The 56258-nt window shown below is 68.1% G+C and carries 56 protein-coding genes (1 of these 56 running past the window's edge); 46 read left to right on the top strand and 10 right to left on the bottom strand.

What is annotated here, in order from left to right; translation table 11 throughout:
* On the top strand, window positions 1-369 hold the end of the coding sequence (locus ACN0TP_RS16540) for a GAP family protein (RefSeq protein WP_417220758.1). It extends 480 nt beyond the left edge of the window; 369 of the gene's 849 nt are visible here — the last part of the coding sequence; the start codon falls outside the window, past its left edge; it ends in the stop codon at window positions 367-369.
* A gap of 16 nt (window positions 370-385) precedes the next feature.
* On the opposite strand, the gene ACN0TP_RS16535 is transcribed toward ACN0TP_RS16540, so the two are convergent.
* Window positions 386-1609: a heparan-alpha-glucosaminide N-acetyltransferase domain-containing protein gene (locus tag ACN0TP_RS16535; protein ID WP_417220755.1), complete on the bottom strand. Its 1224-nt coding sequence runs from the start codon at window positions 1607-1609 to the stop codon at window positions 386-388.
* A 153-nt stretch (window positions 1610-1762) separates the two neighbouring features.
* Here ACN0TP_RS16535 and dapA point away from each other — a divergent pair, with 153 nt between their 5' ends.
* The 6 genes from dapA (at window position 1763) to ACN0TP_RS16505 (ending at window position 9064) form a co-directional block, all read left to right on the top strand.
* Window positions 1763-2680 (top strand): 4-hydroxy-tetrahydrodipicolinate synthase, encoded by a 918-nt coding sequence (gene dapA, locus ACN0TP_RS16530; protein ID WP_417220752.1) that lies wholly within the window; start codon window positions 1763-1765, stop codon window positions 2678-2680.
* Window positions 2681-2695: 15 nt separating this feature from the next.
* Complete coding sequence (locus ACN0TP_RS16525; protein ID WP_417220750.1) at window positions 2696-4402, top strand: ribonuclease J; 1707 nt, start codon at window positions 2696-2698, stop codon at window positions 4400-4402.
* A gap of 49 nt (window positions 4403-4451) precedes the next feature.
* Window positions 4452-7355, top strand: a complete 2904-nt coding sequence (locus ACN0TP_RS16520; RefSeq protein ID WP_417220748.1) for a DNA translocase FtsK 4TM domain-containing protein — start codon at window positions 4452-4454, stop codon at window positions 7353-7355.
* 9 nt (window positions 7356-7364) lie between these two features.
* On the top strand, window positions 7365-7973 hold the full coding sequence (gene pgsA / locus ACN0TP_RS16515) for a CDP-diacylglycerol--glycerol-3-phosphate 3-phosphatidyltransferase (RefSeq protein WP_417220746.1): 609 nt from the start codon (window positions 7365-7367) through the stop codon (window positions 7971-7973).
* Complete coding sequence (locus ACN0TP_RS16510) at window positions 7970-8458, top strand: CinA family protein (protein WP_417220744.1); 489 nt, start codon at window positions 7970-7972, stop codon at window positions 8456-8458. The genes pgsA and ACN0TP_RS16510 overlap by 4 nt, the downstream gene beginning before the upstream one ends.
* A gap of 168 nt (window positions 8459-8626) precedes the next feature.
* The gene (locus tag ACN0TP_RS16505; RefSeq protein ID WP_417220742.1) at window positions 8627-9064 is read left to right on the top strand and encodes a helix-turn-helix domain-containing protein; all 438 of its coding nucleotides are present in this window, start codon (window positions 8627-8629) and stop codon (window positions 9062-9064) included.
* Window positions 9065-9170: 106 nt separating this feature from the next.
* Here the strand turns inward: ACN0TP_RS16505 and ACN0TP_RS16500 are convergent, their stop codons facing one another.
* Window positions 9171-9650 (bottom strand): MarR family winged helix-turn-helix transcriptional regulator, encoded by a 480-nt coding sequence (locus ACN0TP_RS16500; protein WP_417220741.1) that lies wholly within the window; start codon window positions 9648-9650, stop codon window positions 9171-9173.
* A 48-nt stretch (window positions 9651-9698) separates the two neighbouring features.
* Between ACN0TP_RS16500 and ACN0TP_RS16495 the strand changes: the two genes are divergently transcribed.
* From ACN0TP_RS16495 to dapF, 6 genes are all read left to right on the top strand, one after another.
* Complete coding sequence (locus ACN0TP_RS16495; RefSeq protein WP_417220740.1) at window positions 9699-9920, top strand: DUF3046 domain-containing protein; 222 nt, start codon at window positions 9699-9701, stop codon at window positions 9918-9920.
* A 196-nt stretch (window positions 9921-10116) separates the two neighbouring features.
* Complete coding sequence (recA, locus tag ACN0TP_RS16490; protein WP_417220818.1) at window positions 10117-11166, top strand: recombinase RecA; 1050 nt, start codon at window positions 10117-10119, stop codon at window positions 11164-11166.
* Window positions 11167-11192: 26 nt separating this feature from the next.
* On the top strand, window positions 11193-11807 hold the full coding sequence (locus ACN0TP_RS16485) for a regulatory protein RecX (RefSeq protein WP_417220737.1): 615 nt from the start codon (window positions 11193-11195) through the stop codon (window positions 11805-11807).
* Window positions 11808-11854: 47 nt separating this feature from the next.
* The gene (miaB, locus tag ACN0TP_RS16480) at window positions 11855-13390 is read left to right on the top strand and encodes a tRNA (N6-isopentenyl adenosine(37)-C2)-methylthiotransferase MiaB (RefSeq protein ID WP_417220735.1); all 1536 of its coding nucleotides are present in this window, start codon (window positions 11855-11857) and stop codon (window positions 13388-13390) included.
* Between the two features lie 6 nt (window positions 13391-13396).
* The gene (miaA, locus tag ACN0TP_RS16475) at window positions 13397-14311 is read left to right on the top strand and encodes a tRNA (adenosine(37)-N6)-dimethylallyltransferase MiaA (protein ID WP_417220733.1); all 915 of its coding nucleotides are present in this window, start codon (window positions 13397-13399) and stop codon (window positions 14309-14311) included.
* Window positions 14312-14320: 9 nt separating this feature from the next.
* Window positions 14321-15262, top strand: coding sequence for a diaminopimelate epimerase (gene dapF, locus ACN0TP_RS16470; protein ID WP_417220730.1), 942 nt, complete (start codon window positions 14321-14323; stop codon window positions 15260-15262).
* On the opposite strand, the gene ACN0TP_RS16465 is transcribed toward dapF, so the two are convergent.
* Window positions 15259-15900, bottom strand: coding sequence for a class I SAM-dependent methyltransferase (locus ACN0TP_RS16465; RefSeq protein WP_417220728.1), 642 nt, complete (start codon window positions 15898-15900; stop codon window positions 15259-15261). The two genes, dapF and ACN0TP_RS16465, sit on opposite strands and share 4 nt — an antisense overlap.
* A gap of 188 nt (window positions 15901-16088) precedes the next feature.
* Here ACN0TP_RS16465 and hflX point away from each other — a divergent pair, with 188 nt between their 5' ends.
* Together hflX and ACN0TP_RS16455 are read left to right on the top strand one after the other, a co-directional pair.
* Entirely contained in the window at window positions 16089-17648 is a 1560-nt protein-coding gene (gene hflX, locus ACN0TP_RS16460; protein ID WP_417220726.1) for a GTPase HflX, read from the top strand.
* Window positions 17641-19659, top strand: coding sequence for an ATP-dependent DNA helicase (locus ACN0TP_RS16455; protein ID WP_417220723.1), 2019 nt, complete (start codon window positions 17641-17643; stop codon window positions 19657-19659). The genes hflX and ACN0TP_RS16455 overlap by 8 nt, the downstream gene beginning before the upstream one ends.
* A 57-nt stretch (window positions 19660-19716) precedes the next feature.
* Here the strand turns inward: ACN0TP_RS16455 and lexA are convergent, their stop codons facing one another.
* Window positions 19717-20439, bottom strand: coding sequence for a transcriptional repressor LexA (gene lexA / locus ACN0TP_RS16450; protein ID WP_417220720.1), 723 nt, complete (start codon window positions 20437-20439; stop codon window positions 19717-19719).
* 263 nt (window positions 20440-20702) lie between these two features.
* On the opposite strand from lexA, the gene ACN0TP_RS16445 reads away from it, so the two are divergent.
* The 7 genes from ACN0TP_RS16445 (at window position 20703) to ACN0TP_RS16415 (ending at window position 25507) form a co-directional block, all read left to right on the top strand.
* Window positions 20703-21107: a LysM peptidoglycan-binding domain-containing protein gene (locus tag ACN0TP_RS16445; RefSeq protein ID WP_417220717.1), complete on the top strand. Its 405-nt coding sequence runs from the start codon at window positions 20703-20705 to the stop codon at window positions 21105-21107.
* Window positions 21108-21177: 70 nt separating this feature from the next.
* Window positions 21178-22302 (top strand): histidinol-phosphate transaminase, encoded by a 1125-nt coding sequence (locus ACN0TP_RS16440; protein WP_417220715.1) that lies wholly within the window; start codon window positions 21178-21180, stop codon window positions 22300-22302.
* A gap of 93 nt (window positions 22303-22395) precedes the next feature.
* Window positions 22396-22980, top strand: a complete 585-nt coding sequence (gene hisB, locus ACN0TP_RS16435; protein WP_417220816.1) for an imidazoleglycerol-phosphate dehydratase HisB — start codon at window positions 22396-22398, stop codon at window positions 22978-22980.
* A complete protein-coding gene (gene hisH / locus ACN0TP_RS16430) occupies window positions 22981-23619 on the top strand; it encodes an imidazole glycerol phosphate synthase subunit HisH (RefSeq protein WP_417220713.1) in 639 nt (212 codons plus the stop codon).
* Window positions 23619-23771 (top strand): hypothetical protein, encoded by a 153-nt coding sequence (locus ACN0TP_RS16425; protein ID WP_417220711.1) that lies wholly within the window; start codon window positions 23619-23621, stop codon window positions 23769-23771. The genes hisH and ACN0TP_RS16425 overlap by 1 nt, the downstream gene beginning before the upstream one ends.
* Window positions 23772-23845: 74 nt before the next feature.
* Window positions 23846-24583 (top strand): bifunctional 1-(5-phosphoribosyl)-5-((5-phosphoribosylamino)methylideneamino)imidazole-4-carboxamide isomerase/phosphoribosylanthranilate isomerase PriA, encoded by a 738-nt coding sequence (priA, locus tag ACN0TP_RS16420; protein WP_417220708.1) that lies wholly within the window; start codon window positions 23846-23848, stop codon window positions 24581-24583.
* A 3-nt stretch (window positions 24584-24586) separates the two neighbouring features.
* Entirely contained in the window at window positions 24587-25507 is a 921-nt protein-coding gene (locus ACN0TP_RS16415; RefSeq protein ID WP_417220706.1) for an SseB family protein, read from the top strand.
* Between the two features lie 75 nt (window positions 25508-25582).
* Here the strand turns inward: ACN0TP_RS16415 and ACN0TP_RS16410 are convergent, their stop codons facing one another.
* The gene (locus tag ACN0TP_RS16410) at window positions 25583-25951 is read right to left on the bottom strand and encodes a DUF1844 domain-containing protein (RefSeq protein WP_343901015.1); all 369 of its coding nucleotides are present in this window, start codon (window positions 25949-25951) and stop codon (window positions 25583-25585) included.
* 166 nt (window positions 25952-26117) lie between these two features.
* On the opposite strand from ACN0TP_RS16410, the gene infC reads away from it, so the two are divergent.
* The 7 genes from infC to ACN0TP_RS16375 all read left to right on the top strand — a co-directional run bounded on the left by infC (window position 26118) and on the right by ACN0TP_RS16375 (window position 31508).
* Complete coding sequence (gene infC / locus ACN0TP_RS16405; protein WP_417220705.1) at window positions 26118-27266, top strand: translation initiation factor IF-3; 1149 nt, start codon at window positions 26118-26120, stop codon at window positions 27264-27266.
* Window positions 27267-27383: 117 nt separating this feature from the next.
* Window positions 27384-27578, top strand: coding sequence for a 50S ribosomal protein L35 (gene rpmI / locus ACN0TP_RS16400; RefSeq protein WP_372699949.1), 195 nt, complete (start codon window positions 27384-27386; stop codon window positions 27576-27578).
* A 102-nt stretch (window positions 27579-27680) separates the two neighbouring features.
* Window positions 27681-28340, top strand: coding sequence for a 50S ribosomal protein L20 (gene rplT / locus ACN0TP_RS16395; RefSeq protein WP_417220701.1), 660 nt, complete (start codon window positions 27681-27683; stop codon window positions 28338-28340).
* 112 nt (window positions 28341-28452) lie between these two features.
* Complete coding sequence (locus ACN0TP_RS16390) at window positions 28453-29352, top strand: TrmH family RNA methyltransferase (RefSeq protein WP_417220699.1); 900 nt, start codon at window positions 28453-28455, stop codon at window positions 29350-29352.
* 100 nt (window positions 29353-29452) lie between these two features.
* Entirely contained in the window at window positions 29453-30448 is a 996-nt protein-coding gene (locus ACN0TP_RS16385; RefSeq protein ID WP_417220697.1) for a cation diffusion facilitator family transporter, read from the top strand.
* Complete coding sequence (locus tag ACN0TP_RS16380; protein WP_417220696.1) at window positions 30445-30897, top strand: (deoxy)nucleoside triphosphate pyrophosphohydrolase; 453 nt, start codon at window positions 30445-30447, stop codon at window positions 30895-30897. The genes ACN0TP_RS16385 and ACN0TP_RS16380 overlap by 4 nt, the downstream gene beginning before the upstream one ends.
* Window positions 30894-31508 (top strand): pyroglutamyl-peptidase I, encoded by a 615-nt coding sequence (locus tag ACN0TP_RS16375; RefSeq protein ID WP_417220693.1) that lies wholly within the window; start codon window positions 30894-30896, stop codon window positions 31506-31508. The genes ACN0TP_RS16380 and ACN0TP_RS16375 overlap by 4 nt, the downstream gene beginning before the upstream one ends.
* On the opposite strand, the gene ACN0TP_RS16370 is transcribed toward ACN0TP_RS16375, so the two are convergent.
* Window positions 31480-31938 (bottom strand): hypothetical protein, encoded by a 459-nt coding sequence (locus ACN0TP_RS16370; protein ID WP_417220690.1) that lies wholly within the window; start codon window positions 31936-31938, stop codon window positions 31480-31482. The genes ACN0TP_RS16375 and ACN0TP_RS16370 overlap by 29 nt on opposite strands.
* A 1-nt stretch (window position 31939) precedes the next feature.
* Window positions 31940-33856, bottom strand: coding sequence for a penicillin-binding transpeptidase domain-containing protein (locus ACN0TP_RS16365; protein ID WP_417220688.1), 1917 nt, complete (start codon window positions 33854-33856; stop codon window positions 31940-31942).
* A gap of 170 nt (window positions 33857-34026) precedes the next feature.
* On the opposite strand from ACN0TP_RS16365, the gene pheS reads away from it, so the two are divergent.
* Together pheS and pheT are read left to right on the top strand one after the other, a co-directional pair.
* The gene (pheS, locus tag ACN0TP_RS16360; RefSeq protein ID WP_417220686.1) at window positions 34027-35112 is read left to right on the top strand and encodes a phenylalanine--tRNA ligase subunit alpha; all 1086 of its coding nucleotides are present in this window, start codon (window positions 34027-34029) and stop codon (window positions 35110-35112) included.
* Window positions 35113-35114: 2 nt separating this feature from the next.
* Window positions 35115-37661: a phenylalanine--tRNA ligase subunit beta gene (pheT, locus tag ACN0TP_RS16355; RefSeq protein ID WP_417220684.1), complete on the top strand. Its 2547-nt coding sequence runs from the start codon at window positions 35115-35117 to the stop codon at window positions 37659-37661.
* Between the two features lie 84 nt (window positions 37662-37745).
* On the opposite strand, the gene ACN0TP_RS16350 is transcribed toward pheT, so the two are convergent.
* Window positions 37746-38801, bottom strand: a complete 1056-nt coding sequence (locus ACN0TP_RS16350) for a YbaK/EbsC family protein (protein ID WP_417220682.1) — start codon at window positions 38799-38801, stop codon at window positions 37746-37748.
* Entirely contained in the window at window positions 38794-39774 is a 981-nt protein-coding gene (locus tag ACN0TP_RS16345; RefSeq protein WP_417220681.1) for a quinone oxidoreductase family protein, read from the bottom strand. The genes ACN0TP_RS16350 and ACN0TP_RS16345 overlap by 8 nt, the downstream gene beginning before the upstream one ends.
* Window positions 39775-39908: 134 nt before the next feature.
* On the opposite strand from ACN0TP_RS16345, the gene argC reads away from it, so the two are divergent.
* The 8 genes from argC to ACN0TP_RS16305 all read left to right on the top strand — a co-directional run bounded on the left by argC (window position 39909) and on the right by ACN0TP_RS16305 (window position 46804).
* Complete coding sequence (gene argC, locus ACN0TP_RS16340) at window positions 39909-40940, top strand: N-acetyl-gamma-glutamyl-phosphate reductase (RefSeq protein WP_417220679.1); 1032 nt, start codon at window positions 39909-39911, stop codon at window positions 40938-40940.
* Window positions 40937-42139, top strand: coding sequence for a bifunctional glutamate N-acetyltransferase/amino-acid acetyltransferase ArgJ (gene argJ, locus ACN0TP_RS16335; RefSeq protein ID WP_417220677.1), 1203 nt, complete (start codon window positions 40937-40939; stop codon window positions 42137-42139). The genes argC and argJ overlap by 4 nt, the downstream gene beginning before the upstream one ends.
* Before the next feature lie 13 nt (window positions 42140-42152).
* Entirely contained in the window at window positions 42153-43100 is a 948-nt protein-coding gene (gene argB / locus ACN0TP_RS16330) for an acetylglutamate kinase (RefSeq protein ID WP_417220676.1), read from the top strand.
* On the top strand, window positions 43097-44371 hold the full coding sequence (locus ACN0TP_RS16325; protein ID WP_417220675.1) for an acetylornithine transaminase: 1275 nt from the start codon (window positions 43097-43099) through the stop codon (window positions 44369-44371). Before argB ends, ACN0TP_RS16325 begins: the two co-directional genes overlap by 4 nt.
* A complete protein-coding gene (gene argF, locus ACN0TP_RS16320; RefSeq protein ID WP_417220673.1) occupies window positions 44368-45348 on the top strand; it encodes an ornithine carbamoyltransferase in 981 nt (326 codons plus the stop codon). Before ACN0TP_RS16325 ends, argF begins: the two co-directional genes overlap by 4 nt.
* Window positions 45345-45860: an arginine repressor gene (locus ACN0TP_RS16315; RefSeq protein ID WP_417220671.1), complete on the top strand. Its 516-nt coding sequence runs from the start codon at window positions 45345-45347 to the stop codon at window positions 45858-45860. Before argF ends, ACN0TP_RS16315 begins: the two co-directional genes overlap by 4 nt.
* A gap of 141 nt (window positions 45861-46001) precedes the next feature.
* Entirely contained in the window at window positions 46002-46454 is a 453-nt protein-coding gene (locus ACN0TP_RS16310; RefSeq protein WP_417220669.1) for an SRPBCC domain-containing protein, read from the top strand.
* The gene (locus tag ACN0TP_RS16305) at window positions 46451-46804 is read left to right on the top strand and encodes an ArsR/SmtB family transcription factor (protein WP_417220667.1); all 354 of its coding nucleotides are present in this window, start codon (window positions 46451-46453) and stop codon (window positions 46802-46804) included. Before ACN0TP_RS16310 ends, ACN0TP_RS16305 begins: the two co-directional genes overlap by 4 nt.
* Here the strand turns inward: ACN0TP_RS16305 and ACN0TP_RS16300 are convergent.
* Window positions 46801-47274 (bottom strand): ankyrin repeat domain-containing protein, encoded by a 474-nt coding sequence (locus ACN0TP_RS16300; RefSeq protein WP_417220666.1) that lies wholly within the window; start codon window positions 47272-47274, stop codon window positions 46801-46803. The two genes, ACN0TP_RS16305 and ACN0TP_RS16300, sit on opposite strands and share 4 nt — an antisense overlap.
* 126 nt (window positions 47275-47400) lie before the next feature.
* On the opposite strand from ACN0TP_RS16300, the gene ACN0TP_RS16295 reads away from it, so the two are divergent.
* From ACN0TP_RS16295 to tyrS, 7 genes are all read left to right on the top strand, one after another.
* Entirely contained in the window at window positions 47401-48609 is a 1209-nt protein-coding gene (locus ACN0TP_RS16295; protein ID WP_372699928.1) for an argininosuccinate synthase, read from the top strand.
* Window positions 48610-48611: 2 nt separating this feature from the next.
* Window positions 48612-50033 (top strand): argininosuccinate lyase, encoded by a 1422-nt coding sequence (argH, locus tag ACN0TP_RS16290; RefSeq protein ID WP_417220664.1) that lies wholly within the window; start codon window positions 48612-48614, stop codon window positions 50031-50033.
* 61 nt (window positions 50034-50094) lie between these two features.
* Window positions 50095-50832: a maleylpyruvate isomerase family mycothiol-dependent enzyme gene (locus ACN0TP_RS16285; RefSeq protein ID WP_417220662.1), complete on the top strand. Its 738-nt coding sequence runs from the start codon at window positions 50095-50097 to the stop codon at window positions 50830-50832.
* Window positions 50802-51521, top strand: coding sequence for a DNA-3-methyladenine glycosylase (locus ACN0TP_RS16280; protein WP_417220660.1), 720 nt, complete (start codon window positions 50802-50804; stop codon window positions 51519-51521). The genes ACN0TP_RS16285 and ACN0TP_RS16280 overlap by 31 nt, the downstream gene beginning before the upstream one ends.
* 30 nt (window positions 51522-51551) lie before the next feature.
* Window positions 51552-52067: an adenine phosphoribosyltransferase gene (locus tag ACN0TP_RS16275; RefSeq protein WP_417220815.1), complete on the top strand. Its 516-nt coding sequence runs from the start codon at window positions 51552-51554 to the stop codon at window positions 52065-52067.
* Window positions 52068-52139: 72 nt separating this feature from the next.
* Window positions 52140-54422 (top strand): HelD family protein, encoded by a 2283-nt coding sequence (locus tag ACN0TP_RS16270; RefSeq protein ID WP_417220658.1) that lies wholly within the window; start codon window positions 52140-52142, stop codon window positions 54420-54422.
* 31 nt (window positions 54423-54453) lie between these two features.
* Window positions 54454-55773 (top strand): tyrosine--tRNA ligase, encoded by a 1320-nt coding sequence (tyrS, locus tag ACN0TP_RS16265; protein ID WP_417220656.1) that lies wholly within the window; start codon window positions 54454-54456, stop codon window positions 55771-55773.
* The last annotated feature ends 485 nt before the right edge of the window (window positions 55774-56258 follow it).

The following is a 56258-nucleotide window of genomic DNA, read 5'->3' as shown; positions in this document are numbered from 1 at the left end:
TCGGCCGAACAACGCTGGGGCGCACGGATCTCGAGGGCGCTGACGACTCCCGGGGGCCTGGTCGCTCTGGCCGTGACGGCCGGCCTGCTGGAGTTGCCGACTATGTTGCCCTACGTGGCAGCCATCGGGGTGCTCACCGTGGAGGGCCCGGCCGTGCTGGCGGGCATTGGCTGGCTGGGCCTGTACTGCCTGGTCATGTTGCTGCCGGCGGTCCTCCTACTGGGCGCCCGCGTCCTGCTGGAGGGGCGGGTCGAGGCCCCGATGCAGCGGTTGGGCGCCTGGCTGGGCAAGGCCTCGACCGAGGCGGTCCTGTGGATCATGGGTGCCGGCGGGTTCCTGCTGGTGCGCTACGCGCTGCAGGGGCTCTGACGCCCCTGCACCGGTGTCAGTGGGCGGTGCTGGCCGACCGCCCCGCGGCGGCCTCCGAGAGCGTGTGCACGGCCGCCTCGAGTGGGCCGCGGCGTCCGGCCCACTTCAACGCGATGCCGACCAGCAGTGCGACGACGACGAACCACAGGTAGAGGCCCAGCCGCGGCATCCCGGCGGTGGCAGTGCCCAGCAGATCCAACGCCACCAGATGCCCGGTGTAGAGGGTCAGCGTCGCCGATCCCGCCCCGGACAGCGGCCACAGCAGCGCCTCACCGACGCCGCCGAGCAGCGCCGCCAGTGCCATCGCCACCAGTTGGCACACGCCCAGCACGGCGAGGGCGGTGCCGGCGACGTGCAGCAGGTCCAGCGGCGCGCTGCTGTGCGGGGCGGAGATCGCGAACCACCAGGGCGTCGCCTCGATGCCGGCCAGGCCCCGACCGGACGCCAGCGCGGCGTCCAACGGCAGGCCGTTGTCCCGCGTGATCGCCCCCAGGGCCTGCACGGCACCGGGGTGGGAGGCGAGCAACTGGTCCGAGAGCATCCGGGCGCCAACGGCCAGGGCCGCCCCGCCCAGGGTGAACGCCAGCGCCACGGGCGGCAGCTGCAGCCGGCAGCGGCCCACCGCCAGGCCCAGCAGCACGAACCCGGTCCACACCAGCACCGGGTAGTAGCCGGTGACGAAGAGGTCGGCCAGCAGCGTGGCCGGGCGCAGCACGTCGCCGAGCCCGGGCGAGGCCCCCGCGGTGGCTGGTTCGACGTGGGTCTGCACCCACGGGAGCAGCAGGTACCAGAGCGCCGGTGCCAGCAGCAGCCAACCGGTGCTGATGCACCATAGGGTGCGCAACCGCAGCCCCAGGAAGGCCGACGCGATGAGGAACAGCAGCCCGTAGTGGACCAGGATCACCGCGACGTTCGTGTCCAGGGATCCTGCGGCCAGTCCGATCGCGGTGATCAGCAGTGCCCGCACCGCCACCGACCGGCGGTCCGAACCGAGGCGGGCCCCGGAGTGCGGGGTGCTGCCACCGGTCAGCAACCCCAACCCCACGCCGGCGAGGATCGCGAAGACCGCCGATGCCTTGCCGGCGAACAGCAGCGCCACCCAGGTCGCCTCGGTGCCGTGGGATCCGGTCAGCGTCAGGGGCATGATGTGCGTTCCCATCATCCCGAGCAGTGCCAGGCCGCGGGCCACATCGACGCCGGCAACGCGTCGGGTCGGGGCCGTCGTGCGCTGTCGTGGCATGGGTTCCTGGCCTGTCGTGGAGAGGGGAGGATACGGGGGAACCCGCGCGTCGAATATACCAAGGCAGGTCCCTCGTCGCCGGTCCACGTCATCTTGGTCACGCAACGCGCCGGGCTGCGGAAATCGGCAGGTGCTGAGGGTAACGTTGAAGCCATGTCAGCCTCGGATTCGAACACCCCGCGCCACGATTACCCCTTCGGCACCCTGGGCATCGCCATGGTCACCCCGTTTGCCGCCGGAGGCGCCGCCGATCTGGACGAGGCCGCCGCGCTGGCGACCCGGCTCGTCGAGGACGGCTGCGATTCGCTGGTCGTCACCGGGACCACGGGGGAGACCTCCACGCTGACCGACGAGGAGAACCTGGGCATGTTCCGGGCCGTCGTCGAGGCGGTCGGTGGACGGGCGAAGGTCATCGCCGGTTCCACCACCAACGACACAGCCCACTCCATCCACCTGTCCAAGGCCGCGGCGAAGCTCGGCGTCGACGGGCTGCTGGTCACCGCACCGTATTACAACAAGCCCAGCCAGGCGGGGGTGCGGGCCCACGTGGAGGCCATTGCCTCCAGCACCGACCTGCCCGTCATGGTCTACGACATCCCGGGCCGCGCCGGCATCTCCATCAGCGCCGAGACCCTGATCCGCTTGGCCGAGCACCCGAACGTGGTGGCCCTGAAGGACGCGAAGGCCGACTACCAATCCACCACCCGCGTGCTGGCCAACACGGACCTGCACGTCTACTCCGGCGACGACGGGCTGACGCTGCCGCTGATGGCCGCCGGAGCCAAGGGGGTCATCTCCGTCTCCGCCCATATCGCCACCGCCGGATACCGCCGCCTCGTGGACGCCATGCTGGCCGGTGACCTGGCCACGGCGCGGGCCATGCACTTCGAACTGGACCCCGTCCAGCGGGCCGTGATGTCCCACATCCAGGGCGCCGTCGCGGCCAAGACGATCCTGCATTGGCAGGGCGTGCTGCCCAACGCCAACGTGCGCCTGCCGCTGGTGGAACCGACCGAGGAGGAGGCGGCACCGATCCGCGCCGACCTGGCCGAGGCCGGAATCGACCTCTAGGAAGAGGAGCCCCCGATGCCAGACACCGTCGTCGTACCGGCAGATGCAGCCCGTCTGAGCCCCCCGCCGCCACTGGAGGAGGGAACGCTGCGGATCGTGCCGCTGGGCGGCATCGGCGAAGTGGGCCGGAACATGACGGTGTTCGAGATCGGTTCGAAGCTGCTCGTCGTGGACTGCGGGGTGCTCTTCCCCGAGGAGTCCCAGCCCGGCGTTGACGTGATCCTGCCGGACTTCGGCCATCTCCGCGACCGGCTCCAGGACATCGTGGGCGTGGTGCTCACCCACGGGCACGAGGACCACATCGGTGCGGTGCCCTACCTGCTGCGCCTGCGCGGGGACATCCCGCTGATCGGCTCGCAGCTGACGCTCGCTCTCGTCGAGGCCAAGCTGGCCGAACACCGGATCACCCCGGTCCTGGTCACCGTCGCCGAGGGCGAACGCCGCGCCTTCGCCGGTTTCGACTGCGAATTCATCGCCGTCAACCACTCGATCCCCGACGCCCTGGCCGTGTTCATCCGCACCGTCGCCGGCACTGTCCTGCATACGGGCGACTTCAAGATGGACCAGCTGCCCCTGGACGGGCGGATCACCGACCTGCGCGCCTTCGCCCGGCTCGGGGAGGAGGGCGTGGACCTGTTCATGTCCGATTCCACCAACGCCGACGTCCCCGGATTCACGACGGGGGAGCGGGAGATCGGCCCCGTCCTGCGCGAGCTCTTCGGCCGGGCTGCCAAGCGGATCATCGTCGCCTCCTTCTCCTCCCATGTGCACCGGGTCCAGCAAGTGCTCGACGCCGCTGCCGCCCATGGGCGCCAGGTCGCCTTCGTGGGCCGGTCCATGGTGCGCAACATGGGCATCGCCGCCCGGCTGGGCTACCTGCAGGTCCCCGAGGGGATCCTGGTTGACCTCAAGGACGTCGGGCAGCTGCCGGATGAACGCGTGGTGCTGATGTCCACCGGCTCCCAGGGCGAACCGATGGCCGCCCTGTCCCGCATGGCCACCGGGGACCACAGGATCCACGTCGGCCCCGGCGACACGGTCATCCTGGCGTCCTCGCTGATCCCCGGCAACGAGAACGCCGTCTTCCGGGTCATCAACGGGCTCATGAGACGGGGCGCCGACGTCGTGCACAAGGGCACCGCCACGGTCCACGTCTCGGGGCATGCCTCCGCCGGGGAACTGCTGTACTGCTACAACATCATCCGACCGCGCAACGCCATGCCGGTCCACGGGGAAACCCGCCACCTGCTGGCCAACGCCCGGATCGCCGGGCAGACCGGGGTGCCGGAGGCGAACATCCTGCTGACCGAGGACGGTTCCGTCGTGGACCTGCGCGACGGCGTCGCCCGGCAGGTCGGCCAGGTCGACTGCGGGTTCGTCTACGTCGACGGCTCGGCGGTGGGCAGCATCACCGACGACGACCTCAAGGACCGCAGGACCCTCGGCGAAGAGGGGTTCATCTCGATCATCACCGTGGTCAACCGGCAGACCGGGGCCATCGTCACCGGCCCCGACATCCACGCCCGGGGCGTCGCCGAAGACCAGAAGGTCTTCGAGGAGGTCAAGCCGATGATCGTCGCAGCGCTCCAGGAAGCGGTCCGGAAGAACCCCACCCACACCACCTACCAATTGCAGCAGGTCGTCCGGCGCACCATCGGGGCCTGGGTCAGTCGAAAACTGCGCCGCAAGCCCATGATCGTCCCGGTCGTGCTGGAGGCCTGAGGCGTGTAAATCCGGGGCTGGAGGGCCCGGACCCTGTACCGTTACGCGTATGGCGACCCGTACTTCCCCCACCCCGACGAAGGCCTCCGGCCGCAAGCCGACGGGCAAGACCCCGGCGCGCGGCAAATCCGGCACGGGTTCGTCGCGCCCCGGGAATGCGCGGACATCGGCCAACGGCTCCCCGGCGGACCACGACCTGGCCCTGCCGTTGCGGGCGATCCGCGGACTCTGGATGGGCCTGGCACGCATCGTCGGCGGGGCCTTCCGCAAGATCGGCCAGGACGTGCGTCCGGACCGGGACGTCCGCCGCGACGGGACCGCCCTGTTCCTGGTCGTCATCGCCGTCATCGTCGGCAGCGTCGAATGGTGGGGCCTGCGCGGCGTCGGCTGGTACGGCACCACGGTGCACAACATCTTCGGCGGCTCGCTGGGCTTCATGGCCTCCCTGCTGCCCCTGGTCCTGTTCATCGGCGCCTACCGCCTGTTCCGCCGCCCCGAGGAAAACCGGGCGAACAACAGGATCGGCATCGGCCTGACCCTGGCCACCTTGTCCATCGCGGGGATCGCCCACATCGTTGCCGGCCTGCCCGCGCTCGATGCCCCGTTCGACGAACTCTGGGCCGGCGGCGGCGTCGTCGGATTCCTGGTCAGCGTCCCGCTGGCCGGCCTGTTGACCCGGTGGGGCGCGTTGGCCGTGATGATCGTGCTGGCCGTGTTGAGCCTGATGATCATGACGGCCACCCCGTTCCGCCACATCCCGGCCCGCATCCGCCAGGGCTACGAATGGATCATGGGCCAGCCCCAGCCAGGTGCCTCCGGCGGGCCCGCCGATCCGGACGATCCCGAGCATGACCAGAGCTACCTGTATGCCGATCGCGAGCGCCACGAACCCAAGCCCAAGCGCAGCCGTCGCTTCGGCAAGGCGGCCCGGGCCCGCCAGCGTGAAGAGGAGGCCGAAGCTGCGGCAGCCGAGGCCTTCGCCGGCGACGAGGCCTACGACAAGGCGGTCATCCACGATGCCGACGAGGCCCCGGCCACCGCGCCGGAACCTGCCATTCCACCGGGCGTGCGCCGCCCCACCGCCTCGGAAAAGGCGATGCAAAAGGTCAAGGAGGACGTCGGGCTCGGCTCCGGCGCCGACAGCGAACCGGCCACCGAGGCCCTGGACACCACGGCCATCAACGGCATGCTCGCCGCCGGTGCCGCCACCGGCGCGGCTGCGCCCAGCGTGCCCTCCAACCCGGTCGCCCAGCCGGCTCCGTTGACCCCGATCCCGCAACGGACCGAACAGCTCCAGCTCTCCGGCGACGTGGCCTACACGTTGCCCTCCTCCGATTTCCTGCCGGCCGGCCCGCCGGCCAAGGAACGTTCGGAGGCCAACGACGCCGTCGTGAAGGCCCTGACCGACACCCTGGACCAGTTCAAGGTCGACGCCCAGGTCACCGGCTTCAGCCGCGGCCCGACGGTCACCCGCTACGAGATCGCCCTCTCGCCCGGCACCAAGGTCGAACGCGTGACCGCGCTGTCCAAGAACATCTCCTACGCTGTCGCCTCCTCCGACGTGCGCATCCTCTCGCCGATCCCCGGCAAGAGCGCCATCGGCATCGAGATCCCCAACGCCGACAAGGAGGTCGTCGCCCTCGGCGACGTCCTGCGCTCCAACGCGGCCCGCAAGACCGAGCACCCCATGGTCATGGGCGTCGGCAAGGACGTCGAGGGCGGTTTCGTCGTCGCCAACCTGGCCAAGATGCCGCACATGCTGGTCGCCGGTGCCACCGGTGCCGGCAAGTCGTCCTTCGTGAACTCGATGATCACCTCCATCCTCATGCGCGCCACCCCCGACGAGGTGCGCATGGTCATGGTCGACCCCAAGCGCGTGGAACTGACCGCCTACGAGGGCGTCCCGCACCTGATCACCCCGATCATCACCAACCCCAAGAAGGCAGCCGAGGCCCTGCAGTGGGTCGTCCGCGAGATGGACACCCGCTACGACGACCTGGCCAACTTCGGCTACAAGCACGTCGACGACTTCAACAAGGGGGTGCGCAACGGCAAGGTCGTGCCCCCGGAGGGCTCCAAGCGGATCATCCGCCCCTACCCGTACCTGCTGGTCATCGTCGACGAGCTCGCCGACCTGATGATGGTCGCCCCGCGTGACGTCGAGGACTCGATCGTGCGCATCACCCAGCTCGCCCGCGCCGCCGGCATCCACCTGGTGCTGGCCACCCAGCGCCCGTCGGTCGACGTCGTCACCGGCCTGATCAAGGCCAACGTCCCCTCCCGCATGGCCTTCGCGACCTCCTCGGTCACCGACTCCCGCGTGGTGTTGGACCAGCCCGGCGCCGAGAAGCTGCTGGGCCAGGGTGACGCCCTGTTCCTGCCCATGGGTGCCTCCAAGCCGATGCGCGTCCAGGGCGCCTGGGTCACCGAATCGGAGATCCACCGGGTCGTCGAACACGTCAAGGGCCAGCTCACCGCCGTCTACCGCGAGGACGTCGCCGTCGAGGCCCCCAAGAAGGAGATCGACGACGACATCGGCGACGATCTCGAGGTGCTGCTGCAGGCCACCGAACTGGTCGTCACCACCCAGTTCGGCTCCACCTCGATGCTGCAGCGCAAGCTGCGCGTCGGCTTCGCGAAGGCCGGCCGGCTCATGGACCTGCTCGAGTCCCGCGGCGTGGTCGGCCCCTCCGAGGGGTCCAAGGCGCGCGACGTGCTGGTCAAGCCGGACGACCTGCCCGCCGTGCTGGCGGCCATGCGGGGGGACTCGGCACCGGCCACCGCCCAGGACACCCCGGCGGCCGAGGCGGCCCTGGTGGAGAACGCCAACGCCAACCACTACGGCACCGACCTGGTCGCCGAGGACCTCGCGTCGCGCCCCCAGGCCACGGAGTACGACGACGGGGACGACGAATCGGGCTCCGAGGACGCCTGGAACCTGACCGGACGGTAACCTGAGACTGTGACCGAAACACCGGTGGAACCCGACCCCCAGCCTGTCCCGACCCTGAACATCGCCAACGTCCTGACGACGCTGCGCATCATCATGGTCCCGTTCTTCGTGTGGGCCCTGGTGGCCGATGACCAGCAGCATGGCGTGCTGCGCTGGGTCGCCGTGGCACTGTTCGCACTGGCGATGTACACGGACAAGCTCGACGGCGACCTGGCCCGCAGCCGCGGGTTGATCACCAACTTCGGGAAAATCGCCGACCCCATCGCGGACAAGCTCCTGCTGGGAGCCGCCCTGGTCACCCTGTCCTGGTTGGGGGAGCTGTGGTGGTGGGTGACCATCGTCATCCTGGTGCGCGAGCTGGGCATCACGGCACTGCGCTTTGCCGTCATCCGCCGTGGCGTCATCGCCGCCTCGCGGGGCGGGAAGATCAAGACGGTCACCCAGACGGCCGGCCTGTTCCTCATGCTCCTGCCCTTCACCCCCGATATCGGCTGGTTGACGGTCCTCGCGCTGGCAGTGATCCTGCTGGCCGCGGCCATCACCGTCTACACCGGCATCGACTACATCGTCCAGGCGGCCCGGATGAAACCGGCGCCCGATGGGCGCGAGGCCGCGTGAACGACGACGGTGCCCCGCTGGGTGCCCAACGGGTCGTTGCTGCAGGGATCCGGGCGGGATTGACGGTGGCCACCGCGGAATCCCTGACGGCCGGATGGATCGCCGGCGCCATCGCCGACGTCCCCGGGGCCTCGGCCGTCCTGCGCGGGGGAGTCGTCAGCTACCACAACCAGGTCAAGCAGGACCTGCTGGGGGTTGACGCCGACCTGCTGCGGGAACGCGGATCCGTGGACCAGGAGGTCGCCCGCCAGATGGCCGTGGGAGCCAGGGAATCCTGCACCGCCGACGTGGCAGTTTCCAGCACCGGCGTCGCCGGACCCGACGCCCACGACGGCAAACCAGTGGGGACCGTGTACATCGGCCATGCGAGCGGATCGGGCAGCGGCGCCCGTGAACTGCACCTGTCAGGCGACCGCCAGCAGATCCGCGCGGCGGCACGGGATGCGGCCCTGGAGGTCCTGGCCGAATTGCTGGAATCGAAATAGTCGTCCACAGTGTGCCGCAGCGCTGGTAGATCGGTCCCGGTTATGACTAGTGTGGGTGCCGGGAACAAAATGACGATCCCGTGAGTTGAAAAAACTACAAGGGTCCATAGCAGGACCCACGGGCCAGCAAGCATCTGGCACAGGATCTGAAGGAGTAAGGCGATACACATGGTCAAGCAACCCGTATCCGTAAACGGCGTCGTCCGTTGGCGCGATGTGGGCCTGGCAGAAGATGCCCGTCGCGAGCATAAGGAGCCCAAAATGGTAGTTCTCCGTCACGAGATCGGCGACGTCCTGCGGGATGTCCGCCAACGGCAGGGCAGGACCCTGCGCGAGGTCTCGCATAACGCGCGTGTTTCCCTTGGTTACCTCTCCGAGGTGGAGCGCGGACAGAAGGAAGCGTCGTCCGAATTGCTCTCATCGATCTGTGGGGCCCTCGACGTCCCGTTGTCCCTGATGCTGCGCGAAGTCAGCGATCGCGTGGCCATGGCCGAAGGGGTGGACATCCCGGACACCGTTCCATCGGACCTCGCCAGCCAGTTCTCCACCGTCTTGCCGGAGGATTGGACCGAGGCCCTTCCCCAGGACCTCGCCGCGTCACACTAGGAATTGGCAGCGCGTCTCCCGGCCGAAAACCGGGAGGGACGACGCACCGAGACGATGTCGACAGGCAGGGCAGTCGCTTCAGCGACTGCCCTGCCTGCTGTCGTGATCAGCCCCGGTCGTTCAGGTACGAACGGTTCAGCTTCGTCAGCAGTCCGGCCAGCGTCGTGAGCTCCGCATCGGGCCAATCGGCCAACAAGTCACGGAAAATATGTTGCCGCGAGTCCTGCGCGGCCGCCAGCTGACGGGCGCCCACCTCGGTGAGGGTGATCGACTGCGCCCGCCCATCGGAGGGGTCGGCGACCTTGGTCAACACACCGAGTTCCTCAAGCATCTTCACCTGCCGGCTCACCGAGGGCTTGCCCACCCCGATCTCCGCGGCCAGCTCCGTCAAACGCAGGGTGCCCTTGCGCTGCAAGGCGGCGAGCAGCCCGTAGGCCCCCGGCTCCATGTCCGGGTGGACCTGCTTGGCCACCTTGTTGCCGTTGGCCCGTGCCCGACGCCACAGGAAACTCAACTGCTCCTCCATGTCATGGATCGCCTGGGTTCGCTGCGCGGCTTCACTGGCCACGGTGGCAGGTTCATTCATGGCACCATCTTAGGGTCGGAACGACCGGCACGTGGAAGAATGGACGATGTGAGACTAAGCGACTTCTGGCGGCTGATGGACGATGAATTCGGGGCAGGCTATTCCCGCGTCCTGGCCTCCGAACTGGTGTTGTCGGACCTGGGCGACCGAAGCGCCCAGCAGGCCCTGTCGGCGGGGATCGAGCCCCGCAGGATCTGGCTGGCCGTGTGCGAGAAGCAGGATGTCCCCCACGAGCGGCGACTGGGCCGGGACATCGCCCCGCGGAAGTAGGGGAGCCGTGACACGCCGTCCACATGTTCGAACATGTGTTCGGAAGAGCTGTAGGATGTGACAAGAGACGGTGCACGGAACGGCACCGCGGTTCTCCACAGGAACCGGGGGCAGCACCAAATTGTCCGGTGCGACGCATACCGTGTGAAACAGGACGACAACAGGCCGTAGGGCCGCAACACAACCGAGGTGAATGATGGCCGCAGCAATGGACCGCGAAAAGGCGCTCGAATCCGCGCTCGCGCAGATCGACAAGCAGTACGGCAAGGGATCGGTCATGCGCTTGGGTGATGATACCCGCGCCAAGATCGAGGTCATCCCCACCGGATCGATCGCCATGGACATCGCCCTGGGGATTGGCGGACTCCCGCGTGGCCGCGTCGTGGAGATCTACGGACCGGAATCCTCGGGTAAGACGACGTTGGCCCTGCACGCGGTCGCCAACGCCCAACGCAATGGCGGAATCGCCGCCTTCATCGACGCCGAGCACGCGCTGGACCCCGAATACGCCCAGAAGCTGGGCGTCGACACCGACGCCCTGTTGGTCTCGCAGCCGGATACCGGTGAACAGGCACTCGAGATCATGGACATGCTGATCGGCTCGGGTTCGCTGGACGTCATCGTCATCGACTCCGTGGCAGCCCTCGTGCCCCGCGCCGAAATCGAAGGCGAAATGGGAGACAGCCACGTGGGCCTGCAGGCCCGCCTGATGAGCCAGGCGCTGCGGAAGATCGCAGGACGTCTGAGCCAGACCAAGACGACGGCCATCTTCATCAACCAGTTGCGCGAGAAGATCGGTGTCTTCTTCGGCAGCCCCGAGACGACGACGGGCGGCAAGGCGCTGAAGTTCTACGCCTCCGTGCGCATCGATGTCCGCCGCATCGAAACCCTCAAGGAGGGGACCAACCCCGTCGGCAACCGCACGCGTGCCAAGATCGTCAAGAACAAGATGGCCCCGCCGTTCAAGCAAGCCGAATTCGACATCCTCTATGGAGTGGGCATTTCCCGCGAAGGCGGCCTGATCGACATGGGCGTCGAAGAGGGCTTCGTGAAGAAGTCGGGTGCCTGGTTCACCTACGACGGCGACCAGCTCGGGCAGGGCAAGGAAAATGCCCGCAAGTTCCTGCGGGACAACCCCGACCTGACCGATGAGCTGGAACGCCGGATCAAGGAGAAGCTCGGCATTGGCGTCCAGCCGGAGGAGCCGGGCGACCCGCAGCTCCGTGCCGTGGGCACCGACTCCTAATTCCCCTCGACCGGAGCGGACGCAGCATGGACTCGATACCAGCGGATCGCAACGAGCCGGCGGCCACCGATGATCCGGGTGGGGGGCCAGACGCCAGTGGAAACAGCACCGGCCGGGGACGACGGGGCGGCAAGCCGCGTCGGACCACGGCCGAGCATGGACCCACGGAGGATCCGGAGGCCGCAGCCCGGGCCATCATCCTGCGCCAACTCACTGGTTCCGCGAAGAGCCGGAAACAGCTCTCGGAGAAATTGGCCGATCGCGGGATCCCCGAGGACGTTGCCCGGCAGGCCCTGGACCGCTTCGAGGAGCTCCAGCTCATCGACGATGGCGCCTTCGCCGACTCGTGGGTGATCAGCCGGGCGCGGACCCGGGGGCTCTCCCGCTCCGCCTTGGGCCGGGAACTGCGCGAGAAGGGCATCGACGACGAGTTGGCCGCCGCGGCCTTGGAACAACTCGACGATGACGACGAACTGGAGATGGCCCGCGAGCTGGTTCGGAAGAAGGTGCGGACCCTGCCGGCCGGCCTGGACCGCGACAAGGGCGTACGCCGGCTGGTCTCCATGCTGGGGCGCAAGGGGTATGGCCCCGGCACCGCATTCCGGGTCGTCAACGAAGTCTGGACGCTGGACAGCCACTGAGCCCCGGCCGGTTCCCCGGCTGGGCAGCCGTTCGGTACCCTAGAGGGGTGAGTTTGACCATTCCCAGCATCGATCCCGTCCCCTCCACCGACGTCCCCCCGCGCAGCTATGAGGTCCGCACCTATGGCTGCCAAATGAACGTCCACGACTCGGAGCGGCTCGCCGGCCTGCTCGAGGAGGCCGGCATGGTTCCCCGGGCGGATCCAGGTGGCGACGGTGAAGCCGATGTCGTTGTGTTCAACACCTGCGCCGTGCGGGAGAACGCAGACAACAAGCTTTACGGGAACCTGGGCCGGCTCGCCCACGTCAAGGAACAGCACCCTGGAATGCAGATCGCCGTCGGGGGCTGCCTCGCGCAAAAGGACCGCGAAACGATTCTGCGCAAGGCACCCTGGGTTGACGTCGTCTTCGGCACACACAATGTCGGCTCCCTGCCCACGTTGCTTGAACGGGCCCGGCACAACAACGAGGCCCAGCTCGAGATCCTCGAGTCCCTCGTCGTCTTTCCCTCCACCCTTCCCACCAAACGCGATTCCGTCTACTCCGGGTGGGTCTCGATCTCGGTGGGCTGCAACAACACGTGTACCTTCTGCATCGTGCCCTCGCTGCGTGGCAAGGAACGCGATCGGCGCCCCGGCGACATCCTCGCCGAAGTACAAGCGCTCGTCGATGATGGGGCCATCGAAGTCACACTGTTGGGGCAGAACGTGAACTCCTACGGTGTCGAATTCGGCGACCGGCTGGCGTTCGGCAAGCTGCTGCGTGCCTGTGGCCAGATCCCCGGGCTCGAACGCGTGCGGTTCACCAGCCCCCACCCGGCCGCGTTCACCGATGACGTCATCGACGCCATGGCCGATACCCCGAACGTCATGCCGCAACTGCACATGCCCTTGCAGTCGGGCTCGGACAAGGTCCTCAAGGACATGCGCCGGTCCTACCGGTCGAAGAAGTTCCTGGGGATCCTGGACCGCGTCCGCGAACGCATGCCCGAGGCGGCCATCACCACCGATATCATCGTCGGATTTCCCGGGGAAACCGAGGAGGACTTCCAGGCAACCCTTGATGTGGTGGAGAAGTCGCGGTTCTCGAGCGCGTTCACGTTCCAGTACTCCAAGCGGCCGGGCACCCCGGCCGCGGATCTGCCGGACCAGCTGCCCAAGGAGGTCGTCCAGGAACGCTACGAACGGCTGACTGCCTTGCAGGACCGCATCTGCGCCGAGGAAAACGCCCGCCAGGTGGGCCGGCAGGTTGAGGTCATGGTCACGGCAGGATCCGGTCGCAAGGCCGAGCAAACCCACCGGCTTTCCGGCCGCGCGCGCGACCAGCGCCTCGTGCACTTCTCGGTGCCGGAGGGGGCCGAACAACCACGGCCCGGGGATCTGGTCACCGTGGAGGTCAACGAAGCAGCAGCCTTCCACCTCGTCGCCGATCCCGCGACAGTGGGTGACTACCACCTTCGCCGGTCACGGGCCGGGGACGCCGGGGACAGGTCCCAAGCAGATTCCTGCGGTGTCGGCAGCGGATCCACGGCGGGCGGCACAGGCGTCTCGTTGGGGATGCCTTCGCTTCCGCCACGTGCCTAACGCCCCGTGAGACCGCTCATCGCCGTCGTCGGCCCAACGGGAACCGGAAAGTCCGCCACCGCGATCATGTTGGCCCGGCAGTTCGGCGGAGAGATCGTCAATGCCGACGCCCTGCAGTTCTACCGGGGCATGGACATCGGCACGGCCAAACTGGGTGAGGACGAACGCGGCGGCATCCGCCACCACCTGCTGGACATCATGGACATCAGCGAGGAAGCCAGCGTCGCCACCTTCCAGCGGCAGGCCCGTGAAGCCATCGCTGGAATCCAGGAACGTGGACACCTGCCCATCCTGGTCGGTGGCTCGGGACTCTACGTCCGTGCCGTCATCGACGAACTCGAATTCCCGCCCACCGACCCCCACATCAGACGCCGGCTGGAAGTCGAAGCAGCCGAACACGGCACCGCCGGGCTCCGGCAACGACTCGCATCCGCGGACCCGGTCTCCGCAGCGCGCGGACTCGACGAACGCCGGCTCGTGCGGGCCCTTGAAGTCCACGAAATCACCGGTCGACCGTTCAGCTCCTACATGCCCCAACGCACCTACCGGCAACCCACCCTCCAGATCGGGCTGGATCTGGATCGTGCCCGCCTGCATGAACGGCTCGAACAACGCGTGCGGGGCATGCATGAGGCGGGGCTCCTCTCCGAGGTCAGGGACCTGGCCGCCCGCGGGGTGCGCGCAACCAAGACTGCGTCCCGCGCCATCGGCTATGCACAATTCCTCGAAGTCATCGACGGCACCTCCACCGTGGAGGAGGCCGTGGAATCGACCACGATTGCGACACGTCGGTTCGCCCGCCGACAGCTCACCTGGTTCCGCGCCGACCCCCGGGTCAACTGGTTCGACGCCCTCGACCCCACCTCGGAGGACCGCATCCGTGCCGCAGTGGGTGAATTCGACACCTCAACCGGTGGGTAGGCTAGTGGCATGAGCGCCAGTGTCCCAGAACAGCATGCAGCACGACTCCGGGAACTCTCCGGAATGGCCTTCACCAAGGGCCACGGAACCGGCAACGACTTCATCCTCATCGCCGATCCGGACGGCGCCATGGACGTCCTGCCCGAACAGGTCGCCGCAGTGTGCGACAGGCATCTCGGCCTGGGGGCGGACGGCTTCATCCGCGCCGTCAGATCGGCAATCCTGTCCGAAGGGCGGGCCGTGCTGGCCGAACACCCGGACGCCGAGTGGTTCATGGACTACCGCAATGGCGATGGGTCGGTCTCCGAAATGTGCGGCAATGGAGTGCGGGTCTTCGTCCATTTCCTCATCAGCCGCGGATTCGTCACCCTGGACGACGGCCAGGCACTGACCATTGGCACCCGGGCGGGTGCCAAGGTCATCACCCGCTCCTCCGCCGGTTACGCTGTGGACATGGGACCGTGGGACTTCACCTTTCCCGAAAAGGCCGAAGAACGGGCCCTTGACTCCATTGTCGACGCGGGTCTGGAAGTTCCCCGCCCGGCACTCAGCGTGGGCATGGGCAACCCGCATACAGTCGTCGCGCTCTCCGAAGCCGCGGAACTCGACGAATTGGACCTGCATCGGTCACCACTCGTGGACCCGGTTCCTCCCCACGGGACCAACGTCGAATTCGTCCTGCCGTCCGATCCCCTCGTCAGCGACGGGGTAGGCACGATCCGCATGCGCGTCCACGAGCGCGGTGTGGGGGAGACCCGCTCCTGCGGAACCGGGGCTTGCGCTGCCGTCGTGGCCACCCGTCACTGGGCCGGCGGCATTGCGGCGGACCGGTGGGATGTCCACGTCCCCGGAGGCACTGTCGCCATCTCCTTCGTGGCCGGCCCGGATGGCCGCGAACACGTGGTGTTGGACGGCCCCGCCGTCCTGGTGGCCGAGGGCATCCTGAACTAGCTCCCGGCAGCGTCCCCGTTGGTGCCATCGGCAGGCCTGTCGACACGCAGCAGCCGGAATGACTTGGCGGTCGTGTGGCGGGAGACCGTGAAGCCGGTGGGCAGCTCCCGTGAGAGCCAGGTCTGCAGGGAGTCCGACCCGAGGTTCTTCTGCACCACCAGCCATGCAGTTCCCCCCGGAGCCAAGCGGGGCATCCACTGCAGCAGGATCCCATGAAGCACGTCCTTTCCCACCCGGATCGGGGGATTGGACCAGATGGTCTGGAATCGCAACGAGGGGTCCACGGACTCGGGCGTCGTGGCCACAAGATTGTCCACCCCAAGCCCCTCGGCGTTTTCGCGGGTGAGCTGCAGGCTGCGTTCGTTGACATCCACTGCGTGGACGGTCGCCCCCGGTGAGGCCAGGGCCATGCTCAGGGCGATGGGTCCCCAACCGCACCCGATGTCCAAGAGGTTTCCGGCAGGAGCCGGGGCAGGCACCTCTGACAACAGCACGGCCGTGCCCTTGTCCACGCCGTCGGGACTGAAGATGCCACCGGCCGTGTTGACAGTGCGTTCGGCACCACCGAGGAACACCCGGATCTGTTTGCGGGTGAACGGCGTTGACGGTTGTGCGCTGAAATAGTGGTCCGAACCCATGCATGGAAGATTAACCGCCGAGTGGACGACAAAGCCAATCACCGGGATGACCGTGCATCACAACCAGTGATAGAGTATTCCCAATCACTTGGCATGCCGAAGCAGGTTTCGTATTCGGCCGCTGGAGGAAAACCTCGACGCGACGGCGGGCCGGACTAGAATTGGTGCAAGCACCTTCAAAGGGGAACATGACCACTCACAACGAGCCCAATCCACGCGATCACGACCTCAACGAGGACGAGATCCAGTCCGTCATCGACCGCATCCTGGCCACGGATGATGCTGCTGGCCACGCAGCCAGCCACCGCGGTGGCCCGTCCCTGGACGGCAAGGCCCTGGCCCTGGGTGCGGACGGCAACGGACACTCGGCATCCGATGGAGAACAGCGGGACCTGGCCGAACGCAATGCCCTGCGTCGCGTCGCCGGATTGTCCACCGAACTCGAGGACGTCACCGAGGTCGAGTACCGGCAGTTGCGCCTCGAGCGCGTCGTGTTGGCCGGCATCTGGACTGATGGAACGGCCCAGGACGCCGAGAACTCGCTGCGTGAACTGGCTGCCCTGGCGGAAACGGCAGGGTCGGAGGTTCTCGACGGACTCGTCCAACGCCGCATGAAACCAGACCCCGGGACCTATTTGGGATCGGGCAAGGCCCAGGAACTGCGTGACATCGTTGCCAGCACCGGCGCCGACACAGTCGTCATCGACTCCGAACTGGCACCATCCCAGCGTCGTGCACTGGAGGACATCGTCCGGGTCAAGGTCATTGACCGCACCGCGTTGATCCTGGATATCTTCGCCCAGCATGCCCAAAGCCGTGAAGGCAAGGCGCAAGTTGAACTCGCCCAACTCGAGTACCTGCTGCCCCGCCTGCGTGGCTGGGGTGAATCGATGTCACGCCAGGCAGGCGGCCGCGTGGGCACAGCTGGCGGTGGCATTGGCTCGCGCGGCCCCGGTGAGACCAAGATCGAGTTGGATCGTCGGCGCATCCGTGACCGTATGGCCAAACTCCGCCGTGAAATCAAGGGCATGAAACCAGCTCGAGAGGCCAAACGCTCGAATCGCAAACGCAACGCGGTGCCGGCGGTGGCCATCGCCGGATATACGAACGCCGGAAAGTCCTCACTGTTGAACCGGCTCACCGATGCCGGAGCGCTGGTCGAAAACGCCCTGTTCGCCACCCTCGACCCGACAGTACGGCGGACGGAAACCGAGGACGGCGTCGGATATACGATCGCGGACACCGTGGGCTTCGTTCGATCCCTGCCGACGCAGCTCGTGGAGGCCTTCCGCTCGACACTGGAGGAGATCGCCGACGCCGATCTGATCCTGCACGTGGTGGACGCCTCGCACCCGGATCCCGAGGGGCAGATCCATGCCGTTCGCCAGGTCCTCACCGAGGTCGATGCGCAGAACATCCCGGAAATCATCGTGCTGAACAAGGCAGACATCGCCGACCCGTTCGTCGTCGAACGCATCCGCCAGCGTGAAGCGAACCATGTCGTCGTCTCCGCTCGCACCGGGGGAGGCATCCCCGAGTTGCTGGAGCGCATCAGCTCCTCGATCCCGCGGCCCGATGTGGGCATGGAACTGCTCATCCCGTATGGCCGTGGCGACCTGGTGAACCGGTTGCACGGCACCGATGCCGAAATCCTCTCGACCGAACACACGGCCGAGGGTACCCGCATGTCAGTCAAGGTGCGCGGCGTACTCGCCGCGGAATTGGAGCCGTTCGTCGTCCATGGCTGAAGTACAAGACGTTGTCGCCCTGTTGGACCGCGCCGTGGAACGCATGGGCGGGCAGAGCCGCCCCGGGCAGCACGAGATGACGCGCCAGGTCGTGGAGTCCCTCGATACGGGGCGGCACCTCCTGGTTCAGGCGGGTACGGGAACGGGCAAGTCGCTGGCCTACCTGGTTCCGGCGATCGCACATGCACTGGATGCCGAAAAGCCGGTAGTGGTCTCCACCGCCACGCTGGCACTGCAGGCGCAAATTGTCGGGCGTGACCTACCCCGGTTGCTCGAAAACCTCGACGAGGAGCTGCCGCGGCGCCTTGATGTGGCATTGGCCAAGGGGCGCTCCAACTATGTCTGCAAGTACAAGCTCGGTGGCGGGTACCCCGATGAGGACGAAGGGGCCCTTTTTGCCCTGGGCGACGACGGTGCGGCTCGCCCCCTCACCGCCGGAGCCGGACCGTCATCCGCCCTGGGGCAGGAAGTCGTACGCGTCAGGGAATGGGCCGAGGAGACCGAAACGGGGGACCGGGACGATCTGGTGCCGGGGGTCAGCGAGCGAGCGTGGAGGCAGGTCTCGGTCAGCGCCATGGATTGCCTGGGGGCGCAGAAATGCCCGATGGCAGAAGAGTGCTTCAGTGAACTGGCCCGCAAGAAGGCCGGCGAAGCCGACATCGTCATCACGAACCACGCGATGCTCGCGGTGTCCGCGTTCGAGGGTCTGGCTGTACTGCCCGAATTCGACACCGTCATCATCGACGAGGCCCATGAGCTCCAGGACCGGGTCACCAGCTCCGTCACCCGGCCGCTGTCGGCAGCTCTCGTCTCCAATGCGGCCACCGCAACTCGTCGCAACTGCAAGGGCGTCGCCGTGGAGGCCCTGAGCCGTGCCGGCAAGGCCCTGGCCGACTCCCTGGACGGCGTTCCCACCGGGCTGATGCCCAAGGGGCTGAACGACGAACAACGACTGGCCGTCACCGCCGTCCGGGAAGCGGCGCGTGTCGCGCTCTCGGATTCGAAGCCGACCAACGGTGAAACCGCCGACGGCGGCCGGCAAATGGCGCGGTCGCAGCTGCTGTATCTGGTGGAGCAATGCGACCGGCTCGACGGACCGGCTGACGACCACGAAGTCATCTGGATTTCACGTCAAGGGACCTTCACCCCCGGCTCCGGCTATGCGGCCCCCGATGACTCCTCGCCGGCCACCATCAATGTGGCCCCGCTTTCGGTTGCCGGAAAGCTGCGAGAGGGGCTCTTCGACGGCCGGACCGTCGTGCTGACGTCGGCGACTCTGGCCATCGGCGCCGCCTTCGAACCCGTCGCCGGTTCCCTGGGTCTGCTCGGTGAAGGGGCGCCGGCCTGGACCGGCGTCGATGTGGGCAGTCCCTTTGACTACACGCGACAGGGCATGCTCTACGTCGCGCGCCATCTGCCCAAGCCCTCCCGCAATGTCTCGGCGGAGGCCCTGGATGAACTGGCCGACCTGATCGGCGCCTCCGGCGGGGGAGTCCTGGCTCTCTTCTCCTCACGCAGGGCAGCAGAAGAAGCCGCGGAAGCCCTGCGCCCGCGCGTGGACCCGGAGATCCTCTGCCAAGGTGAGTCGAGCATGTCCACGCTGGTCCAGCAGTTCGCGGATGAACGCGATACGTGCCTGTTCGGGACGATGACGCTCTGGCAGGGGGTCGACGTCCCTGGTCCATCGTGCCGTCTGGTGGTGATCGACCGGATCCCCTTCCCGCGCCCCGACGACCCGCTGAGCACGGCGCGTAGCCGCGACGTCGCCCGTCATGGAGGCAATGGCTTCATGGCCGTGTCGGCCTCCCATGCCGCCGTACGGCTCGCCCAAGGCGCGGGGAGGCTGATCCGTTCCACCACGGACCGCGGCGTCGTTGCGGTCTTGGACTCGCGACTGGCTACCGAACGCTATGGCAACTTCCTGCGTGCCTCCCTGCCTCCCATGTGGGCCACGACCGACAAGAACGTCGTTCTGGGCGCCTTGGCACGGATCGCAGCCAGCGACTCCTGAACGCAAGGATCCCCCGTCCTGGGAGGCAGGACAGGGGATCGGTGCTAGGAGGGCGTTCTAGATGGAACGCATCACGGAGACGACCTTCCCCATGACCGTGGCGTGGTCACCGAGGATGGGTTCGTACTGGCGGTTCTGGGGAAGCAGCCATGTATGCCCGTCCCGCTGGCGGAACGTCTTCACCGTGGCTTCGTCGTCCAGGAGGGCGGCAACGATGTCGCCGTTTTCTGCATGCTGCTGGCGCCGGACAACGACCCAGTCGCCATCGCAGATGGCCGCCTCGACCATTGAGTCTCCGCTGACCTTGAGCATGAACAGTTCACCGTGCCCGACCAGCTGCCGTGGCAATGTCATGACATCTTCCACCGACTGGTCCGCCAGGATCGGGCCGCCGGCAGCGATCCTTCCCACCAATGGGACCTTGGCCACGTCGGAGGACGAATCCAGCTCGACGATGGAAAGATGCGCTGCGCCGGTGGAGGCCGATTCCCCGGACGGACCATTCTGTGCCGTCGTGGACCCGAGACTGAGGGGCAACAGGATCTCCATCGCCCGGGGGCGCCGCGGGTCACGCCGGATGTATCCGAGCTTCTCCAGCTGACTCAACTGGTGGGTGACGCTGGACAGGCTGGCCAGTCCGACGGTATCGCCGATTTCGCGCATGGACGGCGGGTAACCCTTGTCGGCAACGGCCCGCTGGATGGTCTCCAGGATCCGCTTCTGCCGAGCAGTCAGGCCCTTGGATGCTTTTTTCGGCGTCGGATTCTCCGCTGAGCTCATGGTCCATCCCGTTCTGGTAAATCGCCGGCGTACCGGGCCTGTGCGCAATCTGTCGGATGCGGCTGATGGACTCACATCCGTTCAACCGTTGCCCCCACTCTAGGGCAGGAGACACGGTCGTTCAAAGATTTATTCGAACGTGTCTCGACAAGGTTCGTAGATAGATGCTAAAAATGTACGAGAAGTTCGAACAAGAGTTCGAAAGCGGGTGGCGGCATCCGCAATCGGTACCCGCAACGGCGGGTCGAGAGGAAGGCAAGACCATGGCTCAGATCGCTTTGACTGCCCCGGTGCTCCACATCGTTGACCGCACCGACGCACGGACCGTACGCGTCGCCCAGTCGAACGCACGGTCGCCTCGGCTGCGGCTCACCCGCCGTGGGCGGTTCCTGCTCATTGGACTGCCGGTGATGTTGGGAGCGACTGCCCTTCTGGTGCTGGCCGGGATCTTCACGGCACCCGTGATGGCCGCCGGGGCATCGGGGACCGCTCCCGTGGACGCCACGACGGTTTCCGTGATGCAGGGAGACACCGTGTGGGGCTTGGCGGCCGAGTTCGCACCGGATCGCGATCGGCAGGAAGTGGTGGCCGAGATCACCGAAATGAACGACCTGGCAGGTTCTGTCTTGGTTCCGGGGCAGCAGATCTTCGTCCCGTCGAGCCGCTGAACGCGCGAATATGACCCCCGGCCCGCCTTTGGATTCCCGCGCTGACCGACCCCCGAATTAGAATGGGCCGGTGAGTAATCAGCTGGAACGACTGGCCAAACTGCCACTGCGGGAGAACCTGCGTGGCATCGAACCCTACGGCGCACCGCAACTTGACGTCGCCGTCCTGCTGAACGTGAACGAAAACACGCATCCGCTCCCGGCCTCCGTCAGCCGCGCGATCACCGAAGATGTGGCCGCGGCGGCCGTGTCGTTGAACCGATACCCGGACCGCGAATTCACCGAACTACGCGAACGGCTCGCAGACTACCTGGGACATGGCCTGACCGCCGAGAACGTCTGGGCCGCCAACGGTTCCAATGAAGTCCTGCAGCAGATCCTCCAGGCCTTCGGGGGACCCGGTCGCAGCGTCATGAGCTTCCCGCCGACCTACTCGATGTACCCCCTGCTGGCCAGTGGTACCGACACCACCTATGTGGCCGGGCAACGGGGGACGGGCTTCGAACTGAGCGCCGCATCCGCCGCCGACCAGGTAGCCGCAGCGGCCCCGAACCTCGTGATCCTGTGCTCGCCCAACAACCCCACGGGAACGGCCCTGGGTCTGGATGTCGTGGAGGCAGTCTACGAAGCGGGCCAAGCCAGCAACGCGATCGTCATCGTCGACGAGGCCTACGCGGAGTTCGCCCTCGCAGGTACCGAATCTGCCCTCACCCTCCTACCCGGGCGTGAGCGGCTCGTGGTCACGCGGACGATGAGCAAGGCCTTTGCCCTGGCAGGCGCGCGCCTGGGCTACCTGGCAGCGGCCCCCGAGATCGCCGACGCACTTCGGCTGGTCCGCTTGCCCTACCACCTCTCCGCGGTCACGCAAGCCACGGCCAACGCGGCACTCAAACAGGTGGCCGCACTGCTGGCGACTGTCGAGGACATCAAGGTGCAGCGCGACCGCATCGTTTCCGAGCTCACCCGGATGGGGCTGGAACCAGCCGTGAGCGATTCGAATTTCGTCTTCTTCGGTGGCCTCGAGCACGCCGGCAGGACATGGCAGGGGCTGCTCGACGCCGGCGTGTTGGTCCGCGACGTCGGCATCCCGGGCCATCTGCGGGTCACTGCGGGCACCGAAGGCGAGACAACCGCCTTCCTGGAAGCCCTTGAAGCGCTGCAGTCTGCCTCGGCCCCGGCAGGGCACGCCAGCTAGACTTGACCCCGGGCGGCCTCAGCCGCCGTCCCCTCCACCCCCACCGAAGGAATGTCTGTGTCTGCAGAACTGCTCAGTGGTCGCCGCGCCCGCATGGAGCGTGCCACCAGCGAGTCCACCGTCGTCGTCGAAATCGACCTGGACGGCACGGGCGTTGCCAACATCAGCACGAGTGTCCCGTTCTACGACCACATGCTCACCGCCCTGGCCAAGCACTCGCTGATCGACATCACCGTCCAGGCCACCGGGGACACCCACATTGACGTCCACCACACCGTGGAAGACGTGGCCATCACCTTGGGCGAAGTGCTGCGCACTGCGCTGGGCAACAAGGCGGGGATCCGCCGTTTCGGGGAAGCCTCGGTTCCGCTTGACGAGGCACTGGCCCATGCGGTCGTCGACATCTCCGGGCGCCCCTACCTGGTCCACGGCGGTGAACCGGCCGGGCAGGAATACCACCTCATCGGCGGGCACTTCACCGGTTCCCTGACGCGCCACGTCTTCGAGGCGCTGACCCTGCACGCCCAGATCTGCCTGCACATGCAGGTCGTATCCGGCCGCGATCCGCACCACATCGTCGAAGCACAGTTCAAGGCGTTCGCCCGCGCGCTCCGCGAGGCGGTCGAACCCGATCCGCGGACCGGCGGAGCCATCCCCTCGACCAAGGGGGCGCTCTAGGTGGCCGGCCCCCGGATCACCGTCCTGGACTACGGCTCCGGCAACATCCGCTCCGCGGTGCGCGCACTGGAACATGTCGGTGCAGAAGTCACCCTGAGCAGCACCGCCGATGACATCAGCCAAGCCGACGGACTGGTCGTCCCCGGAGTCGGCGCCTTCGCCAGTGTCATGAAGGCACTCAAGGACGTCGGCGCCGGTCCACGCATCGGCCGCCGCATCGCCGGCGGGCGGCCGGTGCTGGGCATCTGCGTCGGACACCAGGTTTTCTTCGAGGAAGGCATCGAACACGGGATCCGCACTGCGGGATTCGGCGAATGGCCCGGGGTCGTTGAACGGCTGGAAGCCCCCGTGGTACCGCATATGGGGTGGAACACCGTGGAAGCAGCGCCCGGTTCACGGCTCTTCGCCGGCATCGAGGACGAACGCTTCTACTTCGTCCATTCCTATGCCGTGCAGAAGTGGGACTTCCCGGTGGCCCAGCCGCGCATGACGCCGCCATCGGTCACCTGGGCCGAACACGGCAGCCGCTTCATCGCGGCCGTCGAGAACGGTCCCCTGTCGGCCGTTCAATTCCATCCCGAGAAGTCCGGGGATGCCGGCGCCCAATTGCTGTCCAACTGGTTGGGAACCCTCGCCTGATGTGGAGCATCCTGTTGATGGCGCTCGGAGGAGTCCTTGCCGGAGGGGCCTTGTCGCTGCGCCAGCAGAAGGCCCACATTTCCTGGATCATCACCGCGTGGGTCCTGGCAGGCATGTCCTTGCTGGCCGCATACATCCTCACTCTCAAATAGACCACCGCCACCGGGCAGCGCCCGGAACCACCGCACCGGGACGCCCAGCCCCGACGACGACCGGAGACCCCACCATGAACCAGAACAACATCCTCGAACTTCTGCCCGCAGTCGACATTGCAGACGGCCAGGCCGTTCGGCTCGTCCAAGGCGAAGCCGGCAGCGAAACGGGCTACGGTGACCCGTTGGAGGCCGCGCTGGCCTGGCAACAGGACGGAGCCGAATGGGTGCACCTGGTGGACTTGGACGCAGCCTTCGGCCGGGGTAGCAACACCGAAGCCGTCTCGCGCATCTCCCGCGAACTCGGCATCAAGGTCGAGCTGTCCGGGGGCATCCGTGATGACGAATCCCTGGAACGGGCACTCGAGTACGGTGCCGCACGCGTGAACCTCGGAACCGCAGCCCTGGAAGCGCCGGAGTGGACGGCACGGGCGATCGCCCGGCACGGTGACAAGATCGCCGTCGGCCTCGACGTTCGTGGCACGACGCTGGCCGGTCGCGGCTGGACCAGTGAAGGCGGCAACCTGTGGGACGTCCTGTCGCGGCTGGAAGACGCCGGATGCGCCCGCTACGTGGTCACGGACGTGACCAAGGACGGCACCCTGCGCGGACCGAACATCGAACTGCTGCGCGAGATGTGCACGAAAACGAGCCGACCCGTTGTCGCCTCCGGCGGCATTTCCAACCTCGAGGATCTGCGTGCCCTGCGGGCGCTCGTTCCGGAGGGTGTCGAGGGAGCCATCGTCGGGAAGGCCCTGTACACGGGGCAGTTCACCCTGCCGGAGGCCCTGGACGTCGCGGGACGCCGGTAGCCGATGAGCGCAGACGACCAGAACCGTCCGGGCGGACCGTCACACGAGAGCGGAGACGGAACAGGCATCGGCCGCCACCTGCCGGGACATATCGAGGCGGCCCTGCGCCGGGCCGGTTCGGATGTCGACTCCGCAGGCCAGTCCTGGTCCGGTCGAGATCTTTCGGGCGAGGGGAACCCCCTGCACCAGTTCGACGCCGACGACGGCGAACCGGATTCCGCCTATGTGGCCGCCCTGGCCGCGCTGAAGGCGGGCACCGGGGACGAGCAGACGGTCCACCGGGCGCTCGCGAATGCACGCGTCTTCGTCCCCGTCGTCGCGACCCTGGCCGAGGGGGGAATCGGCGAGCACGGATTTACCGAGGACAAGGAAGCCGAGATGGCCTTGGTGACCATCAAGGCTCCCGACGGCCGACCTGCGCTTCCGGTCTTCAGCAGCGTGGAACGACTGCACGCCTGGCATGCGCAAGCCCGTCCGGTGGCCGTCTACGCCCCGCGCGCCGCACTCTCCGCCGTCGCCGAAGAAGCCCAGCTTCTCGTCATCGACCCGGGGGCGGACCTGACGTTCGTGCTGCGCCGTCCGGCCATGTGGGCGCTGGCCCAGCAGCGGCAATGGACTCCCAGCTACGCCGACGAGACCCTCCTTCCGCTCCTGCAGTCGGCCGCGGATGCAGACCCTGCCATCACGGGACTCACAGCCGCTCCCGGTCAGGGCGTCGCAGCCCGGGCCGCCGATGGCACCATCGTCGCGGGTGGAGGTCCCGGCCCCGAACTGAGGATAGAAGTAGCCGTGCGCCCCGGAACGGAACGGGAGCAGATCGCCGGTGTTCTCCAACGACTCCAACGGTCCCTGGGTGCGCACCCTGAATTTGCTGCCCGGGTCGATTCACTTGAGCTGGGGCTTCACGGCCCGGCGCGCGGCTGATTTCCGGCCTGCGGTACACACAAAAGGGAGGCCGTCGCGGGTGCGACGGCCTCCTGGAGGGCTGATGCGGGGGAGTTAGTTCACCGGTCCGGTGAATTTCTCACCCGGCCCCTGTCCTGGCGGATCCTGGATGGATGACGCCTCACGGAAGGCCAGCTGCAGGGAGCGCAGGCCATCGCGCAACGGCCCGGCGTGCTGGGAACCGACCTCGGGGGCAGCTGCTGTGATGAGCCCAGCCAAGGCGGTAATGAGCTTACGGGCCTCGTCCAGGTCCTTCAGGTCTTCGGCGTCCTCGCCTTCGGCGAGGCCGCACTTGACCGCTGCAGCACTCATCAGGTGAACGGCCGCTGTCGTGATGACTTCCACGGCCGCCACCTCAGCGATGTCGCGCACATGATTGGTCTCGCCGAACGTGGCGTCCGGATTGGTTTCAGGGGTACTCATGCTGCTAAGCTTTTCACAGACCGACTGGTTTTGTTTAGTCAGCGTGCTCGGCCCGGACGGGCAGGACATGCGGACGGAACACGGCTAGTACGCAAGTGGAGGCCTACTCCCACCCGCTGTAACCGCTCAAGGTTGCCGGGTCACTCGGATCGGAACCCTTGGTTCCATGGCACGCGAAAGCGGCCACAACCGAATCTTCAGGCCTCCAACTGCCCGGCAGCTGGAGGCCTTCTTCATGTTGCTGGTGGTTTCGGACAACGAACAGCAGGAGTTACACATCAGCGATCCACGCATTAATGATCGAATCCGCGTCCCCGAGGTGCGGCTGGTTGGACCCAATGGCGAACAGGTGGGCATCGTCCGCATTGAAGACGCGTTGCGTCTGGCCGCGGAGTCCGACCTTGATCTGGTTGAGGTGGCGCCGACGGCGAAGCCTCCCGTGTGCAAGTTGATGGACTTCGGCAAGTACAAGTACGAAGCCGCCGTCAAGGCACGCGAGGCGCGCAAGAACCAGACCAACACGGTCCTGAAGGAAGTCCGCTTCCGGCTCAAGATCGACAAGCACGACTACGAGACCAAGACGGGCCATGCCCTGCGTTTCCTCGGAGCCGGTGACAAGGTCAAGGCCATGATCCAGTTCCGCGGTCGTGAGCAGCAGCGCCCCGAAATGGGCATTCGGTTGCTCAACAAGTTCGCCGAGGACGTGGCCGCGGTCGGCGTCGTCGAGTCCAGCCCGCGTATCGATGGCCGCAACATGGTCATGGTCGTCGGACCGCTGAAGAACAAGGCGGAGGCCAAGGCCGAAGCCCGCCGCCAGGCGCAGCGTGAAACCGACAAGGCCAAGGCGACCGCCGTCAAGGAAGGCCGCGTCGACACCTCGGACGACAAGCCCGCGATGACCCAGTCCATGGGGGACAACCTCCCGGACGAGTTCAGGGCGCGTCTGGCCAAGGTGGAGGCAGACAATGCCGAGCAGGCCAAGAAGGATGCCGAACAGGCTAAGAAGGACGCCGAAGCAGCCAAGGCCGCTCCGGTAGCCGAAGCCCCGAAGGCTGCCGCTCCGAAGGCGGAAGCGCCCAAGGCAGCAGCCCCGAAGGCGGCCCCCAAGGCAGCCGAAGCAGCGCCGAAGCCCGCAGCTGCCGCCAAGCCAGCGTCCGCGCCGAAGCCCGCAGCAGCCGCCAAGCCGGCGGCGGCCCCCAAGCCTGCTGCAACGCCGAAGCCGGTGCCGAAGCCGGTGCCGAAGCCGACCGCGACGCCCAAGCCGACGCCGAAGCCAGCACCACGCAGTACCGCGAAGCCGCGCCCGGGCAAATAGCCCGCAGTGGCCCGCCCTTCGGGGCGACACAACTGACCCACGGGTTTCCAACACCGGAAACCTGAAAGATCCCCGGTCCGAACAGGGCAACGGGAGCACGTAAGGAGAACGGCGGATATGCCGAAGTTCAAGACCCACAGCGGCGCCAAGAAGCGCTTCAAGCTCACCGGTAGCGGCAAGCTCAAGCGCCAGCAGGCCAACCGCCGCCACTACCTGGAGCACAAGCCCTCCAGCCTCAAGCGCCAGCTCAAGGGCGACCTGATCGTTGCCAAGGCGGACACCAAGACCATCAAGCGGATGCTGGGCCTCTAAGCAATCGCATCGGGAACCCCGGTTCCCACCCATCCATGGAGTTCCCCGGGCTGGTTGCCGTCACCACGGCACACCGCGGGCTAGATATTAAGGAGTACACACGTGGCACGTGTGAAGCGGGCGGTCAACGCCCACAAGAAGCGTCGGGTCGTTCTCGAGCGGGCCAAGGGCTACCGCGGTCAGCGTTCGCGCCTGTACCGCAAGGCCAAGGAGCAGCTGCTCCACTCGTTCGTCTACAGCTACGGCGACCGCCGCAAGCGCAAGGGCGACTTCCGTCGCCTGTGGATCCAGCGCATCAACGCTGCCTCCCGCGCCAACGGCCTGACCTACAACCGCCTGATCCAGGGCCTGAAGGCCGCTGAGGTCGAGGTTGACCGCCGCATGCTCTCCGAGCTGGCCATCTCCGACGCCAACGCCTTCAGCGCGCTCGTCAAGATCGCCAAGGACGCCCTGCCGGCCGACGTCAACGCCCCGGCGACGAAGTCCGCCCCGAAGGCCGCCGCCGCACCGGCCGCCAAGAAGGCAGCAGCTCCCAAGGCCGCCAAGTCCACCGAGGGCGAAGGCGTTGTCAAGGCCGTCGACGGTGAGGACGCTCCCGAGGGCTACGTCATCAAGGGCAACCAGTCCATGAAGTACCACGTACCGGGCTCGACCTGGTACGAGCAGACCCAGCCGGAGTTCTGGTTCAACTCGGTCGAGGCCGCCAAGGCCGCCGGCTTCGAGCCGGCTGGTGGCGAATCCCGCCAACAGTTCTCCAAGTAGCCAACGCTGCTCCACGGGCTGCAGCCCGTGCGGCGAGGGACGGAATCCCACCGGGATTCCGTCCCCTCCGCCGTTTAACCACCCACACGCCCACCCCGATAGGGTTCATTCCATGAACGCAGCGCACGTCCCAGCAGCAGAGATGGACAACCCGCGCGCCGAGCGGGTCAAGGATGTCGCCCGGTTGGCGACCCGTTCCGGCCGGGCCAAGCGTGGCGCCTTCCTGGCCGAAGGCCCGCAAGCGGTCCGCGAGGCATTGCGCGCCCACGACGAAGCGGTGGCCACGCACCGGCAACCCGTGGTCCTGGAGGTCTACGCGACGGCCGAGGCGCTTCAACGACATCCGGACCTGGCCGGCCATCGCGAGCGTGTCAGGCGGTACACGGCGACCGGTGAGGTCCTGGCCGCCATGGCCGATACGGTCACACCCCAGGGCATCATCGCCGTCTGCCGCATCCCCGAACCGACGCTGGACGCCGTCCTGGGGGCCCGGCCGCGACTGGTCGCAGTCCTCTGCCGTGTCCAGGATCCTGGCAACGCCGGAACCATTCTCCGCGCCGCCGACGCGGCCGGAGCCGACGCGATCGTGCTGACCACCGGCAGCGTTGACATCTACAACCCCAAGGCCGTGCGATCCACCGTCGGATCGGTCTTTCACCTGCCGATCGTGGCCGGCGTGGCCTTCCCGGAACTGGTGGAAAAGGCAACGGCTGCGGGAGTCCAGCTGTTGGCGGCCGACGGCTATGGTTCCGTGGATCTCGATGCCCTGCAGGACGACAGCGCCGCCCGCCGGGCCGGAACCCCCGAGGCGCCCACCGATGCCCCGCGGTTGGAGGATGCCACGGCGTGGCTGTTCGGCAACGAGGCCCAGGGTCTGGACGCCGGCGAACTCGCTGCGGCAGGTCACCGTGTGGCGGTGCCGTTGTACGGGGTTGCGGAATCGTTGAACGTCGGAACCGCCGCCACCGTCTGCCTGTATGCCTCGGCCCGCGCCCAGCGGCGGTCCCGCTGACCCGCCACTTTCCCGCCAGCCCGGAAGTGGGCGATGGCGTAGTAGCGTGTGCGTAGACGAATCCCCACGGCGCGTGCGCGCCACGACAGAGGCGGAGAACATGGCATCATCCGGTGGGAACACGGCAGTCATCGCGGCACTGGCGGCGAATCTGACGATTGCCCTGTTCAAGTTCGTGGCCTGGTTGCTGACCCAGTCCTCCTCGATGCTGGCCGAGGCGATCCACTCGGTGGCCGACTCGGGGAACCAGGTGCTGCTGCTCGTCGGCGGCAAGCGCTCCAAGCGCCAGGCCAGCGCGGAGCATCCCTTTGGCTTCGGCAGGGAACGATACATCTACGCGTTCATCGTCTCCATCATCCTGTTCAGCGTCGGCGGGCTGTTCGCCCTGTACGAGGCCTACGAGAAGTTCAAGGATCCGCACGGCATCGAGGGCCGCTGGTGGTGGGTCCCCGTCGCGGTCCTCGTTGGCGCCATGATCGCCGAGGGGCTGTCCTTCCGCACGGCCATCCACGAATCCAACGCAGTGCGCGGAACCACCGGCTGGGTGCAGTTCGTGCGCCGGGCCAAGTCCCCGGAGCTGCCGGTCATCCTGTTGGAGGATCTGGGGGCGTTGGTCGGCCTGTTCTTCGCGCTGCTGGGGGTCTGCCTGACACTGCTGACCGGAAACGGGATCTTCGATGCCCTGGGCACGGCGATGATCGGCCTGCTGCTGGTGTGCATCGCGATCGTGCTCGCCATCGAGACGAAATCGCTGCTGCTCGGTGAATCCGCATCCCGGGAGAACGTCGCCCGCATCGAATCGGCCATCACCGCCTCCGGCACCCCGATCATCCACCTGAAGACCCTGCACTTGGGGCCCGAGGAGATCCTCGTGGCCGCCAAGATCGGCATCTCCGCCGGCGCCAGTGGCGAGCAGATCGCGTCCGCCATCGACGAGGCCGAGGCCGGAATCCGGGCCGCCGTCCCCACCGCCACGGTGATCTACCTCGAACCCGATATTCCCCGCAGCGGGTCTGCTGCCGCCCAGGCCACCGGGACGCTACCCGCCACGGAGTCCGGGCAAACGACAGGGAACGACGGCGGTGTCCAGCAGTGAGCGGGCTGAAGCAGATCGTTGGTGCGGCCCTGGTGGACTCGCTGGAGGCCCCGACGCGGTTGCTTGCCGCCCGGCGCACCAGCCCGCCGGCGCTGGCTGGAATGTGGGAATTCCCCGGGGGAAAGGTCGAGCCGGGCGAATCGTGCGAGGCGGGACTCCTGCGTGAACTGCACGAGGAACTGGGGATCACCGCCCGGCTGGGTGAGGAGGTCGCCGGCCCGATCGACCAGGGCTGGAAGCTGTCCGGGCCGGCAGCAATGCGCGTGTGGCTGGCCACCGTCAGTTCGGGGGAGCCGGCACCGCTGGAGGACCACGATGCATTGCGGTGGGTGGACCTGGCGGGCGAGGACATCGGCAGGCTCAACTGGATCCCCGCCGACCTGCCCATCGTCGCCGCCATCGTGGACCGTGCCACGGCAACGCGCCAGATGACGGGAGGCACCCGTTGATCCTGCTGACCGGTTTCGAACCCTTCGGCGGGGATACGGAGAACCCCTCCATCGTGGCGGCACGGAGTGCTGCGGAGGAATTGAACCGGTCGGGCCGCCCGGCCGTGGCCGTGGAACTTCCCTGTGTCTTCGCCACCGCCCCGCACGCCCTGCGGGAGGCCCTGCGGACCCATCAACCCGAACTGGTGGTCTGCACCGGCCTGAGCGCCCGGGCAGCATCCCTGACGCTGGAACGGGCCGCCTTGAACGTCATCGACGCGCGGATCCCCGACAACTCAGGTGCCCAGCCCGTCGACGTGCCCGTCGTCCCCGGAGGCCCCGCTGCCTACTTCACGACCCTGCCCATCAAGCGGGCGTTGGCCGCGCTGCGGGCCGAGGGCCTGCCGGCAGTGGTTTCCCAGAGCGCCGGCACCTTTGCCTGCAACCAGGTGTTCTACGCGCTGATGCACGAGTTGGCCGCCGGCACCGTACGGGGCGGATTCGTCCATGTTCCCCCGACCGGGCCCGGGAGCGCCGATCCGGAAGCGCTGGTGCGGGCACTGCTCGTCGTCGTCCGCGAGGCGCTGGACCCGGCAGCGGACGTCAGCCTCGGCGCCGGGGCACTGGCCTGAGCCCGCGGAGAAGATCGGCGAAGGAACGTCCGGGCCGCTCGACATAGCCCCCGGCCGCCAGACCCGCCTGGCGTTCGAAGGGGTTCCGCGAGGCCGGATCGCCGGTCCGGCACCATGAATACCCGCAGGCTCCGGCATACAGGACCAGGAACGGCAGGCCCAGGCACCACGCGTACTGGGTGCAGTGGCGTTCCTCGTGGGCGAGCAGGCCGGGGAAGTGTTCCGGCTCCGCCAACGCCGGCCGGAACAGGATCACGTTGCCGACGGTGAAGGCACCGGCCACCGGCCAGCGTGGACGGTAGCCGAGGGCGAAATGCAGTCCGCGTCCGCCGTCGACCACTTCGCATCCGGTGGCCCGGGCGAGGATCAGGCCACTTGGCGTGGAGAGGTTCACCCAATTCGCCACCGCCCGGACGCGCGGCCAGTTCACCTCAGCTCCCGGCCCGCTGGACCCCGGTGAGGAAGTCGGCGACCAGTGGGCCCGCGGTTTGGGCCCCGCCATTGCCTTCCGCCACGAAGGCAGCCACGGCCAGATCGCCCTGGATGGCGATCACCCAGGCATGGGCGTTGTGGTCGGCATCGTATTCCGCGGTGCCCGATTTGCCGTAGACGGTGGGACCCGGGACGCCCTGCAGGTCGACCAGCGTTCCGTGGGTGACGGTGCCTGCCATCATCTTCTTCAGTTCGGCGGCTTCGCTGGAGGCCAGCTTCGTCGGCGGTGCCGGGGCAGGGTCCGTCTTCGGGGTGGCGATCAGGTGCGGGGAGACCGTCTGGCCGGCGGCGACGGACGCGGCGACGGTTGCCATGCCCAGCGGGGAGGTCTCCACGACGCCCTGGCCGATGCCGTTCGCCGCCAAGGTGGTGCCGGTTGAATCGTCGGGAATCGACCCGAGGAATGCCGGTGCGCCGACGGAGGGCTTCGCATTCAACCCGAGGGAGGCGCCCGCCTCGGTGAGCTGGCTGGCCTTCATCGAGGAGGCGCCCTTGACGAAGACCGTGTTGCAGGATTGGGCGATGGCCTCCGAGAGCGGGATCGTGCCCAGTTTGGCGGCGGGGTAGCCGTCGTAGTTCTTGAACTCCTTGCCGTCAATGGTCAGCTTCGCCGGGCACTTGACCTGGCTGGCGGGGGTGTCCCCGTCGCGGAGCATGGCCAGCGCGGTGATGACCTTGAACGTGGACCCGGGGGCGTACTTGCCGAGCATCGCGGTGTTCAGCCCCCGGTCCGCGGGGCCGGAGGCTGCCGCGAGGATGGACCCGTCGGAGGGGCGGATGGCCACCAGGGCAGAGGCCGGGTCCACGCTGGTGAGCAGCTTTTCAGCCAGCTTTTGCTTCGCCGAGTCCAGGGTGACCACGATGTTCTTCCCGTCGACCGGTTTCCGGGAAAACAAGGGGCTCACCACGTGGTGCGAGGCATCGTAGAGATCCACCGAATAGCCGGTCGTCCCGGCCAGCCGGTCGTTGTACTGGGCCTGCAATCCGGAGAGCCCGACGACGTCTCCTGCCTTGACCTTGCCCTCGGACTGCTTCACGATCTCGGCGGTGGCATCCCCGACGCTGCCCAGGATCGGCCGGGCAAAGGTCCGGGTGGGGGCCAACGGCTCCGTGTCGGGGATGGCCCGGCCGCCGGGAATCGCCTCGATCTTGGCATCGGTCGCGGTTCGCTGGGCGTTGTCGCGCAGGGTGATGGCCTCCACGAACGCCTTGTCGCCGGCCCCCTTGACCCTGGCGGCATAGGCCGCGGCGTCGATGTCGACGAGCTTGGCGAGCTTCTTGGCAGCGCTGGCCGCCTGACCGGCGTCGAGCCGGGTCTTGTCGATGCCGATGTGCACCACGGGGCGGTCCTTGACCAGGGCCTCCTTGTCGGTGCCGCGGATCTGGCCGCGGGCCGCCTTGCTGGTCTTCAGGGCCACATACTGGCCGGCCTCCAGCCCGGGCAAGGCGATGGAGGGGTCATAGTCGACCTTCCACGACGAGGACTCCTGGTCGTAGGAGAGCTGGGCCGTGCTGGTGTAGCTCCAGTCGACATCCGTGTCATCGATGTCCCAGACCGTTTTCAGCTTCGCCGTGGCGGTGGGGGAGTCCTCCTCCCCGGAGGACTGGACGGATTGGACCGAGGTGGTGTGCTTGATGTCCTTCAGCGGGGCAAACGCCGTGGAGAGCTCGGAGGACGCGGTGGAGGCGTCTTCCCCGTTCAACGCGACGGCGGAGAGGTCGAATCCGTCCAGGGCGTGGGCGAGTGATTCGGCGGTGGGTCCGGGGTCCGGCACCTGCGCGGAGCACGCGGACAAGCCCCCCAGGGCCAGCGTGGACAGGACGGTCGTCAGCGCCAGGCGCCGGGCTACATGCATGGTGATCATTATTGCCGGGGTGTGGAGCCGATCACAAGGCGGGGCATATCCGCAGGTCGCGCGCGGGTCACCGGACTGCAGACACACGTTCGGGCCGCTGGCGTCGAACTACTAGACTGGGGCACAGCAACAGGACCACACCGCGATTGTGAAAAGGGCTGTACACCCCCATGTCTGAACCCACGCCACCGAACGGTGGAAGAACCGAGGCCGCGCCAGCGGTCCCCCATCCCACCGACGAGCCGGCCGTCCAGGCTGCCGTCGACGCGGCGTTGGCAGCCATTGCCGCTGCCGGCGACCTGGACGCCCTGAAGGCGGCACGTCTGGCCCACACGGGGGAGAAGTCCCCGTTGTCGTTGGCCAACCGCGAGATCGGCCGGCTGGACAAGGCCGAGAAGGCCACAGCCGGAAAGCTGATGGGCGCTGCCCGTGGCCGCGTGAACAAGGAACTGGCCGCGCGCACCACGGTGCTGGAGGAGGAACATGCGGCCCGCATCCTCGTGGAGGAGGCCGTCGATGTCACGGCGGCCCCGCACCGTCGTCGTGCCGGTGCCCGGCACCCGCTCTCCTCCCTGTCCGAGCGCGTGGGCGACATCTTCGTGGGCATGGGCTGGGAGATCGCCGAGGGCCCGGAGGTCGAATCCGAATGGTTCAACTTCGACGCCCTGAACTTCGCCCCGGACCACCCGGCCCGGGAAATGCAGGACACGTTCTTCGTCGATCCGCCCGAGGCGCACCTGGTGCTGCGCACCCACACCTCCCCGGTGCAGATGCGTTCGCTGCTGGAGCGCGACCTGCCCGTCTACGTGTTGTGCCCGGGCAAGACGTTCCGCACCGATGAGCTCGACGCCACCCACACCCCGGTCTTCCACCAGTTCGAGGGCCTGGCCGTGGACAAGGGCCTGACCATGGCCGACCTGCGCGGCACGCTGGAGCACTTCGCCCGGCAGATGTTCGGTGCCGAGGCCGCCATCCGGCTGCGCCCGAACTACTTCCCCTTCACCGAGCCCTCGGCCGAGATGGACATCTTCCACCCCGGCGCCAAGGGCGGCCCCGCATGGATCGAGTGGGGTGGCTGCGGGATGGTGCACCCCAACGTGTTGCGCGCCGCGGGCGTGGACCCGGAGGTCTATTCCGGTTTCGCCTTCGGCATGGGCATCGAGCGCACGCTCATGTTCCGCAACGACGTCCCCGACATGCGCGACATGATCGAGGGCGACATCCGCTTCAGCGAACACTTCGGGATGGAGATCTAGACATGCGCATTCCCCTGTCCTGGTTGCGCGAATACGCGCAGGTACCGGCCGACGCCACGGCCGAAGACGTCATGGCCGACCTGGTGAAGGTCGGCCTCGAGGAGGAGGACGTCCACCGCCCCACCGATTCGATTTCCGGGCCCATCGTGGTGGGCCAGGTCCTCTCGCTGGTCAAGGAACCCCAGTCCAACGGCAAGACCATCAACTGGTGCCAGGTCCGTGTGGTGCCCGAGGGCCAGCAGCAGACCCTCACGCATGAGGGCATCGACCCCTCCGGCGTGCAGGGCATCGTCTGCGGTGCCCACAACTTCGTCGAGGGCGACAAGGTGGTGGTGACCCTGCCCGGCGCGGTGCTGCCCGGGGACTTCGCGATCTCCGCCCGCAAGACGTACGGCCACCTCTCGGCGGGCATGATCGCCTCGGTCCGCGAACTCGGCATCGGCGATGACCACGACGGCATCCTGGTCCTGTCCACCCTGGGCCTGGATCCCGAGGTCGGCTCCGACGCGATGGAACTGCTGGGCCTGTACGACCAGGCGGCGGAAATCAACGTCACCCCGGACCGCAGCTACTGCTTCTCGATCCGCGGGGTGGCCCGCGAGTACGCGCACGCCACCGGCACCTCCTTCACCGACCCGGCGGCCGGGATCACCGTGCCCGCCGCCTCCGGTCCCGGCTACCCGGTACGGATCGCCGACGACGCGGGAGCCTACGCCGCGCCGGGCTGCGACCGCTTCGTCGCCCGCACCGTCACCGGCGTGGACGCCTCCCGCCCGACCCCGCCGTGGATGGCCTCGCGCCTGCGGCTGGCCGGGATGCGCTCCATCTCGCTGGTCGTGGACATCTCCAACTACGTCATGCTCGAACTCGGCCAACCCCTGCACTTCTACGACGCCGACGCCCTGCGCGGGGACATCGTGGTGCGCCGCGCCACCGCCGGGGAGCAGCTGCAGACCCTGGACGAGAAGGTCCGCACCCTGCACGAACAGGACGTCGTCATCGCCGATGACCGCGGCCCCATCGGCGTCGCCGGTGTCATGGGCGGTGCCGAGACCGAGGTCTCCTCCAGCACGACGACGGTGCTCATCGAGGCCGCCCACTTCAGCCCGGTGGCCATCGCCCGGTCCCGGCGCCGGCACAAACTGCCCTCCGAGGCGTCCAAGCGCTTCGAACGCGGCGTGGACTGGGAGGTCGCCGACGAGGCAGCCCAGCGTGCAGTGGACCTGCTGGTGGAGCTGGCCGGCGGCACCGCCGAGGACACGGCCACCGATGTGGGCACCCGCCCCGAGCCAGCGGTGATCGACCTGCCGGAGGGGTACGCCTCCCGCCTGATCGGCGTCGACTACACCGCCGAACAGGTCCGCACCGCACTCGAGGACCTGGGTGCCACGGTGGCCGAGGTCCCGGGCGCGCTGCGTGTCACCGCCCCGTCCTGGCGGCCGGACCTGCGCATCCGCGAGGACCTGGTCGAGGAAATCGCCCGGCTCAACGGATACGAGCAGATCCCCTCGACCCTTCCGGTGGCCCCTCCGGGCCGCGGGCTCACCCGGGTCCAGCAGCAGCGCCGCCGCGTGCTGCAGGGCCTGGCCGACGCCGGCCTCACCGAGGTCCTCAGCTACCCGTTCGTCTCCGCGACGCAGAACAACACGTTCGGCACCGCCACCGCGGGCGAGGAGGTGGCCGCTGTGAAGCTGGCCAACCCGCTGTCGGCCGAATTCGGGTTCCTGCGCACCAGCATCCTGCCCGGCCTGCTGGACACCGCACGCCGCAACCTCTCCCGCGGGTTCCGCGACCTGGCCCTCTACGAGGCAGGACTGGTGTACCTACCCGGCGACGGGGCGCTCGGCAGCGCCGAGATCCCCCCGCTGGGCGTCCGCCCGACGGACGAGGTCCTGGACGGGCTCGACGCCGGCCTGCCGCACCAGCCGCAGCACATTGGTGCGGTGCTCTTCGGCCACGACTCGGCCCCCGCAGCCGGCTCCACGCCGCAGCCGTATGACTGGTCCTCGGCGCTGGACGTCGCGCGGCTGATCGGGGACATGCTCGGCGTCGAGCTGGTCATCGCCCAGGGAAGCCACCAGGCGTTCCACCCGGGACGCACAGCTGCCCTGTCGCTGCGCACCGGCGAACACGTCGGCCATGCCGGCGAACTCCACCCGAAGCTCCTCGCGGAACTGGACCTGCCGGCCCGCACCGTCGCGATGGAGATCAACGCCGACGCCCTGTTCGAGGCGGCAGCGGATCTGGTGGTCGCCCGGCCGCTGTCGACCTACCCGCTCTCCACCCAGGACGTGGCCCTGGTCGTGGACCGCGACGTGGTGGCCGGGGACGTGCTGGAAACCCTGCGCCTGGGTGCCGGCGAACTGCTGGAGGACGTCGCCTTGTTCGACGTCTACCAGGGCCCCGGCATCGAGGAGGGCAAGAAGTCGCTGGCGTTCGGGCTGCGCTTCCGCGCCGCCGACCGGACCCTGACGGCCGACGAGGCCTCTGCGTCCCGGGCAGCCGCAGTGGCAGCAGCCGCCGAGAAGTTCGGCGCCGTCCAGCGCTGACGCGCACCCGGTACGACGAAGGGGCAGGAACCACCCAGCGGGGTTCCTGCCCCGTTTTGCGTGGACCGGGCCGGCTCGGCCGGCTTAGGCGTTGGGTGGATCCGACAGGTCGGCGATCGTGGCGTCGAGGGCGGCCAGGGCAGCGTTGGCGTCAACCGTCAAGCCCACCCCGTGGGCGCCGCCGCCGATGGAGATCCTCCGCCCCGTCATCCCGCGATCCGCGTAGACCGGCAGGACGCGGGCCGCACCGAACGGGGTGATCGTCCCGCGCTCGTACCCGGTGACGTCCTTGGCCTCCGCGGCGTCGGGCATGGAGACGCGGTTGGTGCCCAGCACTGCCCGCAGTTTGGGCCAGGAGAACTTCCGGTCCCCGGCCACCAGCACGAACACGTAGTCGTCATCGCTGCGGCGGACCACCAGCGTCTTGACCAAGTCCCGTGGTTCGATGCCCCGGGCCGCAGCGGCCTCCGCCAGGTTGGAAACCCGACCGTGCCGGGTCACCGCGACCTCGAGTCCCAGGGCGCGGGCCGCAGTGGCGGCGGGCGCATCCTGGTCGGCGTCGGAGACGGGCGCCGCAGCGGGCGCATCGGATCCGGTGGGAAGCGCCTCACCGGTTGTCGCACCGTCGGCCAACCGGTAGGCCGAACCATCGGGGGAGCGGGAGACCAGATTCGCATCAACCAGGTAGCGGCGCAGCGCAGCCGGGTCGTCGGTGAGCTGGCCGAGCCGACCGGTGATCTCCGGCTCGGTGAGGACGTCGCGAAGGGACAGCGCCCGACGCGCCGCCCAGTCCAGCAGCTGCGCACGCTGGGCGGGCTTCGCCGGGAAGGTGTGGATGCGGCCATCGCGGACGAACCGGTCCACCACCTCCTCGCCCGAGCTGGGGCGTGCCGTGGCGGACGGGGCGGAGAGCAGGCTGCGCAGGCCGGAGGCGTCGACGCGCCATTCGCCGTCGTCGTCGACTGCCAGCAGACCGGCGGAGGCCAGCTGCGCCAGTCCCTTCTCTCGGCGCCGGGCCGGGACCGTGGCGTCGCCGCGTCGTGCCTCGTCGGCGATGACCTCGGCCAGCAGCAGGCGTTGTTCGGCGTTGGCGAGGGCCGCGATCACCGGCCGCCAGCTCTCGGCGGCAGGCTCAGCCATCCTGACCGCCGGGAACCAGGATGACCTTGCCGGTGGTGGCCCGCGATTCCAGGGCCCCGTGGGCCGCGCCGGCGTCCTCGAGGGCGAAGCGCTCGCCGATCGCCACCTTCAGTTGGCCGTCCGCGACGAGGCCAAAGATCTCGTCGCCGCGCCGGCGGCGTTCGTCGACGTCCAGCAGGAAGTCGTTGAGTTTTGGCCGGGTGACCGTCAGCGAACCGTGGGCGTTGAGCTGCTGCAGGTCGAAGGGCGGCACCTGCCCGGAGGCCCCGCCGAAGAGGACGAGCGTCCCGCGGATCCGCAGTGCGTCCAGCGAGTCCTCGAAGGTGTCCTTCCCGATCCCGTCGTAGACGACGTCGACGCCGCGGCCGCCGGTGAGCTCGCGGACGCGGTCCGGGACCTCGTCGTAGGCGAGCACGTGGTCGGCGCCGGCTGCCCGGGCGATCGCTGCCTTCTCCGGGGTGGACGTGGTCGTGATGACCGTGGCGCCGCGCAGCTTGAGCAGTTGGATGAGCAGCTGGCCCACGCCGCCGGCGCCGGCATAGGTGAGCACCGTGTCCCCGGGCCGGACCCGGTAGCTGTCGTTGACGAGGTAGTGCGCTGTCAATCCCTGCAGCGGCAGCGCGGCGGCCGTCTCGTCGTCGACCCCGTCGGGGACCGGCAGGGCCTTGTCGGCGTCGAGCAGCATGTACTGGGCGTAGCTGCCCACGGCCTGGGAACTGGCGACCCGGTCGCCCACCGAAAAGCCGTGGACGTCGGAACCGGTCTCCTCGACGGTTCCCGCACCCTCGGAGCCGGGAACCAGCGGATATTTCACCGGGTACACCCCGGAGCGTTGGTACGTCTCGATGAAGTTCACGCCGGCGGCGGCCACCCTGACCAGGAGTTGGCCGGGGCCGGGGGCCGGACGGTCGACCTCGACGCGTTCGAAGACGTCGGGGCCACCGGCGTGGGGGACCTGGAGGGCGTATGGCATGCTGGGACTCCTTCAGACGGGGTGTTCAGTTCACTGTATTCCGTCCCCGGGTCGGAGCGGACCATCCGCATCCTCCCGATGACCGGGTGAATAATTATTAGCCATGGTGCATAAGTTCGTTGTAGGGTGGCTTCATGAGTATTTCGGTAGCCGTTTCCGGGGCCAGTGGATATGCCGGCGGCGAGGTGCTGCGGCTGCTGGCCCACCACCCCGACGTCACGATCGGGGCCATCACCGCGCACAGCAACGCCGGCCAGCGGCTGGGCTCCCTGCAGCCGCACCTGCACGCGCTCGCCGACCGCACCCTCGTGGACACCACCGCCGAGAACCTCGCAGGGCACGACGTCGTCTTCCTGGCACTGCCGCACGGGACCAGCGCCGCGCTCGCCGCCCAGCTGCAGGCGGACACGCTGGTCATCGACGCAGGGGCGGACCACCGGCTCGAATCACCTGGGGCCTGGGAGAAGTTCTACGGGGGAGACCATGCCGGACACTGGCCCTACGGGCTGCCCGAACTGCCCGGCCACCGGGACAAGCTGCGCGGGGCCAAGCGCATCGCCGTCCCCGGCTGCTACCCGACCTCGGCCCAACTGGCCCTGGTCCCCGGGTTCACCGCCGGGCTGCTGGAACCCCACGACGTCGTCATCGTCTCAGCCTCCGGGACCTCCGGGGCCGGCAAGTCGATGAAACCGCACCTGCTCGGCTCCGAGGTCATGGGCGGGATGAGCCCCTACGGCGTCGGCGGCGGACACCGCCACACCCCCGAAATGGAGCAGGGCTTCGGTGCCGCAGCCGGCGAACCCGTCTCGGTCTCCTTCACCCCCACCCTGGCGCCCATGGCCCGCGGCATCCTGGCCACCGCCACCGCGCGGGTCACCCCCGGCGCCGACGCGGCAACCCTGCGCGCTGCCTGGGAGGCCGCGTACGCCGATGAGCCGTTTGTGCACCTTCTGCCGGAGGGCCAGTGGCCGTCCACGAAGGCCGTCCAGGGCTCCAACCACGCCACGCTGCAACTGGCGTTCGACGAACATGCGGGGCGCGTGATCGTGGTCTGCGCCATCGACAACCTCGTCAAGGGCACCGCCGGCGGCGCCGTGCAGTCCATGAACATCGCCCTGGGCCTGCCCGAAACCCGCGGACTCGAACTGGAAGGCATCGCACCATGAGCACCCCCACCACCGAACCCGCAGCCCCGGGCCCGATCGGCGTCACCGCCGCCGCGGGATTCCGCGCCGCCGGCGCCACGGCAGGGCTGAAGGCCTCCGGCAAGCCCGACGTCGCGCTGGTCCTCAACGACGGGCCGCTGAAGCACGCCGCAGCGGTCTTCACCTCCAACCGCGTCGCGGCGGCCCCGGTGCACTGGTCGCGCCAGGCGGTCTCCGACGGCCGGGCCGACGCCGTCTTCCTGAACTCCGGGGGAGCGAACGCCTGCACCGGGGCCGAGGGCTTCCAGAACACGCACGCCACCGCCGAGGCGACCGCCGAGGCACTGGGCCTCAGCGCCGGCGACGTCCTGGTCTGCTCCACCGGCCTGATTGGCGAACAACTGCCCATGGACAAGATCCACGCGGGCATCGCCACGCTCTCCGGGGCACTGGCCGGGGCGGCAGGGAACGACGGCGGTGCTGCCGCGGCCACCGCGATCATGACCACCGACACCGTGCCCAAGCAGGCAGGCTTCGCCGGAGACGGCTACGTCATCGGCGGCATGGCCAAGGGGGCCGGCATGCTGGCACCGGGCCTGGCCACCATGCTGGTGGTCCTCACCACCGACGCCGACCTCGCCCCGGCGGACCTGGACGCCGCGCTGCGGGCAGCCACCCGGGTCAGCTTCGACCGCGCCGACTCCGATGGCTGCATGTCCACAAACGACACGGTCATCCTGATGGCCTCCGGTGCCTCGGGGGTCCGGCCGGACCTGGACGAATTCACCGACGGGCTGGCAGAGATGTGCACCGACCTGGCCCGCCAGCTCATTGCCGATGCCGAGGGTGCCGCGCACGAGATCAGCATCCGGGCGTTCAACGCCGCCACCGTGGCCGACGCCGAGGAAGTGGCCCGGGCGGTGGCCCGCTCCAACCTGTTCAAGACCGCGATCTTCGGCCAGGACCCGAACTGGGGGCGTGTGCTCTCCGCCGTCGGGACCACCGGCGCCGCCTTCGAACCGGACGCGCTGGACGTGGCGATCAACCAGGTCCAGGTCTGCCGGGCCGGGTGCATCGGCGATGACCGCTCGCTGGTGGACCTCTCGGGCCGCCAGGTCCTGGTGGAGATCGACCTCCATGCAGGGGATGCCGAGGCCACCATCTGGACCAACGACCTCACCCACGACTACGTGCACGAGAATTCCGCCTACTCCAGCTAGGACGCTGCCGACCATGAACAACCCCACACCCGCCGCGCCCACGGAGTCGCTCTCCGGGGATGCCTGGGAGACCGCGCACCGCAAGGCCGAGGCGCTGATCGAGGCGCTGCCCTGGATCCAGCACTTCGCCGGAACCACGATGGTCATCAAGTACGGCGGCAACGCCATGGTCAACGACGAGCTCCGCCGGGCCTTCGCCGAGGACATTGTCTTCCTGCACCACGTGGGCATCCACCCCGTCGTCGTCCATGGGGGAGGACCGCAGATCAGTTCCATGCTCGAACGCCTGGGCATCGAATCGGAATTCCGCGGCGGGCTGCGCGTGACGACCCCGGAGGCCATGGACGTGGTGCGCATGGTCCTGACCGGTCAGGTCGGCCGCGAACTCGTCGGGCTGGTCAACTCCCACGGACCCTACGCCGTGGGGCTCTCCGGCGAGGACGGGGCCCTGCTCCAGGCGGTGCGCACCGGGACCGTCGTGGACGGGGAAGCCGTGGACCTCGGCCTGGTCGGGGAGGTCACCGGAGTCGAACCCCGCGCCGTCGTGGACCTGCTGGCCGCCGGCCGCATCCCGGTGATCTCCACGATCGCCCCGGAGGTCGACGACGACGGCGAACCCACCGGCCAGGTGCTCAACGTCAACGCCGATACCGCAGCCGCAGCAGTGGCCTCCGCGCTCGGAGCCTCGAAGCTCGTCATCCTCACCGACGTCGAGGGCCTCTATTCGGACTGGCCCGACCGCTCCTCGCTGGTGTCCTCGCTGACCGTGGCCGAACTGCGGCGGATGATGCCCCGGCTGGAATCGGGGATGATCCCCAAAATGGAAGCCTGCCTGAAGGCCGTCGAGGACGGCGTCGAACGCGCGCACATCGTCGATGGACGCCAACCCCATTCGATGCTGCTGGAGGTCTTCACCTCCGCAGGCGTCGGCACCCAAGTGGTCCCGGAGGAACAACCATGAACGAAAACCCGGCCCCCACACCGGCCCCGTCCGCCGAACAGAGCGCCGAACTCGCCGGCCTGCAGGGTCTGCACTCGGCAGAACTGACCGAGCGCTACAACGCCTCGCTGATGGGGGTCTTCGGCACACCGCAGCGGGTCCTGGTCCGCGGGTCCGGCTGCGTGGTCTGGGACGCCGACGGCCGCGAATACCTGGACCTGCTCGGTGGCATCGCCGTCAACGCGCTGGGCCACGCCCACCCGTTCCTGACCTCGGTGGTCTCCAGCCAGCTGGCCACACTGGGCCACGTCTCCAACTTCTTCACCAGCCCCACCCAGATCGCCCTCGCCGAAAAGCTGCTGGACCTCGCCCGGGCACCGAAGGGCTCCAAGGTCTTCTTTGCCAACTCCGGCACCGAGGCCAACGAGGCGGCCTTCAAATTGGCCCGGCGCAACGACGGGGCAGGAACCCCCACCCCGCGCCGTCGCATCATCGCCCTCGAGAACGCCTTCCACGGCCGCTCCATGGGGGCCCTCGCGCTGACCTGGAAGCAGGCCTACCGCGAACCCTTCGAGCCATTGCCCGGGGGAGTGGAATGGGTTCCCGCAGGCGACGAGGAGGCCCTGCGCGCGGCAGTGGATGAAAGCGTTGCAGCGGTCTTCATCGAGCCGATCCAGGGGGAGGCCGGCGTGCGCGGATACCCTGCGGGCTACCTGCGGGCAGCCCGCGAGATCACCCGGGCCGCGGGGGCACTGCTCATCATCGACGAGGTCCAGACCGGCATCGGACGCACCGGCACCTGGTTCGCCTCCGAAGGCATCGAACCCGACGCCATCACCCTGGCCAAGGGGCTCGGTGGCGGTTTTCCGATCGGGGCCCTGGTCACCTTCGGTGAGCGGACCTCGAAGCTGCTCTCCGCCGGCCAGCACGGAACGACCTTCGGCGGGAATCCCGCGGCGACCGCTTCGGCACTGGCGACCCTTCACGTCATCGAAAGCCAGGGGCTGCTCGGACACGTCCGCGACATGGGGCAACTCCTCACCGCGGGGCTCGGGAAACTGGACTTCGTCACCGAGGTCCGTGCCCACGGACTGCTCGTCGGGTTCGACCTCGCCTCCCCGATCGCACCCGCCGTCGTGCGGGCAGCCCTCGAGGCAGGATTCATCATCAATTCCACCGGTCCGGCGTCACTGCGACTGGCCCCGCCGCTGATCATCACCGCCGACCAGCTGCAGGGTTTCATCGAAGCACTGCCCGGATTGTACGCCACTGCCCAGGAGGACCACGCATGAGCCACCAGAACAACATCCGCCACTTCCTGGTGGATACCGATCTCACGCAAGACGAACAGGCCGAGGTCCTGGACCTCGCAGCGGCGATGAAGGCTGATCGATTCGCCTACCGCCCGTACGCCGGACCGCAGACCGTCGCCGTCTTCTTCGACAAGACCTCCACCCGCACCCGGGTCTCCTTCGCCGCGGGCGTCGCAGAACTCGGCGGTTCGCCTCTGGTCATCAACGCGGGGGAGTCGCAGCTCGGCCACAAGGAATCCATCGCCGACTCCGCCCGCGTGCTCAGCCGCATGGTCTCCACCATCGTCTGGCGCACCTACGCCCAGTCCGGCCTGGAGGAGATGGCGGCCCATAGCCGGGTTCCGGTGATCAACGCGCTCTCCGATGACTACCACCCGTGCCAGCTCCTGGCGGACCTGCTGACCATCCGCGAGCACAAGGGCGAGCTGGCTGGCCTGTCCATGGCCTACCTGGGGGACGCCGCCAACAACATGGCCAACTCCTACCTGCTGGCCGGAGTGACAGCCGGCATGCACGTGCGCATTGCCGGCCCCCAGGGCTACCTTCCGGAGGAGGAGGTCGTCGCCGCGGCCCGGGCCCGCGCCGCGCAGACCGGAGGATCGGTGACCATCACCACTGACGCCACCCAGGCGCTGGCCGGCGCCGACGTCGTCGCCACCGACACCTGGGTGTCCATGGGCCAGGAGGACGAGAAGGCCGAACGCGTGAAGCTCTTCGGCGACTACCGCGTCGACGAGGCAGCCATGGCCCACGCCGCGGACGACGCGATCGTCTTGCACTGCCTGCCGGCCTACCGTGAATACGAGATTGCCGCGGAGGTCATCGACGGACCCCAGTCGGTGGTGTGGGACGAGGCCGAAAACCGGCTGCACGCCCAAAAGGCACTGATGGCCTGGCTCATGGCGCGTTCGGGACTGGCCGAAGTCCCCGGTGTTGCGGGGGGACAGCGACGATGAGCACCCAGCCGGGTACGCAGCCCACGACCAAGATCGCCCGCCAGGCGCGCATCAAGGCGATCCTCGGCGCCGGCTCCGTGAGATCACAGGCCGAGCTCGCCGCTCTGCTGGCGGCCGACGGCGTCCAGGTCACCCAGGCCACCTTGTCGAGGGACCTCGTGGAAATGGGAGCCATCCGTGTCCGTGGCGTCGAGGGCGGGCTGGTCTACGCACTGCGTTCCGAGGGCGGGGACCGGGCGCCCCAGACCGGCATCACCCAGGAGGTCCTGGACGCACGCCTGGCCAAGCTCTCGGCGGATCTGATCGTCACCGCCGAGTCATCGGCGAACATCGTCATCCTGCGCACCCCGCCCGGCGCGGCAAACTTCCTGGCCCTGTCGATAGACCACTCGGTCATGCCCGACGTGCTCGGGACCATCGCCGGCGACGACACGGTCATGCTCATCACCCGGGATCCCGACGGCGGTGCCGACGTGGCCGCACGCTTCCTGGAACTGGCGAACCCGCAGTAGCAGGGGCCGCAATAGCAGGGCGCCGCACTCGTGCGCCGGGGCCTTGTCCCCGCGACCCTTGTCCTCGCCGGACATGATGTGCAAGCATTTACTTGCACATCATGTCCGGCACCTGCCGGGCACCGACGAGAGGCCAGGGCCATGGACGAGAACCTTCCCGACAGCATCACCCGTTCGATCGACATCGACGCGCCCGCCGAGCGCGTCTGGGCCCTGGTCTCGGAACCGGGCTGGTTCATCAACGACGGCGAGTACCGCGTGCACCGCATCGAGGTCGACGGGGGCGTCGCCACCGTCCACGATCCCGTCCACGGGTCCTTCGCCCTCCGCACGGAAACGCTGGAACCACCGCGCTACGCCGCCTTCCGCTGGCTCGGCGGCACACCCGGGGGAGGAGCCGACACCCAGGAGGCGACGCTGGTGGAATTCCGCATCGAGGACCTGCGCGGGGGCGGTGTGCGGCTAACCGTGACCGAGAGCGGCTTCGCGGGCCTGCCCGGGAGCGCGGACGAGCGACGGCGCGCCGTCGAGGAGAACAGTGCCGGGTGGGACCAGGAGCTGCAGGTGGCCCGCAGCCACCTGGCGGCCGCGTGAGCGGTCCCGGCGCGGCGGCGGTCTTCGCGGCCCTGGGCGACCCGGTCCGCCAGCGGCTGCTTGATCTGCTCGCCGCCGGCCCGGCAACGGCCTCCCAGCTGCACCCTGCAGTAGGCATCACCCGGCAGGCGGTGGCCCAGCAACTGGCGGTCCTGCAGGACGCGGGACTGGTCTCCCGGCAGCGCCACGGCCGGGAGGTGCGCTTCGCCGTGGTCCCCGCGGGCCTGGTTCCGGCGCGGGAGCACCTGGACCGCCTGGGCGCGGCCTGGGAGGACCACTTGGCCGCCATCAAGCGGGCGGCCGAGGGCGATGCGGCCGGGGCGGGGCAGGTCCAGGGCCAAGGGCGCTAGGCGACCGGCGCCGGCGGGGTGGTGTCGCCGTCGTTCCCGTTCCCGAGGTATCCGTCGATCAGTTCGCGCATGGCGGGCAGGTCGAACATCTCGGTGACGGCCAGGGCGTTCTGCTGGCCGAGCCGTGGGTCGGCGCCGGCCTCCAGCAGGAACCGCGTCAGCTCCGCGTTCTGCCGGAACACGGCGCAGGTCAGCGCCGACTGGCCCTTGTCGTTGAGCCGGTCGACGGTCGCCCCGCGCTCGACCAGGGAGCGGGCCAGCTCGTTGTGGCCGTTGTAGGAGGCCAGGATCAACAGCGTGTCGCCCTTGTGGTCGGTCAGGTCCGCCGGCAGCCCCTGCTCGATCAGTGCCAGGAGCTTCGCGGCTTCACCTTGACGGGCGAGGTCGAAGGTGGAATGAAGGAAAGCCAGTTCCTCGTCGGTGAGTTCCGGCGTCGGCTGGTCTGCGGGCTGTTCTGCTGGCTCGTTCATGGTCGCCAGCCTACCGGCCATCGGAGCGCACATTGCATAGGCTGCATAATTATGTAGACTAATGAATAAGAAACGAATATGCCGGACGCGGAGCAGCGCCGGTCCCCATTCCCAGAGGAGAACACCGTGAAGGAACGCATTGTCCTGGCCTACTCCGGCGGCCTGGATACGTCCGTGGCCATCGGCTGGATCGGCGAAGCCACCGGCGCCGAGGTCATCGCCGTGGCGGTCGACGTCGGACAGGGCGGGGAATCCCTCGAAACCGTCCGCGACCGCGCCCTGGGCTGCGGCGCCGTCGAGGCCTACGTGGCCGACGCCCGCGACGAGTTCGCCAACGAGTACTGCATGCCCACCCTGCAGGCCGGCGCCCTCTACCAGGACCACTATCCGCTGATCTCTGCGATCTCCCGCCCGGTCATTGTCAAGCACCTGGTCACCGCCGCCAAGCAGTTCGGCGCAACCACCGTCGCCCACGGCTGCACCGGCAAGGGCAACGACCAGGTCCGCTTCGAGGTCGGCATCCAGACCCTCGGCCCGGACCTGAAGTGCATCGCCCCGGTCCGCGACCTGGCCCTCACCCGCGACAAGGCCATCGACTACGCGGAGAAGAACAACCTGCCGATCGAGACCACCAAGAAGAACCCGTTCTCGATCGACCAGAACGTCTGGGGCCGCGCTGTGGAGACCGGCTACCTCGAGGACATCTGGAACGCCCCGACCAAGGACGTCTACAGCTACACCGATTCCCCGGAGTTCCCGCCGGCACCCGACGAGGTCACCGTCACCTTCCGCGAGGGCATCCCGGTGGCCATCGACGGCGTGGCCGTCACCCCGCTGGAGGCCATCGAGCAGATGAACCGGCGCGCCGGCGCCCAGGGCATCGGCCGGATCGACATCGTCGAGGACCGCCTGGTGGGAATCAAGTCCCGCGAGATCTACGAGGCCCCGGGCGCCATGGCCCTCATGGAGGCCCACAAGCACCTCGAGAACATCACCGTCGAGCGCGAGCAGGCCCGCTTCAAGTCCACCGTCTCCCAGCGGTGGAGCGAACTGGTCTACGACGGCCAGTGGTTCTCCCCGCTGAAGCGCTCGCTGGACACGTTCGTGGCCGACACACAGCGTTACGTCAACGGCGACATCCGCATGGTCATGCACGGCGGGCGCGCCGTCGTCGAGGGCCGCCGCTCGGAGACCGGGCTGTACCGCTTCGACCTGGCCACCTACGACACCGGCGACGCCTTCGACCAGTCCAGCGCCCGCGGGTTCATCGACATCTTCGGCCTCTCGGCCAAGGTCGCCACCGAGCGCGACGAGCGCGTGGCCGAGGGCAAGTAGCCATGCCCGAGGCACACGGCACCAACGAGGGCGCACTGTGGGGCGGCCGGTTCTCCGGCGGCCCCGCGGACGCCCTCGCGGCCCTGAGTAAGTCGACCGACTTCGACTGGCGGCTGGCCCGCTACGACATCGCCGGCTCCCGCGCCCACGCCCGCGTCCTGCACACCGCCGGCCTGCTGGACGAGGCCGAGCTGCAGGGCATGATCGCCGCGCTGGACCAGCTCGAATCCGACGTCGCCGACGGCACCTACACCGCCGCGGACTCCGACGAGGACGTGCACGGTTCGCTCGAGCGCGGCCTGATCGAACGCGCCGGTCCGGCACTGGGCGGCAAGCTGCGCGCCGGACGCTCGCGCAACGACCAGATCGCCACGCTGGGACGGATGTTCCTGCGCGACCACGCCCGGGTCATCGCGGCCGGCGTGCTGGCCACCATCGACGCGCTGATCGAGCAGGCCGAGGCGCACCCGGAGGCGGCCATGCCGGGCCGCACCCACCTGCAACACGCCCAACCGGTGCTGCTGGGACACCACCTCCTCGCCCATGCCTGGGCCCTGCTGCGCGACGTGCAGCGGCTGGCCGACTGGGACCGCCGCGCCGCGGTCTCCCCGTACGGCTCCGGCGCCCTGGCCGGATCCTCGCTGGGGCTTGACCCGAACGCCGTCGCCGCCGACCTGGGCTTCGATTCGGCGACCTGGAACTCGATCGACGGCACCGCCGGGCGCGATGTCTTCGCCGAGTACTCCTGGGTTGCCGCGATGATCGGGGTGGACCTGTCCCGGATCTCCGAGGAGGTCATCCTCTGGGCGACCAAGGAGTTCTCCTTCGTCACGCTGCACGACTCGTACTCCACGGGCTCGTCGATCATGCCGCAGAAGAAGAACCCCGACGTCGCCGAGCTGGCCCGCGGCAAGGCCGGGCGCCTGATCGGCGACCTGACCGGGCTGCTGGCCACGCTCAAGGGCCTGCCGCTGGCCTACAACCGGGACCTGCAGGAGGACAAGGAGCCGGTGTTCGACGCCACCGACACTCTGGAGCTGCTGCTTCCGGCCGTCTCGGGGATGATCGCCACGCTGGAGTTCAACACGCCGCGCATGGCCGAGCTGGCCCCGCTGGGCTTCGCCCTGGCCACCGACATCGCCGAATGGCTGGTCCGCCAGGGCGTGCCGTTCCGCGACGCGCACGAGCTCTCCGGAGCGGCGGTCCGCCAGGCCGAATCGCGCGGTGTCGAACTCTGGGACCTGACGGACGGGGAATTCGCCGCGATCTCCCCGGAGCTGACCCCCGCGGTCCGCGAGGTTCTGAGCACCGCCGGCTCGCTGGGTTCGCGCTCCTCGCAGGGCGGCACGGCGCCATCAGCCGTCGCCGCACAGCTGGCCGCACTGAAGGAGCAGCTGGAACCGCTGCGCGACTTCGCCGCCTGACCCGGCACCCCCGCGCGCTACCGCCGTCGTCCACACCGGACGACGGCGGTAGTCTGCTGTCATGACACAGCTATCCACCGCGTCGCTGGCCACTGCCGTCCACGACGCCACCACCCAGGCCCGCAGCGCCATCGGCGCCCTCGCCCCCGAGTCCTACGCCGCGCCGTCGTCCCTGCCCGGCTGGAGCAACGCCCACCTGCTGGCCCACCTCGACGGCGTCACCCGCGCCCTCGCCCGGCAACTGGCCTACGCCGCACGGGGCGAGCGCATCGGCTTCTACGACGGGGGAGTCGACGGGCGCAACGAGCGGATCGAACTCGGTGCCCTGCAGCAGCCCGCAGCGCTCGCGACCCGGGTCGGCGAGGGGCTGGACCTGCTCGACGAGGCCATCACGGACATCCCGGACGGCGGCTGGGACGCGGCCACGAGCTTCCGCGGCGACGGCACCGTCACCGACTGCGTGTTGGCCGCCTGGCGTGAGGTCCTCATCCACGCCACCGACCTGGAGACCACGGTCGGCCTCGCCGATTGGCCCGCCGAGTTCTCGGCCCATCTCTTCGACTTCCTGTCCCTGAGGGTGCCCGCAGACGTCCGGCTGCTGCTCCAGCCCACCGGACGCCAACCGCTGACCCTGGGCGAGGGTGCCACCGGCTACGTGGTCACCGGCATGGAGTTCGACCTCGCCGCCTGGCTGGCCGGACGCGAACCCTCCGGACCCGTGCGCGCGACGGCCTCGGCCGACGGCGTCGACCTGCCCGGACTGCTGCCGTGGCCATCGGGACTGGCCCCAGCGCGGTGACGGGCACGGATCCACAGCTGTCCCGCACCGCGCTCGAGGTCGCGCCGCTGCTGCTGGGCGCCGTGCTCACCGTCCGGCGCGACGGCGTGACCGTCGCCGTGCGGATCACCGAAGTCGAGGCCTACGAGGGCGAGCAGGACCCCGGATCCCACGGTTATCGCGGACGCACTGCCCGCAACGCCTCGCTCTTCGGCCCGCCCGGCACGCTGTACTGCTACTTCACCTACGGGATGCACCACTGCGCGAACATCGTGTGTGGCACCGAGGGGCGGGCCTCGGCCGTGCTGCTGCGCGGTGGCGAGATCATCGCGGGGGAGGACGAGGCCAGGGCACGACGCCGCAATCCGGCTCGGGCGCGGGACCTCGCCAACGGCCCCGCCAAGCTCGCCCAGGCACTCGGACTGGATCTGAGTTGCGACGGGTGGGCCATCTCCACCGGCGTGGAGGACCAGCCCGAGCCGGGCGCCGGGCCAACCGGCCCGGAATCGGCGATCACGCTGTCGCCGTTGCCCTCCGCAGTTCCTCCCCGGGTGCGCACCGGACCCCGTGTGGGGGTGGCGGGCCCCGGAGGCACCACCGACTATCCGTGGCGCTTCTGGCTCGAGGGCGAGGAAAGCGTATCGGCCTATCGTGCCGCCCAGCCGCGCAAACGCCGGAAACCGGCCGGAGGCGTGCCACGCACCGACTAGAGTAGATGCGTGCAATCCACGACCGAGACCATGCCCGAACTCCTTGACCGCCTGTGCGCGATCGTCCCCGACTATCCGCAGCCCGGCGTGTCCTTCAAGGACCTGACCCCCGTCTTCGCCGATGCCGAGGGCCTCAAGCGCATGGTCGATGCGATCATCGCCCCCTTTGAGGGGACCTTCGACGCCGTCGCGGGGCTGGAAGCCAGGGGCTTCGTCCTGGCGGCCGCTGCCGCCTACGCCAGCGGAACCGGAATGGTGACCATCCGCAAGAAGGGGAAACTGCCCCGGGCCGTGCACTCGGAGGAGTACACGCTCGAATACGGGACGGCGACGCTGGAGCTGCACCGCGATGATGTGGCCCCGGGAACCCGGGTCCTGGTCCTCGACGACGTGCTGGCCACCGGAGGCACCATCAATTCGGCGGTCGCATTGCTGCGCCGTGCCTCGGCGGAAATCGTCGGCATCGGCGTCGTCCTGGAGCTCACGGAGCTGGGCGGACGCGAACGTCTCGCCGGTCAGCGCGTGGTGTCGTTGCAAGAAGTCTGACCGTCATCTGCCCACGGGGGACCGCACAACCGGTAGACTTGTCGGCCCGTCATTTCGCATCAGGAGGATTCCATGCCGCAGTCACCCTCACCCGCCCCTGAATTGGAGCGAGAGCGGGCCTACGTCGAACGGCTGTACCGCCGGCTCGACGCCCTGCGCGAGGAAAAGACTGCCCAATTGGCCCGGGTCCGCGGCAGCGGAGCCGTCGGATCCCTGCAGAACATCTCCGAGCGTGACTCCTTCGCCAACCTGTATGAGGACCGCTTGGCGCAGCTCAACGCGGTGGAGGACCGACTCGTTTTTGGCCGACTGGATCTGGAAGGCACCAACGACGAGGGCGAGGCGTCCAGCCATTACATCGGCCGCATCGGGATGACCGATGAGGACCAGACGCGGCTGATGGTGGACTGGCGGGCCCCGGAAGCCGGCGCCTTCTACCAGGCCACGGCATTCGAACGCCATGGCGTGCGCCGGCGCCGCCACCTGATCCTCAAGTCGCGCACCGTCGTCGGACTCGAAGACGACGTGCTCGATCCCGAACTCCTCACCGACGGGGCCTCACATCAGGGGGAGGGCGCACTCCTGGCGGCCCTGACCAGCCGGCGCACCGGCCACATGGCAGATATCGTCAGCACCATCCAGGCCGAGCAGGACCGGATCATCCGCTCACCGCTGGCAGGAGTCCTGGTCGTCCAGGGCGGGCCCGGCACCGGCAAGACAGCGGTGGCACTGCACCGTGCGGCCTTCCTGCTCTACGAACACCGCGAGCGGCTCAAGACGGCCGGCGTGTTGCTGGTCGGCCCCTCGACCGCCTTCATGCGCTACATCGAACGCGTCCTCCCGTCCCTGGGTGAGACCGGCGTCGTCATGTCCTCCGTCGGGCGCCTCATGCCAGGCATCAACGCCGTGCCCGAACGTGACCGCGAAGCGGCACGCATCAAGGGGCAACTCTCCATGGCCGACGTCATCGCCCGTGCCGTCGCGAACCGCCAGCGCGTGCCCGCCGGACCACGTCGCATCGTCGTCGAGGGCACTCCGCTGACGATCACCCCGCGCCAGGTCAGGCGTGCGGGTGACAAGGCCAGGGCCACCGGCAAGCCATACAACGAGGCGCGGGCCACCTTTGTGAAGGTCATGCTGCGTGAACTGGCCGACCAGTTGCAACAGAAACTCGAGGACTCATCGGGTAGCGGAAATGCGGCCGACCGTTCATATCTGCTCGAGGACGTCAGGGCCTCACGCGACGTTCGGATTGCGTTGAACCTGTGCTGGATGCCGATGAGCCCCGAACAACTGGTTTCCGACCTCTTTGCCAAACCGGAAACCCTTGAAGCGGTGGCACCGGACCTGACCTATGCCGAACGCCGGGTGCTGCGGCGATCGCCGGATGCGCCCTGGACCGAGGCCGACGTTCCCCTGTTGGACGAGGCCGCCGAGCTGCTGGGCGCCTTCGACGCGAGTGCCGGGCATGAAAAGGCCCAAGCCGAAGCGAATCGAAAGCGCGACCTGGCCAACGCCGAGCAAGCGCTGAAGAACGTCAGCGCGACCCTGGCCGAAATCGGGATCGATGGTTCGGTCAGCGCCGAGGAGTTGGCGGACCTCAACGAGGAGCCTGGCCAGCGGCTCACGGCCGCCGAGCGTGCGGCGACGGACCGGAGTTGGGCGTACGGCCATGTGGTCGTAGACGAAGCCCAGGAGCTCTCCCCGATGCAGTGGCGCTTGCTGATGCGTCGATGCCCCTTGAAGTCCTTCACCGTGGTCGGGGACATTGCCCAGGCCAGCTCCGCCTCCAGCGCCGGAAGCTGGGGCGCGGCCATGAAACCGTTCGTGGGTGGACGCTTCACCCTGGAAGAACTGACGGTGAACTATCGGACGCCCGTCCAGATTGCCGAGGCTGCCGCGCGGATGGCCCAGGCGGCCGGCCTGGCCGTCTCGACGCCCAAGGCAGTTCGCGAAGGTGACTGGCCCCCGGTCATCGACAAGGTCGCGGAGTCCGATCTCGTGGAGGCAACCCTGGCCGCACTGCCCGGGGAAATCAAGATCGCCGATGGCGGATTGGTTTCGGTCATTGTCCCCTCGAGCAAGATCAGCAAGGTGCGTGCAGCGGTGGTCCAGACGTACGGACGCCGCGTCGGCAGCGGTTCTGGTGCCTTGGACCAGGACATCGTGGTGACCACGGCAACCGAATCCAAGGGCTTGGAATTCGACGTCGTGATGATCCTCGAGCCCCAGGAGATCATTGACGAGGCCGGGGGAACCGTCGGCGACCTGTATGTGGCCATGACCCGTGCGACGCAGCGCCTTCGGGTGCTCTCCAGCGGCAACATTCCGGCGGGCATCGAGTCCGGCTCCTGATCCGCAGCGGCATGCTGCTAGGTTTAATCGCGTGTCGCTCAGTGAATTGAATCCCGCGATCGCGGGACAGCAGAATGATCCGTCCTTCCCCAACATCTGGCAGGAGCTGAAGTGGCGTGGCCTGGTCCACGTATCCACCGACGAAGCCGAGCTGGAACAAATGCTGGCGGGGGAGCCGATCACCTATTACTGCGGTTTCGACCCGACCGCAGCGTCGCTGCATCTGGGGAACCTGGTCCAGTTGCTGAACATGCGCCGACTGCAGTTGGCGGGACATCGCCCCCTGGGGTTGGTGGGAGGATCCACCGGGCTGATCGGCGACCCGCGGCAGACCGCCGAACGGGTGCTGAACACCAAGGAAACAGTCAACGAGTGGGTGGGCCGGCTGCAGCGCCAGGTCAGTTGGTTCCTCTCCACCGACGGCTCCAATGCCATGCAGATCGTGAACAACCTGGACTGGACCGCCCCCATGAGCGCGATCGACTTCCTGCGGGAGATCGGCAAGCACTACCGGGTGGGGACCATGGTCAAAAAGGACATTGTCGCCTCACGCCTGAATAGCGATGAGGGCATCAGCTACACGGAATTCAGCTACCAGATCCTGCAGGGCATGGATTACCTGGAGCTGTACCGCGAATACGGCTGCAGGCTGCAGACCGGTGGTTCGGACCAGTGGGGAAACCTGACCAGTGGAACCGATCTGATCCGCAAGGTCGAGGGGGCCACGGTCCATGCCTACGGAACGCCGCTGATCACGAACTCCGATGGCAGCAAGTTCGGCAAGAGCGAGGGCAACGCCATCTGGCTTGATGCCGAGATGTGCAGTCCGTATGCCTTCTACCAGTTCTGGCTCAACACAGCTGATGCCGACGTGGTGGGCCGGTTCAAGGTCTTTACGTTCAGGACCCGCGAAGAGATCGAGGCCATTGAGGCCGAGGTCGCAGAACGCCCGTTCGCTCGTGCCGGGCAGCGCCAGCTGGCTTATGACGTCACCTCATTGGTCCATGGCGTGGAGGCGACTGAGAAGGTCATTGCCGCTTCCGCAGCGCTCTTCGGCCAGGGCGCCCTGGAGGAGCTGGACGAGGAATTGCTGGTGGCGGCGACGGCGGAACTGCCCAGCGTCAAGGTTTCGCCCGATTCGCTGTCGGTGGTTGACCTTCTCGTGGCAACTGGCCTAGCGGAATCCAAATCGGCAGCACGTCGCACGGCAAACGAAGGTGGTGCCTATGTGAACAACACCAAGGTCGCCGACGCAGAGGCAGTTATTGATCCGGCAGCTTTGCTGCATGGCAGGTACTTGCTGGTTCGACGGGGGAAGAAGAACTTGGCCATGGTCGAGGTCGCTGCCTAGTCAGCGCGGAGGCAGCGCCCCCCTCAAGACCCAAGCTATTGAGCAGGCCGGTTGGCCCGAGATGTGAATCACGTCGACGGCAACCGGCCTGTTGCGTTCCCGGACAACGTTCACCGGCGGCCGGATTGACGCGGGATTGCCGGGATTCCGCGGAAATATTGTTGCAGGAACCCGGCCACGGGCGGGGGCAAGCTCGATTTGCGGACCCCCGCCAGTCCGTGTAATGTTTTCTCTTGTCGCCGCCGCTACTGCAGCGGACAACGGAAGCGAAAGTTTCCGGAACAGCGGCCGATCCCCTTCAAATAATCGAAATTCACAGCGTACTTCGTACGCCCTGATGACGATGGCGAGGGTGATTGAAGGCCTGAATGGTCAAAATCAAATCGAAAACCTCGATTTGACAATGACAATTCAATCCAATAAATTAGTTTAGTAACAACGAGAGAAACGCAAAGATAAAGCGGAAATAAATTCGCTAAATTGCT

The organism is Arthrobacter sp., assembly GCF_048266065.1.
Classification (GTDB): domain Bacteria; phylum Actinomycetota; class Actinomycetes; order Actinomycetales; family Micrococcaceae; genus Arthrobacter_H.
The sequence above is the reverse complement of the archived record's forward strand: the minus strand, read 5'-3'. Positions and strand labels throughout refer to the sequence as shown.

Excerpts from the sequence above, each read along its gene's own strand:
- ACN0TP_RS16535 (WP_417220755.1), bottom strand. The coding sequence starts at position 1,609 with ATGCCACGACAGCGCACGACGGCCCCGACCCGACGCGTTGCCGGCGTC.
- dapA (WP_417220752.1), top strand. The coding sequence starts at position 1,763 with ATGTCAGCCTCGGATTCGAACACCCCGCGCCACGATTACCCCTTCGGC.
- ACN0TP_RS16525 (WP_417220750.1), top strand. The coding sequence starts at position 2,696 with ATGCCAGACACCGTCGTCGTACCGGCAGATGCAGCCCGTCTGAGCCCC.
- ACN0TP_RS16520 (WP_417220748.1), top strand. The coding sequence starts at position 4,452 with ATGGCGACCCGTACTTCCCCCACCCCGACGAAGGCCTCCGGCCGCAAG.
- ACN0TP_RS16505 (WP_417220742.1), top strand. The coding sequence starts at position 8,627 with ATGGTCAAGCAACCCGTATCCGTAAACGGCGTCGTCCGTTGGCGCGAT.
- ACN0TP_RS16500 (WP_417220741.1), bottom strand. The coding sequence starts at position 9,650 with ATGAATGAACCTGCCACCGTGGCCAGTGAAGCCGCGCAGCGAACCCAG.
- recA (WP_417220818.1), top strand. The coding sequence starts at position 10,117 with ATGGCCGCAGCAATGGACCGCGAAAAGGCGCTCGAATCCGCGCTCGCG.
- ACN0TP_RS16485 (WP_417220737.1), top strand. The coding sequence starts at position 11,193 with ATGGACTCGATACCAGCGGATCGCAACGAGCCGGCGGCCACCGATGAT.
- dapF (WP_417220730.1), top strand. The coding sequence starts at position 14,321 with ATGAGCGCCAGTGTCCCAGAACAGCATGCAGCACGACTCCGGGAACTC.
- ACN0TP_RS16465 (WP_417220728.1), bottom strand. The coding sequence starts at position 15,900 with ATGGGTTCGGACCACTATTTCAGCGCACAACCGTCAACGCCGTTCACC.
- hflX (WP_417220726.1), top strand. The coding sequence starts at position 16,089 with ATGACCACTCACAACGAGCCCAATCCACGCGATCACGACCTCAACGAG.
- ACN0TP_RS16455 (WP_417220723.1), top strand. The coding sequence starts at position 17,641 with ATGGCTGAAGTACAAGACGTTGTCGCCCTGTTGGACCGCGCCGTGGAA.
- lexA (WP_417220720.1), bottom strand. The coding sequence starts at position 20,439 with ATGAGCTCAGCGGAGAATCCGACGCCGAAAAAAGCATCCAAGGGCCTG.
- ACN0TP_RS16445 (WP_417220717.1), top strand. The coding sequence starts at position 20,703 with ATGGCTCAGATCGCTTTGACTGCCCCGGTGCTCCACATCGTTGACCGC.
- hisB (WP_417220816.1), top strand. The coding sequence starts at position 22,396 with ATGGAGCGTGCCACCAGCGAGTCCACCGTCGTCGTCGAAATCGACCTG.
- ACN0TP_RS16425 (WP_417220711.1), top strand. The coding sequence starts at position 23,619 with ATGTGGAGCATCCTGTTGATGGCGCTCGGAGGAGTCCTTGCCGGAGGG.
- priA (WP_417220708.1), top strand. The coding sequence starts at position 23,846 with ATGAACCAGAACAACATCCTCGAACTTCTGCCCGCAGTCGACATTGCA.
- ACN0TP_RS16415 (WP_417220706.1), top strand. The coding sequence starts at position 24,587 with ATGAGCGCAGACGACCAGAACCGTCCGGGCGGACCGTCACACGAGAGC.
- ACN0TP_RS16410 (WP_343901015.1), bottom strand. The coding sequence starts at position 25,951 with ATGAGTACCCCTGAAACCAATCCGGACGCCACGTTCGGCGAGACCAAT.
- infC (WP_417220705.1), top strand. The coding sequence starts at position 26,118 with ATGGCACGCGAAAGCGGCCACAACCGAATCTTCAGGCCTCCAACTGCC.
- rpmI (WP_372699949.1), top strand. The coding sequence starts at position 27,384 with ATGCCGAAGTTCAAGACCCACAGCGGCGCCAAGAAGCGCTTCAAGCTC.
- ACN0TP_RS16390 (WP_417220699.1), top strand. The coding sequence starts at position 28,453 with ATGAACGCAGCGCACGTCCCAGCAGCAGAGATGGACAACCCGCGCGCC.
- ACN0TP_RS16385 (WP_417220697.1), top strand. The coding sequence starts at position 29,453 with ATGGCATCATCCGGTGGGAACACGGCAGTCATCGCGGCACTGGCGGCG.
- ACN0TP_RS16365 (WP_417220688.1), bottom strand. The coding sequence starts at position 33,856 with ATGCATGTAGCCCGGCGCCTGGCGCTGACGACCGTCCTGTCCACGCTG.
- pheS (WP_417220686.1), top strand. The coding sequence starts at position 34,027 with ATGTCTGAACCCACGCCACCGAACGGTGGAAGAACCGAGGCCGCGCCA.
- pheT (WP_417220684.1), top strand. The coding sequence starts at position 35,115 with ATGCGCATTCCCCTGTCCTGGTTGCGCGAATACGCGCAGGTACCGGCC.
- ACN0TP_RS16350 (WP_417220682.1), bottom strand. The coding sequence starts at position 38,801 with ATGGCTGAGCCTGCCGCCGAGAGCTGGCGGCCGGTGATCGCGGCCCTC.
- ACN0TP_RS16345 (WP_417220681.1), bottom strand. The coding sequence starts at position 39,774 with ATGCCATACGCCCTCCAGGTCCCCCACGCCGGTGGCCCCGACGTCTTC.
- argC (WP_417220679.1), top strand. The coding sequence starts at position 39,909 with ATGAGTATTTCGGTAGCCGTTTCCGGGGCCAGTGGATATGCCGGCGGC.
- argJ (WP_417220677.1), top strand. The coding sequence starts at position 40,937 with ATGAGCACCCCCACCACCGAACCCGCAGCCCCGGGCCCGATCGGCGTC.
- argB (WP_417220676.1), top strand. The coding sequence starts at position 42,153 with ATGAACAACCCCACACCCGCCGCGCCCACGGAGTCGCTCTCCGGGGAT.
- ACN0TP_RS16325 (WP_417220675.1), top strand. The coding sequence starts at position 43,097 with ATGAACGAAAACCCGGCCCCCACACCGGCCCCGTCCGCCGAACAGAGC.
- argF (WP_417220673.1), top strand. The coding sequence starts at position 44,368 with ATGAGCCACCAGAACAACATCCGCCACTTCCTGGTGGATACCGATCTC.
- ACN0TP_RS16315 (WP_417220671.1), top strand. The coding sequence starts at position 45,345 with ATGAGCACCCAGCCGGGTACGCAGCCCACGACCAAGATCGCCCGCCAG.
- ACN0TP_RS16310 (WP_417220669.1), top strand. The coding sequence starts at position 46,002 with ATGGACGAGAACCTTCCCGACAGCATCACCCGTTCGATCGACATCGAC.
- ACN0TP_RS16300 (WP_417220666.1), bottom strand. The coding sequence starts at position 47,274 with ATGAACGAGCCAGCAGAACAGCCCGCAGACCAGCCGACGCCGGAACTC.
- argH (WP_417220664.1), top strand. The coding sequence starts at position 48,612 with ATGCCCGAGGCACACGGCACCAACGAGGGCGCACTGTGGGGCGGCCGG.
- ACN0TP_RS16285 (WP_417220662.1), top strand. The coding sequence starts at position 50,095 with ATGACACAGCTATCCACCGCGTCGCTGGCCACTGCCGTCCACGACGCC.
- ACN0TP_RS16275 (WP_417220815.1), top strand. The coding sequence starts at position 51,552 with ATGCCCGAACTCCTTGACCGCCTGTGCGCGATCGTCCCCGACTATCCG.
- ACN0TP_RS16270 (WP_417220658.1), top strand. The coding sequence starts at position 52,140 with ATGCCGCAGTCACCCTCACCCGCCCCTGAATTGGAGCGAGAGCGGGCC.